Here is a 57,671-nt window from a genome sequence, read left to right as displayed (position 1 = left end):
TGCAGAGTAGGCAGGAATACGCCGTCGATGGTGGCTAACTGCAGATGCGAGCGGTCCACTCGTTTTTCTGATTTCTTTTGGTGGCCCATATCAACGTACTCCTAGTGTGCAATCATCGTTATCCTAGTGTAAGAGCCTGACCCGAATCTGACGGATCGTTCGTTTGTGATCCAGGTCAAAGTTGCGCATTTGGTTGCATCCAATCCCTAAACGCACGCGCGGGCTCAGTAAGGACTTTTCCAGCATTAGGCAGCAAAGACCACGAACCGTATTGTCCGCTGTGCACCATTCTTCGCGGTCTGCCGTTTGCTACCTAATGCCGAAACGAAAGGCTGCTCAGCAATCTGAGCGGGCTTCCGAGTGACAAAGCTGCTCCCCATCTGTTATGTTCGACAAAACACAGGACTTGGCTAACGCATAGGAAATATCGATATGACGAAGACGCTGAGAATGCGGCCGTCATCGAATGCTCCGCAACAGCGCCTCGTTTCGAAAAAGAAGCGCGTGCGGAGGTCTAATCCGTAAGGACGCGAACAAGGACATGCCGGGCGAGCAGAAGTTTGTCGTTCGGCAGACACTTCGTGCTGCCATTCGCAAAGGCCTGATCGGCTCTAAAGACGAGCGGATCACAGCACGTTTGAGCCATGCCCTCATTGAGCAGGCTAAGCGCCAGACGGGCATTAAGGGTGACACCGAGTTGCTTGAATTCGCTCTCGCGAATGTTGCGCTCGAGGACAATTTCCCAGCGACCATGAACAAGGTCGCGGGCACTATCGATCCAGACATCAAGCTCGGCTTCTGATTGAGGTTTGGAGTGTCAGAATTCGATGTTGAAGCAGCCCTTCGCTCGCTCCGTGGCTTTCCAACCAAAACACTTGCTCGCCGACCTGATGATCAGCTGCCCTTCGTGAACGAGTGCGAGCTCGGCGGACACCCACGCCAGGCAGTTCAAGCGGGCCAACAAGGCGCTGCGCAGGCTCACGACCTATCTCGGCCGGACCATTCGCGACATCGCTCGCCAGATTGCCGGCGATGCGAGGCTGGACGCGCTCTTCAAATGGCCGCGCTACCAGGCCGCCACCATTCTCGAGCAGCGTCAGCGCCAGCGCGGCCGCAAGATCTACGCCTTCACGCGCATGAGGTGGAATGTTCGGCAAGGGCAAGGCGCACATGCCTTACAAGTTCGGCGTGAAGATGTCGGTGGCCACCACGCTGAAGCGCTCCAAGGGCGGCCAGTTCGCTCTGCATGCAAAAGCACTGCCCGGCAATCCCTACGACGGCCACACGCTGGCAAGCGTCATCCCCGACATGGAAAAGACCATCGGCAACCAGATTGGCCGCATCCTCGCCGACGCCGGCTATCGCGGCCACAACGCACCCCAGAGCCACAAGTTCAGGGTCTTCACCAGCGGCCAGAAACGCCGCGTCACCCCGGCCATCAAACGCCAGATGCGGCGGCGGTCGGCGGTCGAGCCGGTGATCGGCCACATCAAGGCCGAGCACCGCATGGGCCGCAACTACCTCGCCGGCCAGCAGGGCGACGCCCTCAACGCCATCCTGGCCGCCGCCGGCTACAACTTCTCCCTCCTGCTCAGATGGCTGAAGGATTTTTTGTCGCTCTTGATCGCTCTGCTTCAACTCTGGCCAAAGCCGGTCGCCGCTTAGACTAGAGCCCGGATTGTTCCCGGTCGACTACCGCTCTGAGCGCAGCACCCAGTGACAGGCGGTGCTTCCATCGTTCACTTCGCGGCAAAGGCCGATGGCGCCTCAGGAAGTGATGAGGGCAGCGCAAACCTGAAGCGGTTGCCGCGCGGCTTCGGTCCTCGGCCCTTGACTAGTTGGCGGCGATGTACAGGATTTCCCGAGAGCCTAGGTCGACTGTGCGAAGGCCTGCAACTGCTGAGGGAGAGGAGCGACGCTTGGACGAACACGATCCGAAGGAAGAGCTGATCGAGACGATTTTTCGCAACGGCACAATCACCGTCGTCGGCATTCTGCTTGCCTTTTCGCTCGGCTTCGTCACGCATTGGGCGGCGAACCCCATGCCATGGCGGCTCTACGACCTGTTCGCCGTCGTGCCGATCCTGGTCGGCATCGCATTGCAGTTGCGGGCGCTGTCCATACTACTCGACATGAGTTCGTTGCGCCGACCCATCTACGAACGCGCCAACCGCATCTTCATGGCCGGCCTAATTCTGACCGCGTGCGGCGTCGGGCTGGCCATCCTGCTCGATGTCTTCGCAATGTCGGCGAAGGGCACGCTGCCCGGCACTTGACGACCTGTCACTGCGCTTTGGAGCTGCCGCAATCGGCCGAAGCGACGCGTCAGATCCGAGGGTTTCCTAGTGCTTTCCCCCAAGCAGCGCCAGCCTTCTTCCCGAAGAACGCCCTCTAGATTGCATGTTTAGAGCGTCTCGGCTTGCCGGAAATTACGATCTCGGTGGCATAAGCCCGGCTAATTGGGGTTTTGGCAGGAAGACCGATGCGCGGGCGTGGATGGATACATGCATTGCGTCCGGAAGAGGCTCGGCAGGTGCGTGCGCGCATTGCCGAACTGGAGCGCGATCTCGTGGCCATTACACCTCACGGGCGCCATCGACGTTTCGAAGCCGGACATGAACTTCGCAATGCGAAGTGCCGCCTGAAGCGTCTCGAGGAATGCATCGCTGAAATACAGGAGAAATGTGGGCGTTAGCGGAAGCTTCGCCGCTCTCAATCTTTGCCACGCGGTCGGCTGGTCGGCGGGGAACAGATGCCGATCGTGCGGGTATACGCGTCGATGATGCCTTCGGACAGAATGCGGTAACGATGCGAACGCGAGTTCAGGCCGAAATGAAAGACTCCAGCTAGGAATGAGCGGGTCTTTGGGCCGTGACTCCTCGGAGGTGGGTCCCATTCGCATTTTGTAATGCAATCGCCGGCTTTTCCGGTTGGTACAAGCGTTGCAGAGCCATTTGCGAAAACATTCGCCCAATGGGAGGAAAACGCTTGAATCGCTGCACCAAACTGGCCGACGCCGGCCGCCGTCAATTTCTAAGGGGAGGAGCGCTTGCCGCTGCAGGTATGGCCATAGCCGTGGCACACCCGGTGCAGGCTCAGACAAAGACTGCACCGGGGCTGGCACTTGTCGAATACCCATCGAAGAGGCTAGCCAACTTAGGTGACCTGAAGCCGAACGAACCCCTCGACGTCATTTACCACGACAGTGGGGGACCGGATGGCGACATTGTCGGATTCTCGACCACGTGCCCGCACAAGGGATTCTCATTGAACTACAACGCCGACGACCACTCATTCATTTGTTCCGGCCAAAACTCACATTTTGACGCTGACGCCGGAGGGCAGCAGATCTGGGGCCAGTCGATGGCCGATATTCCCCAATACGCGCTGCGCATCGACGCCAAGGGCGAATCTACGCCAACGGAGTCGACGAGCTTCTTTATGACCGCCTGAGCAACGTATTTTAAGGGAGGATCGGATCATGGCTTGCAAACATATCGACCGCCTGCCGTACCTTCAATCGGGGAGTTCCTGCGTGAAATATCTATTCATCGCTGCCACAATGGTTTTGGCGTTACTGCCTCCGGTGGCCCGGGCCCAAGATATCGAGGGAGGCAAGGCGGTCTTCAAAAAGTGCGCCGCCTGTCACAACGCTGATACCGAAGCGAACAAGGTCGGGCCAACCTTGAAAGGCGTCGTGGGCCGGACAGCGGGGACCGTCCTTAGCTATTCTTATTCGAAAGCCATGAAGGATGTGGGCGGTGCGGGCCTCGTATGGGATGAGCTGAACCTGATGGAATATCTGGCAAATCCCAAGGCGAAAGTGCCGGCCAACAAAATGGGGTTTCCTGGCCTCAAGAATCCCGACGACGTCAAAAACGTCATCGCCTATCTCAAGAGTGTGTCAGGTTAGAAACCTTTGGCCATTGCGTTTCGAGAACAACGGCAAGGAGGGAGCGATCGTGTATCACGCCGTGAAACCTATTTTGAAAGTCGACTGTTCTGCCGGGCAGAGTGGCTAAGCTATCGCGTTCGAGACGGCGCTAGCCAAAGCCATCGCGCTCGCCAAACCTGTTCGATATAGGGAAACAGTCTCGCTCGTCGTGCATTGGGGCGGGTTTGCGCGGCTGATATATGCTCGCCTATTTCGCCACCTCCGTTCGATATTCGGCCAGGGACGGGTTTGCCGTTCGAACGGCGGATTTAGACGGGGAAGGGCCTTGAACTTTCGTGTGGCTGAACGGGTGCTCGCCGGCGATGTACGCGGGAGAACCTCGACCCCAGAACTGCACTCAGGATGTTCATGGGAGCACCCGTTCCGTGGACCTTCGACGCCGTGGCCATGCTAGAGCGCTGCGAGCGGATCGCCGACACCGTCACGACGTACGAGCGGCCCCGTCGTGCCCATTACATCCGTTTTGCTGGCGAGGACGTGAGCGCCGACTCGGAACTAATAAGGCGGGCCTGCTCGATCAGTTATACGCGGCCGGGGTGATCGAACAGGACCTCGATATCCTTGCCGCCGCATAGCACGGCCCGCCATCTCATCCTCCTTCGGCTCAACGAAGATTTGCACAGAACCATCTGAGGAGCATTCCCAATCTGCCCCTAGAAACCCGACTTTGCGCACAACCGGCATTCATGATCGCGATATCAGATAGGTTGCCAGCCAGACCCGCGTAAACGACAGACGTGTCGCCTGAAAATAGTCCGCGAGAGCCGCCGTATCGCTCGCAAGGCCTCATCGTCGATAATGCAGACGCTTGGTCTCGTCGAGAGATACCCCCAGACTAGACTGGCGCCTTTGCTCCGGGGTTGCCGAGCCGCCCGTCGGCTCCCCACCGGGGAGCCGACCTACATTCCATGTTCGGAGTCGCTTGCTCGATAAGCGATCCGCGAACGGCGCAAGCAGATTGTTCAGATCCCGCCCACGCAAAGATATTTCATTTCGAGGTAGTCCTCGAGGCCATGGCGGGAACCCTCCCGCCCGATACCGGACTGTTTTATCCCGCCGAAGGGTGCCGCTTCCGAGGACATGCGTCCCGTGTTGATGCCAACCATGCCATATTCCAAGGCCTCGGCCACACGCCAGACACGCTTCAGATTTGAGGCATAGAAATAGGCTGCGAGCCCGTAGATCGTATCGTTGGCCTCGCTTACGACTTGATCCGCATCTTCGAAGCGAATGATCGGCGCCAGCGGCCCGAAAGTCTCTTCCTGCGCAACCGCCATCACGCTGGAAATACCGGTGAGGACCGTGGGTTGGAAAAACGTGCCATCCTTGCCGATACGGTCGGCTCCGCATCGAATTGTGCCGCCTTTGGCAACGGCATCTGCGATGTGGGACTCAATCTTTGCCAGAGAATGCCTGTCGATGAGTGGTCCGATGTCCACTCCGGGAGCGAAACCATCGCCAACCGATAAGTGCCGGACTTTCTCCACGAATTTTTCGACGAACTCATCGTGAACGCTCGATTGGACGTAAATGCGGTTCGCCGAAACGCAAGTCTGGCCGGCATTGCGGAACTTCGCCTGGATCGCACCGTCAACCGCAGCGTCGACATCGGCGTCATCGAAGATGATGAAAGGTGCGTTGCCGCCCAGCTCGAGGCTGACCTTCTTGATTTGGTCCGAACACTGGCGCATCAGCAGCCGCCCGACTTCGGTCGATCCGGTGAAGCTGATCTTGCGGACCTTGGGATTGGCGCAGAGTTCACGGCCGACTGCATCACCTTCAGCCGCATAGATCAGGTTGACGACGCCTTCGGGAAAGCCGGCCTGATGGGCGAGGGCGAACATTGCGCCAGCCACGAGCGGCGTCTGTTCAGCGGGCTTGAGCACGATCGTGCAGCCTGCCGCCAAGGCTGGCGAGATCTTGCGCGCCACCATCGAGGAGGGAAAATTCCATGGCGTGATCGTGCCAACGACGCCGATGGGCTGCTTGATCACCAGCATCCGACGGTCCGTCGAAGGGGCGGAGATCGTCTCGCCATAGATGCGATTGGCCTCCTCAGCATACCATTGCAGGTATGCCGCCGCATGCGAAACCTCAGACTTGGCCTCGGCAAGCGGCTTGCCCATCTCCGCAGTGAGTATAGCGGCCAGGTCGTCGGTGTGGTCGATGATCAACTGATGCCATCGCCACATAACGTCGCTGCGCTCACGTGCGGTCAGAGCCGCCCATCCAGGCTTCGCGACATAGGCCTTATCTATCGCAGCGCATGTCTCCTCGACACCCATGTCGGGAAGTTCTGCCAGCACTTCGCCAGTCGATGGGTTGAGGACCTCAAATGTCCGCTCGCCAATCGGCATGCCAAGTGCCGGTAGGCGATCAAGGGGGCCAAATAGGTCGGGGGATTTCAGGTGACGGATCATCGGCAGGCACAGAGGCAATACCGGATTCCTCCTCGATGCAGCGGGTATATGTAGCAGGGTCCGGTGTGTATTGCGCGACGCCAGGGTTGCTTATAGGGCCTCGGCTGGACAGCTGGTAGTCCAATGTACGCACTGGAAAGGGAGGCTTGGGAGCTTTCTAGTCGATGCCTCGCGGTTCTCGTTCGGCGAAAATTGAACAATGGGACACCGGATTCGCCATCGCCACGCGGTGCGTGCTGGCGACCCACTGACAACAGCGGACTGCGATTGGCGTTCTCCATCCCTGCGAAATGAGGTTGCCATGAAGAGGAGCGCGCCCCAATTCGGTGGATCCGCCACCAGAACCGGAAAGTGCCTCGAAGGCCCGCGAAATTTCTTCCGCGGGTCTTTGTGAGAATCCCGTTACACCACCGAGCCGGATTTCGCTCCCCAATGAGAAGATCCACAGGGTGAGAGGGAAGGCAAAATGGCGTCCTCGTCTCATCCCTTGCCCACCAGCGGTGGGCCGACGACCATAATGGCGGGCTCGGCCGAAAGCAGCTTCTTCGCTGCCGCCTTGACCTGGTCGAGCGTCACCTGATTGATAAGGGCGGCACGGCGCTGGATGTAGTCGATGCCGTGATTGGCGAGTTGCAACTCGACCAGTGTGGCTGCAATAGAGGTGGAGGAATGCAGATTGTCGATGGCATAGGCGCCGATCAGATGTTTCTTCGTCGCTTCGAGCTCGGCCTCCGTGGGACCCTCTTCCGCCATCTCCTTCACCACCTTGCGTACCAGGCTGAGCGTCTCGGCCGCCCTGTCGGCGCGCGTCGCCGTGGTGACGACGAGTGCGTTGGAATGCCGGTAGTCGACCAAGCTGGAATAGACGCCATAGGCGAGGCCGCGCTTTTCGCGCACCTCCTCCCACAGGCGCGACGTGAAGGGCGAGCCGCCGAGGATCTCGTTCATCAGCATCGCGGCGTAGAAGTACGGCTCGCTGCGCTTGACGCCAAAAAAGGCGAGCTGCAGCGAGGTCTGCGGCAGGTCGTAATCGACCTCCACCTGCTGGCCGAGCTTCGGGGCGAAATCGGCGACGGGGGCGAGGGTCTGCTTCTGAGGCAAATCGCCGAACAGCTGGTCGAGCTTTTCACTCAGCGTCTTCGCATCGATGTCGCCGACCACCGCCACATGCAGGCCGTCGCGGGCAAAAGTGGCCTTGTGGAAGGCGCTGAGATCGGCCGGTGTGATGCCGGCGAGACTCTCTTTGGTACCTTCGTCCGGCCTCGAATAGGGATGGGTGCCATAGATTGCGCGCAGCCATTTGCGTTGGGCGATCGCCTCGGGGTCGCGCTCGCTGGCGATGATGCCCGACAGCACCTGGGCGCGAATGCGATCGATCGGCGCCTGGTCGAAGCGCGGCCTGGTGACCGCGAGCCGAAGCAGAGCGAACGCGGCGTCCTTCCGCAGGGAAAACATGCGCATCGAGCCATAAATGCCGTCGCGCTGCGCTTCGAAGCTCATCTCGGCGCCGGCATCGCCGAGCTTCACCTGGAAGGCATCGCTGTCGAGATCGCCGGCGCCCTCGTCGAACACGCGGGCCATCAGATTGGCGAGGCCCTCCTTGCCGATCGGGTCCTGGGTCGTGCCACCGTCGAAGACGAAGCGGATGGCGATGATCGGCACTGTATGGTCCTCCACCAGCCAAGCCTCGATGCCTTTTGCAGACTTCACCTCCTGGATGTTCATCGCCGCACGGGCGGTAAACGCCGGGACGATGAGGAAGAGAATTCCCAGGAGGAGGATGACCAGCGCCGTCGTGACGCGTGCGGCCCTGGCTCCAACAACAAGCGGAAAAAGCAAGGGGTGTTCGAAGGTGCGGTGTTGGGTCGTTCTCATTTTAATTCTCCCTCTTGGGCAAGAGATAGCCGGTGGTCGAATGGTCGGGCACGAGATAGCGGGCGGCGACGGCCTTGATCTGGTCGGCGGTGACCTTGCGGATGCGGTCCGGCCATTCCTCGACATCTTTCACGTTGCCGCCGCTGGTAAGCGTGGAGCCATACATGGTGGCCACGGAAGCCTGGTTGTCGTGGGCGAAGATCACCGAGCGGGCATAGCGTTCCTTTGCCTTCTCCAACTCGTCCTTACTGACACCGTCCCGGGCGATGCGGGCAACCTCGGCAGCGGCAGCCGCTTCCAAGTAGGCGAGCTTGGCATCGCCGCGCGGCTCGCCGTAGATGGTGAATTTGGTAGCATCCAGCATGGCGCCCCACGCACCGGGCAGCATGGTGCCGTCAAAATAGGCGCCGGCCTGGGCGGCAATGCCCTCTTTCACCACCAGCGCCTGGTAGAGGCGGCTGCGATTGCCGCCGCCTAGAATCTCGGCCAGAAGGTCGAGCGCCTCGGCCTCTCCAGGCTTGGCTGTGTGATAGGACGGCACCACCCATTGCGTTGAAAAGCTCGGCACCGAAACGCGTGCGTCGGTTAGCGTCACTGTGCGTTTGGTGTTCTGCTTCGGCTCGACCGGGCGGCTGCGCGGAGGCAGGTCCGGCCCACGCGCAACCTTGCCATAGGTCTTCACGGCCAGCGCTTTGACCGTCTCAGGCTCGACGTCGCCTGCCACCACCAGCACGGCGTTGTTAGGCCGGTAGTATTTGTTGTAGAGGGAGAATACACCGGTGCCGTTCAGCTTCTCCATCTCCTGCATCCAGCCGATGATCGGAATGCGGTAGGGCTGGCTCTGCCAGAGCGTCGCGTCGACCTCCTCGTCGAGCACCGCCTGCGGATTGCCGTCGATGCTCGAGCGGCGCTCCTCCAGGATCACGTCGCGCTCGGTCTTGATGACGTTGTCGGTGAGGACGAGGTTACGCATGCGGTCGGCCTCGAAACCCATCATCTGCTCGAGCGCCGGGGGCGGCACCGTCTCGTGGAAGGCGGTGTAGTCGTAGGAGGTGAAGGCGTTTATGTAGCCGCCGATAGCCCAGACGGCTCGCTCGAGCTCGCCTGCGTCGTGGTTGGTCGTTGCCTTGAACATCAGATGTTCGAGGAAATGGGCAACGCCGGAACTACCGGGTGGTTCGTCGGCGCTGCCTATCTTATACCAGACCATATGGGTCACGATCGGCGCGCGATGGTCCGGAATGACGACCACCTCCATGCCGTTATCGAGCAGGAAATCCGTCACCTTGCCGTCATCGGTGGCGGCCAGAACCGGAGTGGTCGTCGTGAGGGCCAGCGCGGTCGCAATGAAAGCCCAGCGCAGCCAGCGAGACCGAAGTTTGATCGAGGGCTCCGGTTGCGGCGGGATGAAGGGTCGAGGCCAAGTGATTTGTTCTTCATTTTCCAGGCCCTGTGTTCCCGTCCCCCGTTGTGGGAGGAGGTGGATCGGCGGACTGCGCCGAGCTGGATGAGCAACCGTCCTCACGCTGCCGAGCCTTGCTCGGACGTCATCTGTGAAAGGGTCAGGGGGACTAGCGGCGGTATTTTGGGCTGAGATCATGAAACGACTTCTCCTTGGTTCATCACGCGTTTGCGGAAGCAGCGCACGTCCCGTGCCAAACGAGAAAATCATTCGCCAATGCGATCAGTCAGCCTCTGCTATGTTGCGTATGCGACATTGTCGGACCCGGATACACCACGGGGGCTAAATACGCCTCGAAGGCGGCGAGGGGAGAGCTGGCAGGCCGACCTCAAAAAGGTGTTCAACGGCGCTTGGCTAGAGCGTGGCATCGCCGGGTCTGGCCTCATCCGCCGAATGCGAAGCGCCTGCGGCTTGGGGAGATATATTGGAAGACGAATGAGCGTGCTGCAGCTGCGGTGTCGGCCGCACCTACATCAGCGCTTTGGAGCGCGGCATCTACCGCCAGCATCGACATGGTTGACTAGCGCGCCAGGGTGCCGGCGTTGAACCAACTGCCCTGTTGATCCGCGATCTGAGATAAATCCGCGATGATGAGCGCGGGCAGATCGATGAGATTGTTCTCGAAATCCACCTCCGAGCTCTTTGACCGCGCGCCTTATGGCGCGCACCGGGTGCTCGTGAACCCATCCGCTTTTCTTCGGCAAGCTCACCCTGGAGAGTGTTGCCTCTGTCCTCAATTCCCGCTTTGCGGCGGTCGGCCTTGCGCAGGAGTGGTCAGGTCCGAGCGGCCGCGATCTGCTCACGCGCCGCCTTAATCATAGCAAGAAAAGGCGGGCGAGGATCGCTATAGGCAGAAGCTGCCTGCGCCATCAGCGTAACGGTTTGTCCTTTTGCAACTCGATTCATGTGGCGTCCCAGTTGGGTGGGGTCTGACCGAGAATGTTGCGAACGAAGAAGTCCAGGAGTTTGCGCTGGGCATAGGTGCCTGGCGTGCCGTGATCGGCACCTGGCACATAGACCATGTCGAAATCTTTTCCTGCCTTGATGAGCCGGTCGGCGAGTTGGAGCGAGGAGGACGGATCGACATTGTGGTCCAATTCGCCGACCACGATCATCAGCTTGCCCTGCAGCCTGTGAGCATTGTCGACGGCGGAGGATTGCGAATATTCAATGCCAACCGGCCACCCCATCCACTGTTCATTCCACCAGATCCTGGCCATCCGGTTGTCGTAGCAGCCGCTGTTGGCGACCGCGACCTTGTAGAAATCGGGATGGAAGAGCAGCGCACTCACCGCGCTCTGGCCGCCGGCGGAGGCGCCGAAAATACCGACGTTGGAGATATCGTACCACGGATACCTCGCGGCCGCCGCCTTGTGCCACAGGATGCGATCGGGAAAGCCTGCGTCCTTCAGATTTTTCCAGGCGACATCATGGAAAGCGCGCGAGCGGTTATTGGTACCCATGCCATCGATCTGCACGACGACGAAGCCCAGCTGCGTGAGCGGCTCCATCCACATTGAGAAGGATTTTGGCACGAACGAGCCGGTTGGCCCGGCATAGATATTTTCTACCACCGGGTATTTCTTCGTCGGGTCGAAGTTGGCTGGCAGGTGGATCACGCCCCAGATATCAGTCTTGCCGTCGCGCCCCTTGGCATGGAAGCTGAGCGGCGGCTGCCAGCCGGCGGCGACGAGCTCGGAAATTTCGGCGGTCTCGACCTGCATGAGCTTGGCATTGTCGCTGGCCCGGTAGAGCACCATGCGCGGCGGCAGATCGATGCGTGACCAGAGATCGACATAATAGCGGCCGTCGGGCGAGAACTCGATATGGTGGCTAGCCGGTTCGGGCGTGAGTGCAGTCAGCCCCTTGCCGTCGAAGCCGATGCGGTAGGCATGCACGAAATATGGGTCCTCCTCCGGGTTCATACCGCTCGCCTCGAACCAGATCTGGCGCTTGACCGGATCGATATAGCTGACTCCCCGGACCACCCACTCACCTCGGGTGATCTGGTTCTTGAGCGCGCCCGTCCGGCCGTCGAACAGGTACAGGTGCTCGTGCCCGTCGCGCTCGGATGCCCAGATGATCTCCTTCCCGTCATCGACATCGTACCGAAAGGTTTTCCCGGTATCTTCCTGGTCCATCACCAGTGGCTCGTAATCAACGAAGGTCTTACTGATCTCATCGATCAGCGAGCGCGCGCGGCCCGTGGCGGCGTCTACCTCGACCAGCCGATAGAGCTGATGCCCGCGCTGGTTATATTCAAAAGTAAAGCCGCGACCGTCCGCCCACCACTGGAGAGAGGAAAGTTCGAAGGGGTTCGAGAACAGGGCATTGTCAATTGCGACCTGGCGCCGGCTGGCAATGTCGAACAGCACCGGCTGGGGCAGCGGAAGGACATCGCCCGGCTTAGGATAGACCATTGTTGAATATTCGCGCTGCAACTGGTCCGTCGACGAATTGAGGTAGGGGACCTCCCGCTTGTAGCCGGGGCGAACGCGGTAAGCCGCCAGGTGGCGCGAGTCCGGCGACCAGCTCAGTGTCGAAAAGACGTAGCTATTGCCTTCCGATCCGTCCCGGCTCAGCGGGACATCCTGCAATCCGTCCTCGCTGCGCAGGAAGACATTGTAGTTCTTGATATAGGCGATCCAATTGCCGTCGGGCGACGCGCTGCTCTTGTCGGGGTTGTTCTGCGCCGGCGGCGTGTAGCCGTGGCTGAGCTGCCAAAAGTCCGGGTCGTCCCAATCCAATGTGGTGCTGGTGCAGTCATAGCTTGCAAGGTCGCAGCTCCACTGGACCTGCTCAATCAGGAAATCGAGCCTGCGACCATCGGCGGTCAGCTCGAAACGGTCGAAGGGAAGATAGCCGGCCTGATAGCTCATATGGCCCGCCTTAGTTAGCGCCGCCGCTAGGCGGGCCTGATCGAAGGCGGGCCGCTTCATACCCGTGGCAGCATCGACCAGCACGAACTGGTGCTCGCCGTGGGTGGTCCGGCGGTAGACTAACGCGTCGGCCCCGGTCAGCCAGAACGGCACTTCGGGAACATTTTCAGTGAGCCCGCCATAGCGATCGTTGATCGTAAGGGCCCGCTCGAAATCGGCCGGCGCTACCGGCCGATGCGCAACAATCGAACCGTTCGCCAGTGCCTGAGCAGTTGCCGATTCCGATCCCCCCTGAACGAATAGCGCGACCATCAAAGCGCCGATCTTGTACATGGCTGTTTTCCTCGTTTGGCTATTGAGTGCCGCAACTTGTTTGTCTTCTCAAATGACGATGTGCAGCAGCGTTGAGCGTTTCCGCTATGGGAGCCTCCGCGCGGGTGCAGCCGAGACCCCAGTCACCATGACCGTGCGTGCTACGCCGAGTTCCAGGGACTAGCCGGGTGAACCGATTGCCGAGTTGGCATCCGCGCCAAGGGAATTTCCGATGCCCACAATCAGGGAAAATTCAACGCCCGATGACACCTGGCGATCACGGCTTCTTCCTTCTTCTGCACCTGGCAGGTCCTGCTGTGGTATGGCGGGACACAGGCCACCGTAGAAGGCATTGGGCTAACATTTCGATATTCTCAGCATGACTATCGCGGTCCGTGACGCGTTTGCGGATGACACTTGCAATATGCGCGCCAAAGGAAACACGTTTAGATCAAGGCAATCGATCGGACCGGCTATGTCGCATGTCCGACAGTCGTCGGCGTCGGACAATTCTTTTTTGCCCTGGAAACGACCATAGCATTGATGCAGGCAAGGCGACCCTTTGCCGGACCGAGGACAACAGGTGTGCTCCCAGGGACACGACGAAACCCGCGCCGCGGCAGCTCTTGCCCGGTCCTTCCATCAGGAACCAATCGATGTGCCGAAAGTCACTGCTATCGATCTTCGATGTTGCCTTCATCTCGAACAGCGCGATCACGCGGCTCGGTGCTTCCGCGAGGATATCAATCTCGCGGGAGTCGGCGCGCCAGTGCCACAATGACCAATGCTTGGACAGAAAGGGCAAGGATTTCTCAAGCTCAGTGAAGACGAACGTCTCGAAAAGGGAGCCGAAGACTGTCGGGCCGGCATCGATGCCGAAGCTGTTGGAATTCACCGCGGAGAGCCGGCCAATCCGTGTCCATGAGATGAAGTTTGGGCGATTTGACTTCCCGTTTCGCTTTTGCGGGTGACCACGCGCCGATACGCAGGACAATCCGGAGACGGGTGAGCGAATGCCGCTCCGCTCCCCCTCTACCGCAGGCTATTCGTCAGCGTCTCGACAGCTCGCCATAGTAGCATCAAGGCGCCGTGCATATTTATTTGTGAACGTAGGAGGCTAAACATGGATCCGAGCCACTTCAGCCGCCCGGCAAACAGGATGGACGTACAAACAGCCTGCGGTCGCGCACACGATGCGTTTGGTGGTTGCGGCCGCGCCGCCATGTTTTCAATTCTCGCACGGCCTGCGTTTCTGCAAACGCCGCTTCGTGACGCAACGCAAAGGTTTCGTAGCATGGGTACTCGAAATTTCATCGCAGCAGCCTCCCTCGCCCTAATGGTGAGCGTCTCGTCACCCTCCGAGGCCCGCACCCCCTTCACCAACGACACCGCTTCGCGCACCCAGGCTTTGGCCCTGCTGGAAACGCTCAACGCCGACCTGCTCAGCCATCCCAGCGCCACGCTCACGCTGGAACGATGGTGTGGTGACCACGGGCTGGCGCCGGAAGCGAAGATCGTCGCCCATCGCGTGAAGGGCGACGCTAAACTGCTGCCGGAAAATGCCCGCCAGGCGTTGGGCATCAGCGCTGACGAACCCGTGCAGTACCGCCGTGTGCAGCTCGCCTGTGGCGAGCGGGTGCTCTCCGAGGCCGATAACTGGTACGTCCCGTCGCGCCTCACACCCCAGATGAACCAGGTGCTCGACACCACCGACCAGCCCTTCGGCAAGGTGGTCCAGCCGCTGCACTTCCGCCGCCAGACCATTAGCGCCGAACTGCTGTGGTCGCCGCTGCCCAAGGGGTGGGAGATGGACGCGCCGCTGCCGGCGGAGGAAAAGGGGGCGCTGGCCATTCCCCATGAGGTGCTTCGGCACCGGGCCATCCTCTATAGCGGGACGAACCAGCCCTTCAGCCTGGTGGTGGAGACCTACACAGCCGAGGTCCTGGCCTTCGGCCGCCGCTGAAAGATCGCGAATTTTCGCTCGCTAGCTGGTGTGCCACTTATCCGAACCAGGAGCAGTAAGACACAGGGTATGGGGCATAAGAAGTGTGCGCGATGGAAATATCCGGGGCGTAAGGTGCCGGAACCATGTTCGGCGGCGATGATAACGATCAAATCTATGCTGGCGGGGGCAGTGATCGGCCTTCGGCGGCGCGGGCCATGACTACGTCGAGGGAGCCGAGGGCAACGACGATGTCTTCGGCGACAACGGCCGCCGCATGCCGCGCCTCATCGGTGAGGACAATGACACTCTCCACGGCGGTCCGGCAACGATGTCCTCCACGTGGGTGACGGCAGGGACCTGCTGTTGGCGACGAGGACAATGACAGTTTCGTGTTCCAGTCCGCCCAATAAACGAAGTCCCGACGACCTGAGGGCATTGCCGACGGACATGACCGGTGTTCAGGATTTCGATCCGAAGCAGGACACTTTCGATGCGGTGGGCGTCGGCAACGACGGTTTTAACGCGGACTTCGTCAACAACGGCAGCAAACAGCCTGCTCCCCGGTGAGCAGCTTCTACACGGTGCGGCCTCGGCGCGAAAGGCCAGCACGCCGTGGTGATCACCGACCAATCTTTCACCTCTGCCTCTGCCGCAGCGAGTACCATCTTCGGCGAGACCGCCGGCGACATCATCGTATATTACGACAGCACCACCAAACTCACGGCTTTGGCCTATGTCACCCAAGAGAACCACGCGCAGGACTTCATCTACCTGAACTTGCCCATGCCGGCGTGGGCGGCCTGCGCCTGGCGACGGAAGATCCATAGGGAACAACACCCCGCCGCTGGTGGGGCATTCTCCTTTTCCGCCGGTTAATGGGATGCGCCAACCACGGGCCGATTCAAGCCGGACCCAGCAATTTTTCGCTTTTGCCTTGGTCTAACACCGAAGTATAAAGTCGGACTGGCTTAATGGCCTGTCAATGTTGCAATTGTTACAAAGGAATACGCATATGGCGACTGGAACAGTGAAGTGGTTCAACAGCACCAAGGGGTTTGGATTTATCCAGCCCGACAATGGCGGTCAGGATGTTTTCGTCCACATTTCCGCGGTCGAACGCGCGGGCCTTTCGACCCTCACTGACGGCCAGAAGATCAACTATGAGATCGAACAAGACCGCCGCACCGGCAAGTCCTCCGCTGGCAGCCTCAGCAAAGCTGGCTGAATCTTCTGCAGCGGCCGGCAGGAGCCTGTCGGACGCGCCACGCCCCAGATCCGAGCGAGAACACGGGCTCGACCGCAGACCGGGGCAGCAGATTGTTGCCAGCCGCCGCGAATCTCTTGTGAGCCAAGGATGTTTGCGAGTGAAGGCGAGGCTGGTCGCAGGGCTAAACGAAACCGCGAACTATGTGTTGCCGATCCCTCTCAAAGCCAGCCCTCGGAGGAGATGCGGAAGTGTGACCGCGACCGCGCCGCACGTCCTCACCCGACATTGAGGGAGCGCCCTTTTCGCTCGCTGTCGAGAAGGGTGAGGTCCAGACAAAGGATCTACCGATATCGGTGTTCCTCGCAGTGCCCGACTGGGCGCCGGCCCCGCGGCATCTCCGTCGCGGAAGGATGCCGACTGATGGGGATCTCGCGCTCGACTTACCACAACCGCCCGGAGAAGGCGGCCGACGACACCGCGATCTGCGACGAGTTCGAGTTCTACGGTTATCGCCGCGTCGGCGCTGCGCTCCGCAGCAAAGCTTCGTCGTGAACCACAAGAAGATCCGGCGCCTCATGCGCGAACATGATCTGCAGCCCAAGATCAGGCGGCGCTTCGTGGCATCTGCCGGCAACAGTGATTGCCGGAGGTCATCCAATAGTTCGCCCGAGACACCCACCAAGTCGCCCGGTCCAGCCGCAAACGGTCAACCCAAGGCCGACGCCGCGCAAACAGCGCGGCTGGTTCACGCCTTTTATATTTTGCGCAGATCATGCCGATGGCAGCTGCGCCCTCCAGAACGAATCTGGACAAATGAAATCAAGCTGCGACCTTCTTGCGGGTCCGCTTCGCCGGCGACGGCGTTTCCGGCTCTTTCGGTTTACGGCCAAGCCCCATCGTCTTGGCCAATGCCGAGCGCGCGGCTGCGTAATTTGGCGCGACCATGGGATAATCAGCCGGCAGACCCCATTTGGCGCGATATTCATCCGGCGTCAGCCCATAGTGGGTCGACAGATGGCGCTTTAGCGATTTGAATTTCTTCCCGTCCTCAAGGGAGACGATGTAGTCCGGCGTCACCGACTTCTTGATCGGGACAGCAGGCTTCAGCGCCTGCGGCTCTTCTGCGGAGACACTTCCGGCCGAGCCTTTCAGTGCCGCGTGCACTTGGCTGATCAAGGCAGGGAGATCTCCCACCGGGACCGGATTGTTGGAGACATAGGCTGAGACCACATCGGCGGTGAGTTCGATGAGATTGTCGATATTTTTGTCGGCTTCTTCTGTCATGAAACTCTCCGGGCGGCTTGAAACATAGTCGGCGAAGCGTCGCTTCATAGTGGTGGTTGCAGCTGAAAGCAACAAATGTCTCGACACGATTATTGCGACGGCTCGTCCACATCGAGGTCCAGAGCCGTGTCCCGCCGTCATGAACGTTGGTCCGCTCGGTGTTGGCTGCCTCCGCAACTGGGATCGGAGGGTGCTTTGATTTCCCATCCCCTCCGGACGACTTATGCAAAACGAAAGGGCCGGAAATGGTTCGCGAAGGTGCGGCGCCACAATGAAGCTGCGGCTTCTCATCAGAATCCGAATTGTCGCGCCACAGAAGGTTTGATAGGCGGCATCGACCTTGCTGGTCTGCATGAACCTTTCGGCCTCGGTGTTGTGGGATGTCGCGACGTCCCATCGGACCAACCAGGCTGTTGGTGCGAAGAAATCACGATACCGCACAGCCGCATTTTCAGGTTCGCAGTCGGAGTGATGGCCAGAGAGCTTAGCGACGGCCTCCGCCGCTCGATTGCAGGCCAGGATCGTCAGCCTGGCGCAGATCGGCCGCTGCCCACATGGTTTCCGGGTCACAGTGGTCGCGTGCCTCGGCCTGCACTTTCTCCCGAAGCGCCCGTGCTGCAGCGACCATGTTTATGAGGGCAGGGCGGACCTCCTCCCATTTGCGTGTTTTGAGGCCGCAGTCCGGGTTTACCCAAAGTTGCCCGTCTAAGAGTCGCTCGCGCGCAAGCATGAGGAGGGCCGAAATCTCGGCGACTTCCGGAACACGCGGTGAGTGGATGTCATAGACTCCGGGACCGATTTCGTTCGGATATTTGGAGCTCGTGAAGGCGTCCAGCAGTTCCATTGCCGAGCGCGATGTCTCAATCGAAATTACATCCGCGTCCAGCTCAGCGATCGCGTCGATGATCGCGTTGAACTCCGAATAGCACATGTGAGTGTGGATCTGGGTCGCGTCCTCTACACCCGTCGAGGCCAGCCGGAAGCATTCGACCGCCCAGTCGAGATAGACTTTCCAGTCGCGCTTGCGCAGCGGCAAGCCTTCGCGAAACGCCGCCTCGTCAATCTGGATTATTCTTGCGCCGCAGCTTTCGAGATCAGTCACCTCGTCACGAATGGCGAGCGCGATCTGCCGGCAGACCTCGGAGCGGGGAATGTCGTCGCGGACAAAAGACCAGTTAAGAATGGTCACAGGGCCTGTGAGCATTCCCTTGACTGGCTTTTGCGTAAGCGACTGGGCGAATTGCCACCAGCGCACCGTCATCGGATTGGGGCGCGATACGTCGCCGAAGATGATCGGGGGGCGCACGTAGCGGGAGCCATAGCTTTGCACCCAGCCATGCTGGGTAAAGGCGAAGCCGGACAGTTGCTCGCCGAAATGCTGTACCATGTCGTTTCGTTCGAACTCGCCGTGCACCAGCACGTCCAGCCCGATCTCCTCCTGCCAGCGAATGGCAATCTTGGTCTCGTTCTGCAGGAAGCTGTCGTAGTCGAGATAGCTGAGCTCGCCCTTCCTGTGGGCGGAACGGGCCTTGCGCACCCGAGGCGTCTGCGGGAATGATCCTATGGTCGTCGTTGGAAACGGAGGCAGGCTTAGCGTGCGGGCCTGGACCGTGGAACGCACGAGGAAAGGGTTTTTTCGTTGCTTCATGCTGTCGTCAATGCCGGCGATCCGACCTTCAACAAGCGGATCATGAACCTTTGCGGACGCTGCGCGAGCAGCCGCAGCCTCGGCAGAAGCTGTCAACTCGTCTGCCACTACATCCCTGCCTTCGGACAGCGCCCTCGCCAGCACTACCAGTTCGTCGGTCTTCTGCGCCGCGAAGGCGAGCCACGACCTGATCGTGGCATCAAGTGCCGTCTCCATGCGAAGGTCCATGGGCACATGCAGCATCGAGCACGAAGGTGCAATTTCGACGCGGTCCAAGGGCCAGCCGGCGACAATCGGCTTGATTCGATCGAGAATGGAGGGCAGGTTCGCGCGCCAGACGTTGCGGCCATCGATCAAGCCAAGCGACAGCACCAGATCCTTAGGCGCGAGCCGACCCACCGTCTCCAACTGCTCGGGAGCGCGTGATAGATCGAGATGCAGGCCGGCCACGGGCAGCGAAATCGCCGTCTCGAGATTGTCCCCCAGCGCCCCGAAATAGGTAGCCAGCATGATCTTCAGCTCGGGAGTGGCCTTCGACAGCTGCCCGAGGGCGAATTCAAACGCAGCTCGTTCGTTCGGGTTTAGATCCAGCACAAGGGCTGGCTCATCGATCTGCACCCAATCGGCTCCCGACAGTTTCAACCTCCGCAGGAGCTGCTCGTAGACGGGCAGAAGCCGCGGCAGCAAGGCGATGGGATTGAAACCGTCGGCAGGTGACTTCGCCAGTTTGAGGAAGGTGACAGGTCCGAGGATGACTGGGCGTGTGTGAATGCCGAGGGCTTTAGCCTCGAGGAAGTAATCGACCGGTTTCGTCGACGAGAGGGCGAACGTCTGATCATCGTCGAGTTCCGGCACGATGTAGTGATAGTTTGTGTCGAACCATTTGGTCATTTCCATCGCGATCAGGGCAGGGCCAGCCCCACGCTCGTGACCAGAGTGCCCGCAGCTCCCCGTGTGACCTTGGTCTCCGCGCGCCATGGCGAAGTAGATGTCGAGCGGGAGCTCGCCGCCACTCCAGGCGTATCGGGGCGGCACGGCGCCGACCATAGTTGCAGTGTCGAGAACATGGTCGTAGAGCGAGAAGTCGTTCGAGGGAATTTTCGACACCCCGCGATCGCGCTGCTCTTCCCAGTTGGCGGCACGCAGCGCTTTCGCCGTCGTGAGAAGGTCGGCAGCGGAAGACTTTCCGGCCCAGTAGCTTTCAAGCGCGAATTTCAGTTCCCGCCGGCGACCGAACCGCGGCACACCGAGCGTTGCCACAGGAATTTGCTGAGAGACAGTCATGCCATACCCCGATGGTTGGGGCGTGGGGGACAAGAAGGCGCCTCGTAGACCGGCACGAACGCCGGGCTGCTGCGGCCACCGAGACACCCCGCCCGTGGACATAGTTCGTCGTGGCAGGTCTCCTGGCTCGCGGGGTCATAGCTTCTCCCCGTCTTCCCGAGGCTGTTCGCCTCAGTGACATGAGTGGGGTTGGCTCGCCGCTAACAGTTGCGGGGGCAGCGCCGGCCTCGCACCGGCTTCCCTCTTAGCTCCATGCGGCAGTGCCGTACGGAGAACCACGGCATGCAGACAACCACAGCAGGAACCGTGTGTCAATGTCGCATAAAGAAATGTTTATGTCATTATGTGAAATGTTGGTGTTTTCGCAAAAGGCCGCAACAAGAGCGAGTAACTGCGAACCCGCGGATCGACTGGTAAATCAGACCACACATCGAACCGCCCGATGCCCAGTAGACATGGAGAACTCCGGCCGGCTTGCTCTTCGAGCCTACCGCGGCCTGCCAAATCGGCGGCGTCGATCCGATCCCTACATGCGGGCGATCATCAATGGCTATCCTCAGCGCCGAATCGAGGGGCCCACATCCCTGACTTCCTGAAATCCAAAGGCCAAGACGCAAGACGTATCGGCAACGTGCCTATGTCTCTTCTCAGGTCAGACAGTTTCTGCCCGCATTTGGAATATCCGGCTCTGCACACATTACACTCATACACACGGGATCGGCTGCGGGGGTCCAACCTCGAAGCGTGCGAGCGCCAAAAAGGCAAAGCTTGCTCACGCCAAAACCAAGAGATGCCGTTTCGCTCTCGAGGGCTTGCCTAGAAATCTTTGACACAGACCCCACCATTTCTGGTGCGCCTGTCGTATTTCCGTTGAGTGTTGCACGGTAGAGTGACTGCGTTTCGCCGCGTGCTCGGCAGAACCGCAGACGGAACGCGATAGGCCGGAGGAAATAAGACGGCGTAGATCGTCACGCTTTCAATCGAGAGATTCTCAGGGAGGGGATCGTCATCATCTATCCGGCTGTCGGGAGGCTTGGCCGGCTCAGAGGACGAGGCAACATGCGGTCAATAGATGAAGGGCGAGGTCGACGCCAGGCAGCAGCACTGGACGTCTCCCCAAAATGGCGGGCCGGTCGTGCAATCGAGCCGCCGTCGCGAGATTTTCGCGGCCGTGGAGGCTTCGCTGTCTGCTGTCCGCCGGGTGAAGCGCGCAGCAGATGAGGCAGAATAGGGCTGCCCATGGCCGAAGCGGGTGCGACGATGGATAGGGCGGTCGATGCCTCTGCAGGACAATATCAGGGCGTCGAGGAGCGCTTTTCGAGGCGCTATGCCTCCTGACGCCCCCCCGACAGCTGGCTGGGCCAGTTCCGAGTTGCTGCATGTCACCCATCATGCAGACCTGAAGTGTGTAGAAAACAAAGATGTCGAAGCGGCAGTGAAGGCACTACGGTGATCCCCTCGGGCGGCGCGGAGATGCGACGCCGCTTCCGGGATTCGGAGGACTGCGCTTTGTCGGGACGAGATTGAAACAGCAGCAACCCAGCAGTCGCTCAGAGGAGACTGTTCAAAAAATCCCCCACTGCACGCGCGGCATCAAGCTTGACGCCCAGTCAAGCGGCCCACGAGTCATCTGGTCAGGTGCGCCGCCACTTGCCGGTCTCGAAAGGTGCCGACATAGCCTTCATCCTACTGCCTCGGATCCTGAGATCCCTGTTTGCCCGCGCTGTTCATTGAACAGCTTGCACCGGGTGGATCTGGTCTTGCCGCTTCACCTACAGCAACCCCGCCAGTTCCGCCTCGTGGCGCAGGGTCTGCCTCGGCCTTGGGCCGATCTGCTGGATCACCAGTCCGGCGGCCAGTGAGCCTAGGTCGCCGCAGGTCTTGAGGTCGCGGCCTTGCGTATAGCCATAGAGGAAGCCGGCGGCGTAGAGGTCACCGGCGCCGGTGGTGTCGACCAGTTCGCGGATCGTTGTTGCCTGGATGGTGACGGTCTCGTCGCCGCGCACGATCACCGAGCCTTTTTCGGAGCGGGTGACCGCGGCAATCTTGCAGTCCTTGCGGATGGCCGCCAGCGCGTCGTCGAAGGAAGCGGTCTGGTAGAGCGACTTGATCTCGTGGCTGTTGGCAAAGACGATGTCGACGGTGCCCGAGCGCATCAGCTCGAGGAACTCGTCCCGGTAGCGGTCGACGCAGAACGAATCCGACAGTGTCATCGACACTTCGCGTCCGGCGTCGTGTGCGAGCCTCGCCGTCTGCCGGATCGCCTCCTTGGCGCGCGGCGGATCCCACAGATAGCCCTCGAAATAGGTCACCTTGGCGCCGGATGCCTTATCGGCCTCGACGTCTTCCGGCCCGAGTTCGACGCAGGCGCCGAGATAGGTGTTCATCGAACGCTCGCCGTCGGGGGTGACGAAGATCATCGAGCGCGCCGTCGGCGGCTGGCCTTCGAGCGGCTTGGTGTCGAAGGCCACGCCCTGGGCGCGGATATCATGGGTGTAGATGTCGCCGAGCGCATCGTTCGACACTTTGCCGAAGAAGGCGGCGCGGCCGCCGAAACTGGCGACGCCGGCCGCAGTGTTGCCTGCGCTGCCGCCGGAGGCCTCGATCGCCGGCCCCATGCGGCTGTAGAGCAGTTCGGCGCGCCTGGCCGGCTTCTTTTCACGCCGGCCCGGCGCGGGTCTGGCCAGTTGGAATGGACTTTTCGCTTCCCAATCCGCTCGGCGCCGGCCCTCACGGGGCGGCGAGTCCTGCCTCGCGACGCAATTCGTCGGCTCTGTCGGTCCTCTCCCAGGTAAACTCAGGCTCTTCACGGCCGAAATGCCCGTATGTCGCTGTCTTGCGGTATATCGGGCGTAAGAGATCAAGCATCTTGATAATGCCCTTTGGTCTGAGATCGAACAGCTCAAGAATGAGGCGCTCGATCGTCCTTTCCGCAATCCTCGCCGTCCCGAATGTATTGACCATGACGGAAACCGGACTGGCCACGCCGATCGCGTAAGCAACCTGCACCTCGCAGATGTCTGCAAGTCCCGCAGCGACGATGTTCTTCGCGACATATCGGGCCGCATAGGCAGCCGAGCGGTCAACCTTGGACGGGTCCTTGCCCGAAAAAGCGCCGCCGCCGTGACGCCCCATTCCGCCGTAGGAATCGACGATGATCTTGCGTCCAGTGAGGCCGCAGTCGCCGCGTGGCCCACCGACTACGAACCGCCCCGTCGGGTTGACCAGAATTCGGATGCCTTCGGTGTCCAGGTGGGGCGGTAGGACCGGTTTTATGATTTCCTCAATCACGCCCTCGCGGACCGTCTCTTGGGATACCTGCTCATCGTGTTGTGTCGACACGACGATGGTGTCCAATGCGATGGGGCGCAAACCCTCATAACGGACGGAAACCTGGGATTTCATGTCAGGACGCAACCAGCTGAGTTCTCCTGCCTTCCGCACATCCGCCTGTCTTTTCGTCAGGCAGTGGGCGAGTTGGATCGGCAAAGGCATCAGAGTATCAGTCTCGCGGCATGCGTAGCCGAACATGAGGCCCTGATCTCCCGCTCCCTGGTCGAGATCCTGCCCTCTGCCCTCGTCAACGCCCAGGCTGATGTCGGGCGACTGCTCGGTGATGGCCACAACGACGGAGCACCGCCGGCCGTCAAAACCGATGGCCTCATCATCATATCCGATATCGAGAATCGTATTGCGGGCAACTTGGCTGTAATCGACCCTTGCATTGCTGGTAATTTCGCCAGCGAGAACGACCGTCCCTGTCTTCACCAGGGCTTCACATGTCTTCACCAACGTTTCGCAAGCGACGCGCGCCTTCGGATCGAAGCGGAGCAACGCATCGAGGATGGCATCCGATATGTTATCGGCCAACTTGTCCGGGTGGCCCGCGCCAACCGACTCAGAAGAGAACACGAACTGCCTAGCCATGAAATGCCTCGTTTCGGGTGTTAAAGTTGTCGGGGCGCTTTGCTTCAGCTGCCTTGCCTGTCGGTGATACCCGGCACCTCGAACGCATTGCACAGGTCGGCAACGTCTCTTCGCACGCGGGCATGGAGACCTTCGTCGTCTGGCCGCCGGAGGACGCAGTCAATGAAGCCAGCGATTTGCACCATTTCTCCCTCGCGCATACCCATGGACGTTACCGCGGGTGTCCCCAACCGAATTCCGCTTGTGAGCGCCGGATGCCGCCGGTCGCCCGGCACCATATTGAAGTTCGTGATGATGCCGGCCTTTGCCAGTCGCTCGGCATAGGCCTTTCCGGGCAATGGTCGCTCCCGAAGATCGAGGATCAGCATGTGATTGTCAGTCCCGCCCGTGACCAGGTCATAACCTCGCTCCATGAGCCCCTGGGCCAGGGACTTGGCATTCTTGACGATCTGTTGACCGTAGCTACGGAAGGACGGGTTCGCGGCTTCCTGCAAAGCGACAGCTAGCGCAGCGATGACATTCATATGAGGCCCGCCTTGCAGTTGAGGGAAGACCGCCCGATCTATTCGCTTGGCGAGATTGACTTTGCTATCCGGATGATAGAGCGCTTGATAGCGATCTTCATTTTTTGACAGAATGAAGCCCCCGCGGGGCCCCCGTATTGACTTGTGGGACGTGCTGCTGACGACGTCGCAATATGCTACGGGATTGGGATGCGCTCCCGCGGCGATCAGGCCACTGATGTGCGCGATGTCGGCCACGAGATAGGACTCCGCCTCCGACGCGATTTCGGCCATCGTGGCGTAGTCAAAGACACGCGGGTAAGCAGTTCCGCCGACCCATATGAGTTTTGGCCGTTCCCGCTTGGCCGTCTCGCGCAAGCGATCATAGTCGATTTGCCGGGACTCTTCGTCAAGTCCATAAGGAACGCGTTTATAATCAATGCCGGAGAAGTTGACCGCCCATCCATGAGTCAGATGACCGCCACTGGGAAGAGGCAAGCCCATCACTTTGTCTCCGGGGCTCAAAAGTGCACGATAGACAGCTTGGTTCGCCGGCGAGCCGGAATAAGGTTGGACGTTAGCGTGTTCGCTGCCAAATAGCGCCTTCAGGCGTTCAATGGCGAGCTTCTCAAGCTCATCGACGATCTCGTTTCCCTCGTAGTAGCGGGCACCTGGGTACCCCTCGGCGTACTTGTTCGTGAAAATCGAGCCGGTCGCTTCCAGCACGGCCGAAGAAGCAAAATTCTCGGAAGCGATCAGTTTGAGCGTCGTCCGCTCCTGTCGCTCCTGTCTCAGAAGCAGTTTGTGAACGCGGCCATCAACCGCGGCCAACCGAGACGGCACACATCTGTCGGGTAGGGCGGTGCGGTCGGCGGAATTGTCCATCGAGGGATCGCGCTCCAACTTGATTGAACTATTTCACGATCAGGCAGGCAGTCCCTTAGACCGCTCGCTTTGCATCGCTTCGAGTCGCTGTAGGTCTCGTTCATGACAGCCCTCGGCGTGGGGCAGGAGATCGACCAGAATTTGAACCAGCCCACTGTCCTTGCCTCGCGTTTTGAGATGGTATGAGCGCCACGGGTGTTGTTCGTCGCTGCAAAGAAACTCGGCTCTGGCGAGTAGCCGGACATGGTGCACAACCCGCTCGCGGCGCAGACCTAGAATTTCAGCCAGTTCACAGACAGTTAGGTCCGCATGCGCGCAAAGCCACAGTATTCGAAGGCGATCAAGCTGCGCTGCCGAGCGAAGGCGACTGACAAGTGTCATCATTGGTAAGCATCACGTCATATAGGAAAATGGGGCACTCGTCCTTCGGACCTTGTCATTGGCGTTCTCCACATCTTGCATGGTCCTGAAAGAGCATCTCGGTTTCGACCTGTCCGACTTTACATGTCTCGGCAAGCGTACCACTCACAGCGGTTTGGAGTTGCTAAGAGTCTATGAATTTCTTTGAAAGATCTGTTGCAACGCCTCGATGCGTTTGGCGACGTGCTGATCATGCGGCGAGCAGGGCAACAGGTCGCCAAGTCGGCAAATGCTTAATATGAGAAATGATCCGGGTGGCAAGCGTCACCGCCATCATTGCGATCGCCGTCTGAGCTTTCAGTCGTCTTTGATCGACCCTGACCCGCCATCTGATCGCGGTCGCCGCCCAGAGCTACTCCCAATCGTTGTCGGCTTTCTTCCCGAAGAGCCTCTTTATCTTCTCAAGATTTAGGCTGGTCCAAGCCGCAGCGTGAACACCAAGAGCTGCCGTTTCCTTTTAGGGTTGCCTGAAAACCCTTCAGCACAAATCTGACTATTTGGTCGACCTGTCGTATTTTCAGTGGGTGTTGCACGGTAAGGCCCCGGCGCTTCGCCGAGTGCGGCAGGAAGCGCAGGAGGCATGGCAGAAGGCCGGAGCAAGTAAGAGGGCGCAGACCGTTCACGCTACTCGAAAGAAACTGTTCTCCCGAAAGGATCGTCATCATCGATACGGCGGTTGGGAGGCTCGGCCGGCGGAAAGAGGACGAGGGCACTGAAGCGGCCAGAAGACAGACGAATAACCACTGACCTTGCCCCCAATCTCTATCTAGTTTTGAGTTCGTTTCCAGCGTTGGATTTGCCCTGTTGGGCGGTTTGAGCGACGGGCACCGGCGCGGAGCTGATCATCGTGCGCAGCGCTGTCTGCTGTCCGCAGACGAACCGCGCAGAAGATGGCAGCTCGAGGCCGCATTTGGGTGGGGCGCAGCCTGGCTATGCCCTTTGCGGATTTTCGCGCAGCCGGGATGCTTGGAGGTCAAAGCCTGGTCGGCAATGCGCGTGGGTCCGGCGTAGACGCGCCATCGATGGGTCGGGATGGAATCGAGACCCCAGGTGCAGATCCGACCGCCTTAAAACCCTTCAAGAGCGCCATGTGCGGCCGAGCTGGCGCTGAACTCGAGGGCCAGGATGCTGCCGGTCCAGATCCTCAATCACCACACCAGGTGAGGAAGTCCCCGTCCGTGCGTAATGGAGCGGGACCTCGGCATCTGCCGTCGCCGCGCCGCGGTTCTTTGACCCTGTCCGCGCATAGCACGGAACAACGTCGTAGCGGCGCACGCTTGTGGCGGTGCGATGCTCGTGATGCGTGTCCAAAACCTGACAGTAACATGTTAGGTTCACTACACCTGCCATCTTATACATTGTGGTTATTCGACGCGCATCATGTGCTTCCCCCCCGCTGAGCGCGTTGGCACGGCCTTTGCTCATTGAGATGCGGGAACATTGCGTGAGGGCTGCTTCGTCTCGCGCATAGGTCGCGCAGCCTGTGGCAATAGCTTTGGAGAGCAACATGTCTTGCAGATAGAGCCCCGGTCGGAGACCTGGCCGCCTGGGCAGCCCCTCACGAACTTCCAGCCTTGGCATCGAAGCATCTTGCGTTATGCCGACCATGTGGCCGCCATGCAGCATCTCGTGTTGCCGGCCGCGCTCGAGTACGCATCGACGCTGCTGTTCGGCTACACTCTCATGCTGCTGAACATGGTCAATGGCTTCATCGTAAGGGCAGAGGGCAATACAGGATTCAGCATGTGGACCATGATCACGGCTTTCGCGCTGAATGCCGTGCTCGATCCTATCTTCATTTTTTCGCTGGGTCTGGGCGTTCGAGGAGCAGCGCTTGCGACGCTGTTGTCCCAGATCGCCGCTGTCAGTGTCTACGTGGCCTACTTCCTGAAGAAGCGTGGGATTGTCCGTATCGGAACTTCCTACATTACCTTCAGGGTGGGCCACATCAAACGGATCGCGGCCATTGGAGCGCCGGCAACTATCACCAGTATTTTGTCTGCCGTTGCATTCATGCTCTTCTACCGTGCTGCCGCACCATTCGGCGACGCTGTGGGAATAGCTGCGCGATTGTCAACGATCGGGGCACTCCCAATTATAGGCTTCTGCATAGGCTCCCAGGCGGTTCTAGGTTTCGGTTGGGAGCACAGGATTTCGCCCGGCTTGAGAAGGCCGCAAAGTTCATGCTTTCCATAACCCTCGCATTTTCAGTCAGCTTTTCCGCCGCGGTCCTGATTTTTGCTCGGCCAATGGTTTCGCTTTTCAGCGACAACGCGGATGTAATCGATATCGCTGTCTCTGCCTGTATTGTTTTTCATCTTTTCTTCGGCCTCTTTGGAGTTCAGTACGTTACGATCACGCTGCTTCAGTCATTGGGGAGAGTACGCCTCAGTGCCGTCGTTTCCCTTGCCAGGCAAGGCTATCTTTTCATACCCGCCATACTTTGGGGCTTTGACGGACTGTTGGCCAGCCAGGCAGTTGCTGAGTTGGTGGCGGGGCTGATTGCTTTGTTTGTAATTCGCGGACAGATCGGCGTTCTTAAAGGAATGCCTTCGCTGAGCGAGAGAATCGGGTCGACGCTAAAGAGCTGACGTGAAGAGCGATCATTTCGGTTCTGCCCCAGATGGTGGTTGAAGAGCCAGATCCAATACAAGACCCATCCGTGCGGGCGCACGAATGGTCAATCCGCCACAATGGCGAGGACAAAGGACGGGAGTTGGCCGCAGCGCGACCCGCATAAGCCGCCCAGCAACGGATCGCGGTCGAGAGGGCGAGGACATTTGGATACGTTGCTCCCCCCAAACGTTGCTGTGCAAACCTGTCGAGGAAGAGATGTCGGCAGTGCCCTGGTGATGGCCGAAGAAGAGAGTGCAATCGCCACTGCGGCCGAGAGCAGAAGACGTGAATTCTCGATTGGGCGCGCCTGTGCCAGAGCGGCGTTGTCCAAGCTCGGCTTTCCTCCCTGCGCGATCCCAAGCGGACCTGACCGTGAGCCGCTTTGGCCACCTGGTGTGGTTGGCAGCATAACACATTGTGTTGGATTCTATGCCGCCGCGGTCGCTCGGCATGGGGACTACGCTGCGCTTGGAATCGATGCAGAAGTCGACGAGGAGTTGCCATCTGGCGTATTGGAGCTCATTTCGGTTGACGAGGAACGGTATTGGCTGGCCAACGCACCCGGGCGCCTCAATTGGGACCGGTTGCTCTTCAGTGCTAAGGAAAGCATCTTTAAGGCATGGTTCCCGCTCACACGTGAATGGCTGGGCTTCGAGGACGCCGTGGTTACCATCACCCCCGACGATGGCAAATTTCGTGCTCGCCTCCCCCACACATTCCTGCCGGCCAAAGATCATGCGTGGGAGCTTCGCGGCCGGTTCATCATCGCCAATGGACTGATCCTCACGGCAGTCTTCGTTACGGGGCACAATCAAAAAGGGGGCATCCTCTTCGGCCGCGCTTGATTCGGCCGCGTTCGTCGAGGCCGAAAATCAAGCGGAATTGGTGGGAGCGTCTGGACGCCACAGCGCAGTCTTTGCCTCATCTAATCTGCTTCCAGCGAATTCAGGGGCAACCTGTCACCGCGGGAGGTGGCGCTGTGATCGCAGTATGACTGCTGGCGAGCTGCGATGCCCCTGAGCAGAGTGGCGCGGCAGGGCGGCAGGAGCTAGAACGACGCGAGAACCGGTGAGCGACAGCGCTCGAGAAATGCGCAAGGCGCGCGGCAACCGGAGTCTCGGCGGGAAGGGAGGCTAGCACACAACGCGGATGGCCCCCGCCGACGGATTACCTACGGGGCGCCATGTGCTCCGAGTTTCAGGGGCTGTCCCGGTCGGCGCGAGACCCATCGCTCAGCGGCGATCAAGCCATCGGCTTTCGGAAAGACCGGCGACGCTTCATCTCAACGACTATTCGGGTCGGGGTGTCTGCTGCTTTCTTCGCCTTGAACACGGCCGTTTTCTTCGCTTTCGGTTTGGGTGGCGCTTCAGGTTCTGCCCTTGGCTTAGGCGTTTGCTTAAGCTCTTGCTTGTCCTTGCGGGCGCACAACAAAGCCTTAGCGGTCGTCGCGTCAGCAACCGATACCTCGCCGGCCGGCTTGCCGTCGAGATCGACCCGCACGGCGCCGGCATCCAGTCTAGCCAAGTATTTGGCCGTTCGGGTATAGGCGCGCAGGGCCCTCCTCAATTCATCTTCAGACAGTTCGCCATCGAGCACGCGAAGGTCATGATGGATGCCGATCTTGAGCGGCCTGGGCGCTTTCGGATTGAACGCTGCAGGCCACTTTGCCGATAGATGAAGGAAAAGCTGGGCGAGCGATTTCCCTCGGCTAGCGGTCAACATGATCAAGCCTCGCCCGTTTTGTTTTCGTTGCCAATTCCGACCCTTCGTAGCACGCATATATGCAATGATTATGGGCGTCTGAGAAAAATGCGCATTCGCCCCCAGGGCAAAGCAGCGGCGGGCGAGCATCGTTGAAGCGCGCGCGTCGCGCCTCGACCAGCCGGATCAACATTGCGAATGCTCGCGCCGACCGCGACTGGCCCTCTCAAGGAAAACACGCAAACGATGCCGTTCGGAAGCGCGAAGGCTTTCTAACATGAGGACGGTGGTCTCCTGCCGGATGAGAATCGGTGTCGATGGCTCGACATAAATCGGCGGGCTTACGCAGCCACTTAGGCTTGTCGTGAGAGCGACCAGGAGAAGCTTAATCCGCAACGTCATTCTACCCAGCTATTCGATGATAAGGCCGACACAGCTCTTGGTGCCTGGCGCGCCGGTGCGGGCAGCAGCGCGGCCTCACGGCGAAGTTGCCAACGAATTCGTCACAGTGGCCCCCCGTCCGAAGGCGACGCCTTCCGGTCCGTGGGCGCGCTCATCTGGTCGGGGCTCGATCCCGGTCTTGCGATATAAGGCGTAACCAGAATGACCAACTCCGACTCTTCCTTTTGAAATGAGGACGAACGGAACAGCGCGCCAAGGATCGGCACCTCGCCGAGCCCGGGAAAAGCACTGATATTATTGCTGACGTTACGCCTGATGAGCCCACCAATTGCAAAGCTCTGCCCGCTAGCGAGTTCGACGACTGTGTCGGCACGGCGCGTGGAAATTGCCGGCACTGAGATACCGTTGATTTGAACGGCACCTTGTGACGTGAGTTCACTGACTTCCGGCTTTACGCGAATATTGATCTGCTTGTTGTTGAGAACGGTGGGTACGAATTCCAGGCTGACGCCGAAGCTACGGAATTCAATCGAGATTTGCCCATTTTCCTGCGGGACAGGAATGGGAAATTCGCCGCCGGCGAGGAAGCTGGCGGTTTCACCGGACATCGCAGTGAGATTCGGCTCAGCCAAGACGGAAGCGACGTGCTCCTTGGCGAGCGCGTCGAGAACCGCGCCGATGCTGATGTTACCATCGTTGTATCCGATTTCTGCTGTACCACCACCATTAGCCGCACCGGCACCTCTGCCGCCGCTTAACAAACCCACTTTGAAATTGTCGATTTGACCGAAGGCCGACAGGTTAATACCGAGTTCCTTCATGGCGCCACGGGAGACCTCCGCAACGCGCACACTCAGATTAACCTGCAAGGACCCAGCGACCTTGATGTTATTGACGACCTGCGCTCCGTCACCGAGAAATTGCTCAGTCACTTTTTTCGCGGTATCGACGACCTCGGCATCGGGCGCTGTACCGCTAAGGATTGCGCCGCGCGGCGTATACTTGACGCGGATCGGATAGTCGCCGACCTGTTCCCTCAACATGGCCCGCAGATCCCCGATCGGTTGCGTGACGACAATATGCAACTCGGCGAGAACCTCGCCTTTGTCGTCCAAGGCGAATAGGCTGGTCCGCCCGGATTTCTTGCCAAAGACGAAGATGGTTTTGTTCGAGGGTGCCTGATAATCCGCGGCTGGCGCGGGCAGAGGACTGTCTTGCCGAGCGAAGAGGAAAGGTTCAGCGTGGCATTGATGCTATTGGAAGCGGCACGCGGCGTCCCTTCATCCCCGTTTTCTTGGGCTGCGGCAGAAAGTGGAGATAACAGCATGAGTGCGCAGAGGAGAGGGCCCAAGCAAGGACAACCGGTAGCTCTCAAATCGTCGATGAGGGTCGGTCCCCGATTGGTGCCAGGATGACGAGTTCGAACTATTTTCAAGACAGTCTTTCTTTCACATTCGGTCAACTATGCGGATGCCGCGTCAGGCAATTCAAGAATGTAACCAATGCCACGCACGGTCTTGATCCGTGGCGTTGCACCTGACCTCGTCAGATGTCCACGTAAGCGATAGATTCCGACTTCAAGCGCGTTGGTTGATACCTCTTCGTTGAACGAATAAAGGTGACCTTCCAACTGCCCACGCGGCACGATGCGGCCTGCACGGTTAAGCAGATGCTCAACAATACATAGTTCGCGGCGTGCGATCGTCAGCGGATGACCTGCAACGGAAACCTCTCGGCTGATCGGGTCGAAGTTGAGATTGCCAAATACAAGGATGGGGTCGGTCATCCGTATCGACCGGCGCTGAATGGCTCTCATTCTGGCGATGAGCTCCAGAGGAGAGACCGGCTTGAGGAGAAAATCGTCTGCGCCACCGTTGAAAATGGCAATGCACTTCTCGCAATCGTCAAGACTACTCATAATGACGACAGGAACTGAATGCCCCTCGCTCCTTAGCTGCCTCAGCCAGTCCAAGCCATCGCCATCAGGCAGAGCCAACTCTAGCAGGAGAATTTCATAGCTCGCGCAAGAAAATGCACTCGACGCCTTTTCCAGAGTATCAACGACATCAACGGCGAAGCCGCCATCCCCGAGCGCAACTCGCACGGCGCGCGTAAGATCCTTATGATGATCCACGAGCAGCGTTCGCATTTCATGTCCTATCGAGAGAGGACAAACCATTGAACACGTCACCGTCGGCTATGAGACCGGGGCGAAAGCACAAGGCGCGCAACCCGTCGCAGTATTCGGAACTGCCCTTCCGAGGGGTAATCGGAGAACGCAAACCGCACCCCTGCAATAGCCGGAAGTGAGTACCTGTTGGCAGGCTGAAATACACCGGTCGGCCAGTCCATGATGCCAACAACACGCCTGCGATTTCTCTTCGCATCGATCCTCCTATCTGCGGCTCTGGATTCGCTAGGCCAGCGTCGCCGTCCAGAGCCCATGATTCCCTTGATAAGCTTTCGAGAAAGATTGGACACATTGATTGTTCGGATCGGGACGCATCCACATCATGGATGCATCCCGCTTATTGGCTAGCGTTTCGGGCTTGCCGAGCAGCGCTCTCCCGCCGCTGAAATCCGTCGAGAATAGCACCATCTCGCGCTGGTCGCGGCTCTGCGCGAAAGAAGGTGCAGCCCCGATCCACTCCCGCTGCTGATCTACCGCAAGGCGTTCACGAACCGCATATCTAAGAATGGCTTCCGTGCATAACGCCAGGAGATGATAAATGAAAATCCTATTCACGGCGGCGGCTGTCGCCTTGCCGGCGGTCACGGCTTTTTCTCCGGAACCGATCCCCGCAGACCTAAGAGAAACGGCATTGGCCATCTTCGAGGCTTTGCCCTCTACCACGCCGGCACTCCCCAACAACCCGATCACAGCGGAGAAGATCGCCCTCGGCAAGGCACTGTTCTTCGATACACGCCTCTCAGCGTCAGGCGTCCTTTCGTGCAACTCGTGCCACAACTTGGCCACCGGGGGCGACGACAATCTTGAAACATCGATTGGCCATGGTTGGCGTAAGGGACCGCGCAACGCGCCGACGGTATTTAATGCTGTCTTCAACAAAGCGCAGTTTTGGGATGGTCGCGCCGAAGACCTTAAGGCTCAGGCCAAAGGGCCGATCCAAGCCGGTGTCGAGATGGCCAACACGCCTGATCAGGTCATCGCCACGCTCAAGTCGATGCCGCAATATGTGGAGTGGTTCAATTCAGCTTTCCCGGATGGAGCCGATCGCGTTACCTTCGACAATCTGGCCAAGGCTATCGAAGCCTATGAGGCGACGCTGGTCACGCCGGCCCCCTTCGATGCCTTCCTCAAAGGCGATGATGCCGCCTTGACTTCCCAACAGAAACGGGGCTTGGCGCTTTTCATGGATAAAGGCTGCTCGTCCTGCCATGGCGGTATCAACGTTGGTGGCCAGGGCTTTTACCAATTCGGCGTTGTGGAAAAGCCCAGCACCGACGTCCTGCCGGAAAAAGACAAGGGCCGCTTTGCCGTCACCAATACAACCGACGATTCCTATGTTTTCCGCGCGGCGCCACTGCGCAACGTAGCACGCACCGCCCCATACTTTCATTCGGGCAAGGTTTGGGGCCTAAAACAGGCCGTCGCCATTATGGCGACCACCCAGCTCGGCGAAAATTTGCCGGAAAACGAAGTCGACAGCCTTGTTTCCTTCCTCGAATCGCTGACTGGAAAGGTACCGGAGGTCGCGTATCCCATCTTACCCGCCGAAACGGCCACGACGCCTCGACCTGTACCGTAGTGGGGGAGCCGGCTGCGGAAGGGTCGCAATCAACAAGATTGCGACCATCAGTGCCACGAGAGAATGGCGAGATCCATGAGAACGCAAATGCGGTTTCGCGTCCCATGATGGATAGCCTCTTCGACAGTCCGCGGCAGCTGATGGCCTTCCTCGGTCTAAAGCCGTCGGCGCAACAGACTTTCGGTCGATCGGGATCAGGAACCCGATCTCGCCGATTTTCTGAAATCTGTGACAGAAGCCGACCAGGCCGCTTCTCGACGCGTGCCCCGATAGCTAGTTGTTGGGTGCACACGCTGCTGAGGTCGGTCTTATAGCGCGGCGATCTGGGAGAGATCTCATCCTGGTCGCCGCGCATCGGTCCGACTTAATCGGCTGGCAAAGCGCTCCCCCGCTCATTGGGATGGCCAACCGCTGGTGCAGCCTCCAGCTGTTCCTTGATGCCCAAAGTAGATCAAGAGGATGAGCTAACGGCAGAGGCAAGACCTGGACCAGATGAGAGATTTCGTGAACGAATGGCGCCTGCCGACTGGCTGATGCAGTTTGCAGCAGCCGAGCTGTTGAGAGCTTTGGCTTCCTCTACGCCTTCGTCGAAAAGGAGCCTCCGAGGAAGGGAGGGGAGGGGCGTTTAGAGCCCCGACGCTTTGGTGAGGTTGACCCGAAAACGATCGCGCCGGCGCTGGTATTTGCCGGTCATCTCCGGCGGACGTGTGGCCAAGCTGTTTATAGACATAGCGCTCGACCCTCAGCCGGCGTGCGCGGCGATCTTTCGGAAGGCAGCTGGAAAGGCTGTTTGCCGGCCATTCGAGGCGCGCCCGCCTCGCCTCCTCGACCGGATGGATCTGAAAGCCCCATGGCGACCGCCGTTTGTCGCGTGCCGGTCGCCGTTTGCATTGCCAGCAGTCATGCGGGCCACGCTCGCAGCTCATTCGTCGCCTGCGAGGCCGTCGAACGCCTCAAGCAGCGCATCGACAATCGCCTGGCCGAGCGCCTGTGCTGTCTCACCGATTTGGGCTTCGCTTCCGTTGCGGACGGCGGTGGCGAGTTCCGAACCCTGATCCGTCAGGATCGCATTGGCCCGATCGATCGCCCATTGCGCGAAATCATCCCGGCTGTCGATGATCCTGGTTTCCATCAATGCGCACTCCCGCGTATAGGATTTGTTTAGCCTATTTGGGCGCCAGTCTGGACAGGACTCGGCCCCCGATCATTAAAGCGCACCTATATACGGTGCAGCCTTCAAATCGTGAACAGCGATGCGCTTCCGGACTCCAGCCGCGCGCCATGGTCAAACGTCACACGGTCGAATTCTCTTACGGAAGGCCCTGCAGCGCCACGGCCAGAACCTATTGGACCAGGGCTACCGATCTTTATCGGGAAGCAGGTAACCGTAAAGCCTTTGGCCGGAAGCTGGTCGAGGTTGGTTAGTTTTTCGAGGTGGCAATAACCGATCTCGGCTCCCGCCTTGTGTCCTTCCCAGATGATGCTGGCGTCGCCGGTTTCAGCATAACGTTTGGCGGTGAAGGGAAAGGGGGCATCCCAGCTCCATGCGTCCGCGCCGGTCACCCGCACGCCGCGTGAGGTCAGGAAAAGCGTGGCCTCACGGCCCATACCGCGCCCCTTGCCCAGATAGGCCGGGCTTGCCAGCTTGCGATATCCGCTCAGCTATCGGGATCTTGAAGAGATGTTCCCGTGAACGTGGCTTTGAGGTCGATCACAGTACGATCAACCGGTGGGTTCTGGCCTATGCGCCGATGATCGAAAAGCGGCTTCGCCAGTTTCGCCGCCACATTGCGGCTCAATCCAGGTTGACGAGACTTATGTCAAGATCCGCGGCAAATGGAGATGCCTGTATCGGGCCATCGACAAACACGGCAACCCGATGGATTTCCTGCTGATCGCAAAGCGATTGCAGGTCTCCGCGGAAGCGGACCGGCAGGTTGAGCATATGCTCGTTGATGATGCTCTAGAGCCCTCCCGGAACTCGTCGGACGTGAAGAAACGTTGACCCACAATTCGGTACCTGACAGGCCAGCGTTCCTACCTGGTACCGGCGTCACCAGTTGTAAACGTCCCTGCTACCAAGGAGATCGTCCTGTTGGAACAGGTCGCCAAAGCCGTATTCTTCCGATCAGGCTGCGCAAGCTATGAAACTGCGCGCCCAGGCTCGCTACGTCTCATGCCAGCAACACAAGGATCTACGCGCCGATTACCAAGCCATGCAGGCGATGAATGTTCGACAACACCGCGCCTACGTTTGAGAAATCCTTACACGCGTCGAGCAGCTTCAGGCAGACATCAACGGATCAGCCGCCAGCTGAACAGGTAGAGACTATGTAGTGGCGGGAGTCGGCCGAAAGCGTTGTTCATAAGCCGCAATGAATGTGTCCGGAATGGGTTCGCTGAAGAAGGGGAAATCCATCACTGACAACACGTCCGTCCTTGGCCGGACTGCACAGTCATCGAGCGCAGATCGCCATCCGGTGCCGAAAAAGAACACGCCGTAACGCGCCGCGAGCTCCGGCACCACAGGATGTAGCATGCTTAGGAAAACCGAAATCTCCGTTGCATTAACCCCGGCCACGTTTCTTGCAAAACCCGCACCGTCGAAGAAGGCATCTATAGCATCGAGTGCAGCCCATATGCGTGCCTCATGCATGGCTTCGGAATATTGTTCAACATCACGCATCCGCTCAGGATTTAGGTTGTCCACCGTCAGCTTTGCATTGGATCCGGTATGCTTGCGCAAAGCGGTTTCGAAGATCTGGATGCGAGCTGCCGCCCGAACCAGCCCTTCGATATTAAAATCGTTGTCGTCGCTGCCAAATGCTTTGGCAATGCGCGCTAAATAGTAGCGCAGCACGTTCGGATCGATATCTCTCGCCACCTCGTCGGCCCATATGGCGTGGTCACGACCTGTAGAAAATTTTGCCCCTTCGAGCTTATAATAATCTTGAATCGCATGATTGTGTGGAATTGGATATCCTCTTGCCAGCAAACTGGCGGTAACACCGACTGTGTAATAAAAGCGGTTGTCCTGCCCCATGAAAAATACGAGTTTGGTGTCACGGCTGCGCATGGTGTCATCATAGTCGGCGCCATTCTGCTTGCAGATGCGTTCTATCCCCGTATCGAAGCACCATAATCCTTCAAACCAAGTCAGTAAGGTCTGGCCTGCCACTTCTGCCGGGGCGACCAGAGTCACCCCGCGGTCGAAATGGCGCGACATAGGCAACGCCCGCAATTCCGTCCGAAGCCACTCGATTTCTTTGTGTTTTATGGTGTCTGGCCATCCACTGGTTTCGATAGCGCGATCCAGCGTCGGGGCAAGCCGCTCGAAGTTGAAATGCGCCTGCCGGATCGGACGTAGCGTTAGGGCATGGCCGCACGGTGTGTGGACCGGATTGCGGAGCAGACTGTGCTGGATTGCAAGGCCGCAGTTTTCACAAAGGTTGCTGTCGGTCGCGGCGTTGCAGGCCGGGCACTTGCCGACGGCAAGCGAGTCCGCTGCAAACTCGTTACACGACTCGCAATAGAGTTGCTCGGCGTCCCGCAGCTCGATATAGCCTGCCGCATCGAGCTGCTCGTAGATCGCAAGGCTACGCTGTTTGTGCTCTTCACTTGAGGTCCGGACAAATACGTCCGGAGCAATATGCACTGCCCTCAGACACTGCAGGATTTCGTCGATGTGCATTTGTGCGACATCATCGACCAACCTGCCAAGCTTGCGAGCCTTCACCAGCGTGTAGGTGCCATGCTCGTCCGCACCGGTTACATGATAGGCCACATGGCCGATCATGCGCTGATAACGCACGAAAATGTCGGCAAGAAGGTACACGCCGCCAATATGGCCAAGATGCAATTTACCGTTTGGGCACGGCGGGGCGGGGCATACGAAATAGGTTTGTCGGTTCTCGCTCACTTCAATCCCACCATATCGAGAGGAAGTTCAGACCCATTTCGGGGTCGGTATTTCTGATGGCATGCAGCTGGTGAGGCGCTATGTAGAACAGCATCGCCCCGTCGACGGGGGTGGTTTCGCCGTCTGCTTCGAACAAGCCGCTGCCCGAAATCAGTACCCACAGTTCGTGCTCGTGGTGCGAATGAAGCTCTACCGCACCGCCCGGCACAACCTCCACAAACGACGTGCCGAAGCCCGTCGTAACGGGCTGCGGGAGATGCTCCAGTAGCCGGCAAACAAGAACGCCATACTCTTCGCGCATTATTGAGCGGTCGATCAGTTTCGTGTACATGCCTCGCTTCCGCTCCGTGAGCTCAATCGCGATAGAAAATGCCGTTTGGAGGCTTAAGGTTTTCGAGGTCTGACACTTTGTTCTCGGGCGGATTATAGGCGCGCTTGAGCGCGTTATATTCGGCCCGCGTCGGTCCACCGGTTGAAGCGCGCTGGAACACCAAGTAGAGCACCCGCCGCGAACGGTCGCTCTTGTTCGGTAGCGAGTAGTGCGGCGCGTAGTCGTCGAAGATGAAGACGTCACCAGCCTTCCACGACACTGGTTCCCATGAGAACGTTTCGGCCACTTCAGGGTCGATCACACCACCGGCATCCATGGGGAACACTCCTTTCTTGTGGTTGCCAGGGCTGAAGAAAAGGCCGCCGTTGTCCGGGCCAGAATCGTCGATACCGATCGCAGCTATTGCATGAACCATGCGATCAGGCAGCTTGTGCGGGATGTGGTAAATGTCCTGATGGGGGCGATAGCCACCGCTGTCGGGATACTTGAAGATCAGCAACTCTTTGAGCCTGCGTGTATCTTCCTCCAGCAGCGTCTCGACGACCGACTTGATGCGCTGATCTGCAAGGAGCAAATCGCGTAGCTGATCGTGGAAATCGAGAAAGTTCTCGACCTTAGAGACGATCTTGCGATTCTCGGTCGTCTTCTCAAACCACATGAGCCATTTATCATCGCTGGTATCCCAGCGTGAAATATCTTCAACAATATCAGAGATACGTTCCAGAGCGGCGGGATCGAAGAACCGTTCGAGCGTGACGTATCCGTCTTTCTGCCACTTTTTTCTTTGTGCTTCAGTCAACATGCGAAAAACTTCCGTTTGGAAAGAATGATTTTGTCGGACATTCCAGTCGCGGCACTCGGGCGCAGGTCAGGTTGTGGGTCCACGGAGAGGGTACTGCATGGGATGTGGGACGGGACGCTACCCGGGCAGTGCGTTCCGCTGCGGGCGGATTGCAAGGCTTTGTTGTTCCTCCTCAATGGAGAGACCGTCCAGGCTCGTAAAGATCTGTCGATCCGATAAGTCTGCATAATATTCACGGCCGAGCATGCTATTGATGATGCGGCTGTTCCGGTTGGCAACCTTTCTCGCCTGACGCAACGCAACCCGTGCGCCACGCGTATCTTTGCCGCAAGTTCCCGTCCCAGTTGGGCGATCAGGGCGGGCACGTCAGCGACATGAGCTCCACCGATGTTCCAAAAACGGGTATCGTCGGGGAAGCTCGGCGCAGGACGGCCAACGTCAGGCCCAGCCGCGTCCAGGGCTTGCCGAAACTGGGCCGGATCAATCGCCTCATCTGGTCCAGCCGCGACACGCATCGCTAAAGGCCGATACCATCCGTTGACGTCCGACCCTGCCATGGCCGCCAGCGCCACCGCGCTCTTTCGAGTGAGCGACCTGGTAGGGGCTTGACGACCATAGGGGAAATGCACGCCCCCAGAATAATGCGATGCGCCGTTGGATCCGAAGGCTTGTTCGGTCACGATGATTTCGGAGAAGGCTCCGGCCTTCGCCGCAGCGGAGGCAGACATCATCCCTAGGATGCCACCGCCAATGATCAGTAGCCGACGAGTCATATCCCACTGCCCATTTCTTCGGCTACGGGGGCGGGCCAGCTCTCAATCGAGGTACGACTGATGAAACCAGGATGCTCGGGTTTCGCGCATGGCGCGTGCCCCAGAAGGCTGTCGAGGATGCGACGCGCGCGCCATGCCAGTAGGCTGAGGTTCGGATCAGCCAGCCCGCGCTGCCCGAGGCTCGCGTTTTGTGCGAAGATGCGTCTGTCACGCGGTCCGTCCCAGCGCACCGAAAAGTCCTCGCCAATAGCCAACTCATCGTCGATCTGCTCCAGCCGGTCAGCGATAGGTTCCAAGAAGTCCGGCTGCGCGTTATGGTAACCAGTAGCTAGGATAACGATGTCGGCCGTAACATCTGCGACATCCTCCATGCCGCGCTGCAGGGTCAGCCTGTGACCGGCCCCGGCGTTGATGCAGCGCGAAACGTTGCAACCCGGCCGCAATGTGATGTCGCATTGGTTTGGCTCGAGAAATGCGTGGCGGTACAGCGCCTGATAGATCGCGCGCAACGTGCTTTCCGAAATGCCGTCCGAGGCAAGCACGAAACGACGCAGGAGCAGCTTGCGCTGCGACTCGCTCATCCCCGCGAAACGATCCGAAAAGCAGGGCATGAACAACTCGTTTGTGAACGGGCTGTTGTCGAGAGGCAGGTAGTTTTCACGCTGCGAGACCCAAGTGATCGAGGCAGGCCGTCGTTCTTTCGGCAGGCCGACAAGGTGCAACAGCACCTCGGCTCCCGACTGGCCTGCGCCAACCACGCAGACATGCTTTTTCCGCACCTCAGGATGGATGTCCAGTAAAACGGATGAGTGGAACAGGTTGCGTCCAGTCCAGCCCTGAAACTGAGGCGGAATTTGCGCCTGCTTGCCAATGCCGATCACGACGTTTCTGGCGCCGAGAACCGCGTTATCCGTCCGCACCCGAAACTCCTCGTCAAAGCGGATTTCGCGCACCGTCTCGCCGCCACGGACAAGTGGGTTCCTATGAAAGGCCCAGTTGAGGTATTGCTCGAACTCAGCTCTGAGCACGGCTTCGAACTGTGCGTTCAGGAAGTGGTACAGACGTCCGTTCTCATAAAGGTAGTTTATGAAGGTGTAGGCTGATCGCGGATTCACCAGCGTGACCAGATCCTTGAAGTGGCTGACCTGAAGCTCCGAGAAATCGAATGCGATGCCTGGATGCCAGCGTAAGTCGACCTGCCGATCCAGGAACAGTGCCCCTTGCCCAACTTGCTCATGCATTTGACACGCAAGACTCAAATTAGACGGCCCAGCACCGACCCCAATGCAAGAGAGCTCCACTTATCTTGCTCCTATAGTGTTTCCCAAAGGCACCATGCTCGCGGCCAAAAGTGGCCATAGCGATTGGGCCTACGCCCCCTCGCGGGCATTCTCTCGAGCTGCGGTCCCCGGATGTGCGACTATGCCAAAGGCCTGCGCGCCTCCAAGGCCTTTGGTCTCAAGGTCGGCAATATCGACAGCGGGAGCGGCGTCATCCGGGTCCAGCACGGCACCGCTATTTGATGCTGTGGCGCAGCTCTTGCGCATCTTATGGGCTACTGTCGGCTGCCCAGACCGCAGGAATGGCAGTTTCCCGGCCGCGACGGAAGGGGCCCTATCCATATGTGCAGGTCCTGTATTCGGCCTTCCGCTGGCTTGGCGGCACCCGAGCACGGTCTTCACGGCGGCGACGGCATTTTCGGTGGGCGTGATCATAGGACTATGTCTCGGTGATGCGTTCGAAGATCTCGATGCATGGATCGTGCCGGAGAAGGAAATTTGTCAAAGCAATAAGTTAGCGGATTTGCCATTCCGTCAGAAACCTTGCATCGTCGGAAATCCGACATTGATCGGATAGGAGCCGCCTCGCGGCGGTGCCCCTCCCACGCAGCGGCATATGGGTCACTTACCGCGACGGTCGACCGAATTAAGCTTGGGCAGAGACATAGAGGCGGGGAAGACCGAGGTCGTCGAAGTAAAGGTCGCGCAGAGCCTGTTAGACCGCCGGGTGTCCTGCCATGCACCAGAACCTCGTAGGCGAACCGGCGGCAACCGCAGCACTCGCGGCGGCGGACTTGCGCAAGCCGGCGACTGAAGGCGGCGGGCTCCGTCAGATCGGCGATCTCGCCGAAGAAGTTCAGTCTGCCCGCTTATAGGCGGCCTGTTGTTTTCCAGGAAGAGGCGTCTAAACAGACGCGACGGGACGCGCACCCGGCAGAAATTCAGCGCATGCCGTCAGGCGAGACAGCACGATACGATGGAGGTGGGGATGACGTTGACGTTCTGGCCCCAACGGTGCAGCACCGCGATGAGCCGATCTCGGCGCCGACATGCTTGCGTGCGGCGCCTATCGTGCGCAGCATCGCGGCCGCCGCCTTGAACAGAATGGCGTACCGCAAGCGAGGTTCCCGCAGCTGCCGTGGAGCTGAACGTCGAAATCAGCGAAATCCCGTGCGGCCGCTGACGGAGTCCGAGGAGTATCGTCCACGTCCGCCATGCACCTGGAGCGTCATACGTTGGCGATCGGTGGCGCGAGACGTGACGGCCCGGCTCAGTGACGGGGAAGGGCAAGGACCGACTGCTCTGATTTGCGGCCCGAGCTTGTCGGCCGCTCAATCGAAAGCGTCACTTGAGGTGGAAGCTCTCCCCTGTGCAATTCGAGCACACGTTCATCCAGTTGCTTATCTACCGACGTGAGACGATGGTTCATACGAAGGTAGTCTGTCCAGGTCGGCGTGTGGAATGTCTCTGTCCATTGCAAAGGCTTCTGAAGGTTGCGCTGGAGCGTCCAGTGCCGAGCACCGACGCGGCTGTGTACATGCCGGCGCTGGCGCATGAGATCGAGGAAAGCCTCAAGGTTTTTCTCCGGTATCAGATACTCGACTTTGACCACGATGGGACCGCTTCTCGGCTTCAGATCAAGCGCGACCGCGGGAGCGTCGAATTCCTCCAAAGGGTCGGGCTCGGACTCGCGGCGCTCACGGAGGGGAAACAGGGCCCCGGCTGCAGCGACCAGTAGGAGAGCTCCAGCCGATCCTTCCAGCGCCCAGGTGAGGGAATGGTTCTCGGCCACCGTGCCCCACACCCAGCTGCCGGCCGCGATGCCGCCATCTATCAATGCATAGTAGATCGAGATCGTGCGTCCAACGACCCAGCGCGGGCTCGCCAGCTGCACGCTCACGCCAACCCCGGACCAGGCGGTGACCCAGCCCGCGCCGCCCAAGGCGAGTGCAATTGCCGCCACCGCAATGGAAGAGGTCAGTGCCAGGGAAAGGGAACACGCCGCGCAGGCGACGCAGGAGAGCCTCATCAGGCGTTCTTGCGACAGGCTACGTCTGAATGTGCTGTTGGAGATGCCGGCGAAGACGGCGCCTGTCCCGAAGCCGGCCATCAGCGAGCCGTAGGCAAGCGGGCCTCCTCCCAGCTGATCGCGGACAACCAGCGGCAGCAGCGCGAGTATGGCGATGCTCGCCAGGCCAAAGAGGGTTCCGCGCGCGATCGCCGCCTTGATTTCCGATGACATCGCCGTGAAGCGCAGCCCGTCGTAGATCGCCGTCCTCATCGACTCGCGTGGAAGAGGTGACGAGCGAACCTTCCACTTGCAGCGCCATATGGCGCCCAAGGGTACCAAATAGGTGAGCGTGGTCACAGTAAAGGCCGCCAGAAGCCCGAACGAGGCAACCACGATGCCGCCGAGCGCCGGGCCGACGGTTCGGACAGTGTTGAAGCCAACGGAGAGCAAGGTCACGGCAGCGGGAACGTCGCGTCGGTGCACGATATCTCCAACCGAAGCTTGCCAGGCGGGATCGTTGAGAGCGCCGCCGCATGCGATCAAGAAGCTGAAGCCGAGGATCATCCACGGACTCACAAAGCCCAGCGCCACGGACGCAGTGAGCATCGCTGAGGCCATCACCATAAGGCAGCGGCCGGCGAACATGACCCGGCGCCGACTGTAATTGTCGGCGAGAGCCCCGGCGAAGACGGACAAAATGAAAGCCGGCAGGTTCGATGAAGCCTGCACCAGCGCAACCATCAGATCGGAAGTCGAAATCGTTGCCATCAGCCAGCTGATGGCAACAGTCTGCATCAACCAGCCGAGACTGGAAACCTGGGTGGCGAGCCAAATCGAACGAAAGGTCGGCTGCATGAGTGGCGCAAACGTCGTTGGCACAGCAAAGTCTTCATCTGAGCCAGCCACCCTACTCATCTTTTTTGCGAGCCTTTGCTTTCCGAATATCGGCCGCGCTGTCTCGCATGTAATCCCGACTGGATCGTGGCGGCCGTGGGGGAGGGACCATGCCGATGGGAAATTATTTTAACGCGTCGACGCTCCGTTCAACGTCGAGCGGAACGAAAGCCCGGACGACGACAGCAGGAGAGCCAGCCGCCCGCAGAGGTGCTCAGGAATGGTTTAGATTATCCCGGAGTTCTTCGGTTGCCGAAACTTCGATTATGCGCTGATGCGTTGGGATAAGCGAAGTGTTGTGACACAATTCAGTCAAAGCCAATGGCCAGATGCTTGCCGATCCTGCGGACGCCCTCACAGGGATGCGGGATAAGCGGCAGCTGAAGCCGTTCAGGTGGTGTCGTCCAATGCGAGCTTCGACTTCGCTGTTTGATTGCTCAGGAGGAGCCTGCAAAGGGAAACGGGAGCCTCTTCCGATCCTTGCGATGCCCTTGAACTCGCTTTCGTGGAGAAGCGTGGTCGCCAGTCCAGCCGTTTCCCAGTGAACGGCAAACCGCCGCAAAACTGTCACTCACTGCCATGTGGCGGCATTCCTCTGCAGTCTCTCGAACACAAAAAGCTTGCCTTTACGAACGCTGTCTTCGAGTGGGCTCGCCATCGCCAAGTGCGCCGCAATCGCGCTGGCCAGCATGCAACCCGTCCCGCGCATCGACGCGGCAAGGCGGGACATGTCGAAGTGGATCGGTTCTTGTTCGTGGCGCAACAGAATATCGGTAGATCGGGGTCCCGCTGCATGGCCGCCCTTGATCAGAATGGCCTGCGCGCTGGCGGCCAAGAGTTCCTGGCCTTGCCGCACCGCGTCTTCCTCATCAACTGCTTGCTCCGCGCCGATAAGGAGCGCCAGCTCGATGAGATTGGGTGTGACCAGACAGCAAAGCGGCATCAGATCACGCTTCATGACCGCGACGGCGCCGGCTTTCAGGAGCGCCCGGCCTGACGTGGAGGCCAGCACCGGGTCGAGTATCGCCGGCACGCTCGGATTTTCGCGCAGCACGGCGGCAACGGCAACGATGATCTCTGCCGTGGCAAGCATGCCGATCTTGATGGCCGCCACCTTGTTGGCCTGCAGTGCAGCCGTCATCTGATCGGCCACCAGGCCGGGTTGCAGATGATGGACGTCCATGACGGCTTCGTGCGTCTGCACTGTCAGCGCGGTGACAGCAAGACAGGCGCGCACGCCAATGGAAGAGATCGTCTCGATATCGCGTGCAATTCCGGCACCTCCGCTGGAGTCCGACCCACCAACGACAAGCACATGCGGTTCTCGCCTCAGCGCCATGGCGTTGTCTTTTCGATCCATTCTTGCGTGCGCGCTACGGGGTCGTCGTTCAGCGTGATGTCGGTCACCACCGCCGCGCTGTCCGCGCCAGCCGCGAAGATACTGTCGAGCCGGTCGGGGATGAGGCCACCGATGGCGACCAGGGGGATCGGCGCGACCCGGCGCTTCCATTCGCCGATCCGTTCGACCCCTTGCGGGCCCCATCTCATCTTCTTCAGGATGGTCGGGTAGATGGGGCCGAGCGCGATATAGTCCGGTTCGGCGGCGAGGGCCGTCTCGAGTTCGGCGTGATCGTGGGTCGAAAGTCCAAGCTTCAATCCGGCGTACTTAATCGCCAGCAGGTCGGCCGCAGCCAAATCCTCTTGGCCGAGATGGACGAAGTCGCAGCCTTCCTCAATGGCCAGCCGCCAATAGTCGTTGACGATCAGTTGGCAGCCATGGACCGCGCAGACGTCGCTCGCGCGGCGGATTTCCGTCCGAAGCGTGGCCTCGTCGTGATCCTTGATGCGCAACTGAACCAGCTTGACACCAACCGGGACCAATCGTTCCATCCAGGCGGCGCTGTCTACGATCAGGTAGAAGGGATCGAGCTTCATGAGAAGACGGCCCTGCCGAATGTCGGCGTCGATGGCATGGCGACTTCGCGCGGTTCGAGCATTCCCGAGCCGAAGGCTTCGCGGCCGGCATCGACCGCCTGGCCGAACGCGCGCGCCATGCCGACCGGATCAGCTGCCCTGGCGACCGCCGTGTTCAGGAGCACGGCGTCAAAGCCGAGTTCCATGACGGTTGCGGCGTGCGACGGCCGTCCCAGCCCCGCATCAACAATCAGCGGGACGCCAGGGAAATGTGCGCGCATCGAGCGCAACGCTGGAATGTTGATCGGTCCGAGGGCGGAACCGATCGGCGCGCACCACGGCATCAAGACCTTGCAGCCTACCTCCAGAAGCCGCTCGGCGACTACAAGGTCGTCGGTGGTATAGGGGAATACTGAAAAGCCGTCCTCGCACAGGATGCGGGCGGCTTCGACCAGGCCAAACACGTCCGGCTGCAGCGTGTCGTGATTGCCGATCACTTCGAGCTTGATCCAGGTCGTCCCGAATACTTCGCGCGCCATTTTCGCGGTGATAACCGCTTCCTTGACGGAGTGGCAACCAGCGGTGTTGGGCAGGATTCTTACGCCGAGCGCGCGGATCAGCGACCAGAATTTTTCGCCAGCCCGGCCGTCCGCCATCTCGCGGCGCAAGGAAAGGGTCACCACCGCCGTGCCCGACGCCTTGACCGCATCGGCAAGGATTGCCGGCGAAGGATATTGAGCGGTGCCGAGAAGCAGGCGCGACGGAAGCTCGGTTCCATAAAGCTCTAACATGATCTAGCCTCCCTGCATGGGCGAGAGGATTTCGACCCGGTCGCCATCGCTTAGCTGGAACTCCGCCCGGTTGGCTCTGTGCACGAGGTCGCTGTTGACGGCCGTTGCCAGCCAATCGCCCTCATAGTCGAGCGCGGCAAGCAGCGCCGCCAGCGTAGAGGCGTCAATCTCAAGCACTTCGCCGTTGACGATCAGTTTCATTCGCAAGCTCCATGGATTTGTCGTGATTGACGAGAATTTCGGCTGCCCGGCGCGCCATGGCAGGCGCCAGAAGAAAGCCGTGGCGATAAAGCCCGTTGATCGCGACCGTGGTTCCAAGTGCTTCGACACGCGGCAGGTTGTCGGCAAAGGCCGGACGAACGCCGACACTGGTTTCAACGATCTCGGCCTCGCCAAAGGCCGGATGGAGGCCATAGGCGGCACCCAGAAGCTCCATCATCGAACGCGCCGTGACTGGTCCGGCGGACTGGCTTTCAATCATCGTCGCGCCGATCATGAAACGGTGGTCGGTGCGCGGCACCATGTAGAGCGGAAAGCGCGGATGCAGCAGCCGGACCGGGCGCGACAGCGAGACATCAGGCGTGCGCAGGATCAGCATCTCGCCGCGAACGCCACGCAGCCGGTCGTCGTCCGCTGCCATTCCCGTGCAGTCGATCTGACGATCGAAACCGGAACCATGCCGCGCGTCGGCGCCGAAGCGGAACTCGACACCCATGGCTGCGAGCTTGTCATGAAGTGCTACCATCGCCTGGCGCGGGTCGAGATGAGCCTCATCGGGGAAGAGCAATCCGCGTCGGAACCGGCCGGCGAGGTCGGGTTCCAGGAGCGCAATTTCGTCTTCATCGACATGTCGGTGACCCGACGTGCGGCTGGCGAACCGGTCGAGCTCCCCCGCATCGCGCGGCGCGGCCACAACCAGTGTTCCGGCCCGTGTCACCTGACCGGGCAGTACCGCATCCCACCAGTCGGCGGCGTCGCGTCCGAGATCCAGCACCGGCTGCTCGGCGCTTTCACGCTCGCACCACGGCGCCAGCATGCCGCCGGCGAACCACGACGCATTGCCGCCAAGGGTATACCTGGTCTCGATGACGGTGACCGCCGCGCCGCGCGCCGCGAGTTCGAAGGCGGCGGTGAGGCCGGCGACGCCGGCCCCTTTGACCAGCACCCTCATGACGGTTCCGGCGCGTCTGGTATGAGCGGCACGCCGGTCTCGTCAGCTGGCATGTAGAGATTGCCGCCCTCGCGGTATTTCGCCGCCATCGCCGCCATGCCTTCCTTCTGCGCCTCGGCGCGGATGTCGTGGGAGATGCGCATGGAGCAGAATTTCGGTCCGCACATCGAGCAGAAATGCGCCACCTTGTGCGCCTCCTTGGGCAAGGTCTGGTCGTGGAAGGAACGCGCGGTTTCGGGATCGAGCGACAGGTTGAACTGGTCTTCCCAGCGGAACTCGAAGCGCGCGCGGGAAAGGGCATCATCCCTGACTTTCGCTGCCGGATGGCCCTTCGCCAGGTCGGCGGCATGGGCGGCGATCTTGTAGGTGATCACGCCGGTCTTGACATCGTTGCGATCGGGAAGGCCGAGATGTTCCTTCGGCGTGACGTAGCAGAGCATGGCGGTGCCGAACCAGCCGATCATGGCAGCCCCAATGCCTGAGGTGATGTGGTCGTAGCCCGGCGCGATGTCGGTCGTCAGCGGCCCCAGCGTATAGAACGGCGCCTCGCCGCAGACGGCGAGCTGCTTGTCCATGTTCTCCTTGATCTTGTGCATCGGCACGTGGCCGGGCCCCTCGATCATCACCTGGCAATCTTTCGCCCAGGCGATCTTCGTCAGCTCGCCCAGCGTTTCCAGTTCGGCAAATTGCGCCGCGTCGTTGGCATCGGCAATGGAGCCCGGACGAAGTCCGTCGCCGAGCGAAAAGGACACGTCATAGGCGCGGCAGATGTCGCAAATCTCGGCGAAGTGCTCGTAAAGGAAGCTTTCCCGGTGATGGTGCAGGCACCATTTGGCCATGATCGAGCCGCCGCGAGAGACGATACCCGTGACCCGGTCGACGGTCAGCGGGATATAGTGCAGCCGCACGCCGGCGTGGATGGTGAAATAGTCGACACCCTGTTCGGCCTGTTCGATCAGCGTGTCGCGGTAGACCTCCCAGGTCAGATCCTCGGCGACGCCGCCGACCTTTTCGAGCGCCTGATAGAGCGGCACCGTGCCGATCGGCACTGGCGAGTTGCGGACGATCCAATCGCGAATGTTGTGGATGTTGCGGCCGGTCGACAGGTCCATCACCGTATCGGCGCCCCAGCGGATCGCCCACACCATCTTTTCGACCTCCTCGGCCATCGACGAGGTGACCGCCGAATTGCCGATATTGGCGTTGATCTTGACCAGAAAATTGCGGCCGATGATCATCGGTTCGCTCTCTGGGTGGTTGATGTTGGCTGGAATGATCGCGCGTCCGCGAGCCACCTCGTCGCGCACGAATTCGGGCGTGACGAAATCGGGAATCGCCGCGCCGAAGGCTTGGCCGTCGCGCTCAAGCTTGCCGCGTAGGACCTCGCGTCCAAGGTTCTCGCGGATGGCAACGAACTCCATCTCGGGCGTGATGATGCCGGCGCGCGCGTAGGCAAGCTGGGTCACCGCCTTGCCGGCTTTGGCCCTGAGCGGCCGGTTGCGAACGGGGAATTCCGGCGTCAGGCGCTCGCCCGCCGCAAATCCATTGTCTTCCGGCCGGACGTGGCGGCCGTCATAGGCTTCGACATCGCCGCGCGCCGTAATCCATTCATGGCGAAGCCGGGCGAGGCCCTTGTCGATGCTGGTTTCGACAGTCGGGTCCGTATAGGGGCCGGACGGATCATAGACGGTGACGGGCGGTTCACCCGCCGTCGGATGGACGGAGATTTCTCGCATCGGCACTTTGATGTGCGGGTGGAGGACGCCGGACTTGTGGATTTTCCGTGAGGCAGGCAGCGGTCCCGTCGACACGGCTGGGGTGAGGGCATTCATCTTGAGGCTCCTTTGCTCATGCATTGGAGACCCAGTTCTGTGCCGGAAGGATGAAAAGACGCTTCTGTCGACCTGCCGAAACAGGACCTCGGGCGTAAACTCCCGCAAAGCGCTTGCACCGTCCCTACGCCAGTATGAACTGGATCAGGTTCAACGGGTCACTGCGCCGCGAAAGCCAGCAGTATCTCAGCCCCTTGCCGGGACTCCCCTGGTGAATGCTTGGAATTGAACGGGCCGGCGCTATTTTGTCAAGCGCCTTCGAGATGCGGCGGTAGGCCGCCTACCAAACCCAGGGAAATGCGCGCGCAGGTGTCGGCGACAAATCACGCCCCGGAGACCTAAGCAGGGATAAGGGGATCGCCGAACCGTCGGGCTGAAAGATCGATCCTTATGAGGATCACGCCTGCAATCGGCACCAAACGTTTGCGCGTAGATCTGCCCTGCCTCCGTCATTGGTCAGCCCGGCGAAATCCTTTCCGCGGCCGCGGTTCGACAGGTGGCCACCATTTGGTGAAGGAAACGGAAGGGCATATTGGCCAGCCGCTCGGGCATGTCGATCAAGGCGTCAACCTGCTGCCGGAATTGAGCTGCAGAAAGGCGATTTCTTCGGGAAGGTCCCGTTCGAAAGGATTGCGACAACCGCGCTGCCACGGAACGGTCGTCGAGAACATCGCTAAGCTGTCCAAGGCCTCTGCTGTGACTTACTGGAGCATGCCGTTAGCGACGAGCGGAAATCCATTGCCGCGCTTACGGGGCAACGCGGTCGAGAAAAGCATCGAATGCGGCAGCAACAGCGCGAATCACAAAGCGATGCTCCTGCCGCAGAGCCGAGGCGTGGCCGCCCTAACGATGACGCTTACGGCCTGGGCCATGCTCCAAGAGCCGGACGCCCGACCTTCGCTCGTGAATATGTCGGCGTCAGTGGCGCGTCTCGCCTGACGTATCGAGACGGTGCCGCCGCAAGATGTCTCAATCTCGAGGTTTCATAGCAGACTACAGCCGTCGATGTTGAACGAAATTGTCGCGTATCGAACCAACGAACCATGTCCGAAACGCTTGCGTGTCGTGCTCAGTTTGACCCTCAAAGCAAAAAAGAAAGGAGCGCGACGAAGGTGCGCCAGCCAACTTGAGTGTCAGCGCGTAGCGACGTCTTCAGCATGGCACGTCACTTGCTCAGTCAACTTTGGAAGCCCTTGTGACGGTCTGCCCCACAACAAGTGGAAGGTGACTATGGCGATTGGCTCAGAAGTGCTGAATTCCCCGGGGCAACCGACTTTCGCTGAAGATCTGCGTCGAGGACAGCACGCCGAGGCATAGGAGTTGCAGTCATAATGAAAATCACGAGCCTTCTTCTCGGTTCAGTTGCAGGCCTGATCGCAGTTTCCGGTGCTCCCGCCGCCGACGCGATCGCCGTCGCTGAGCCAGATCCGGCCGAATACGTCAATATCTGCAACGTCTACGGCGCTGGCTACTTCTACATTCCCGGCACCGAGACCTGCCTGCGCATCGGCGGCTATGTCCGTTATGACATCGGCGCGGGCGATACGGGATCGTATGGCGCAAGAAACTCGAATGCGAGGATTGGCGTGGATCAAGGTACATGGCGAAACAACACGCGCTTCACGTTCAAAACTTGGACCCGTCAAGAGACCGAACTCGGCATGTTGAAGACCTATGCCGAAACCCGCATGAACTTCGGCAATCGCAAAACTTCGAGCCCGGACAGTCCTCAGAACTATTCCTTCGATACGGGCATCTCGTTGACCTCCGCCTGGATCCAGCTTGGTGGCCTCCGAGTTGGTAAGGATGGGTCGGCCTTCGATGAATATATTGGCCACGCCGGGAACGTCCTCAATCAAATTCTTTTTCCGTACGGCGACTTCGATACAAACGTGGTTCAGTACTACATTGACGCCAGTAATGGCTTTTCAGCTGTGGTTTCACTCGAAGGAGGCTCGGGCGTAGTCGGCACTATCGACAGCTATGTTCCGCACGTAGTCGGCGGCGTGAAATACACACAAGGCTGGGGCGCGATCACCGGCGTTGTCGCTTATGACAGCAACTACGAATCGGTTGCCGGCAAGGTCCGCGTCGATGTTAATGTCACCAACGAATTGTCGCTGTTCGGAATGTTCGGCTTCGGCTCCAATGGCGAGCTCAACGATGACGCCACTAACGCAATCGACGCTCATGGTCGCGGTTACAAAATCTGGGGCGGCAGTTGGGCTTTCTGGGCCGGCGCTACTTACAAGTTCAACGAGAAGACTTCGTTCAACCTTCAGCTCTCCGGTGATCAGCTGAAGAACTATGGCGTGGCTGCAAACGTCGCCTATACGGTCGTTCCAGGTTTCTCGATCACAGCCGAAGTCGACTATGACGACTACGGCAACTCCGGTGTAGGCATGATCGACACTTCCAAGTCGAACTTGACTAACGCCGATAAGAAGAACAGCGTCGGCGGCATCCTTCGTTTCCAACACTCATTCTAATCGAATGAAAAGCTGCATCTCCATGGTCCGATTGATATGCCCGCTTTACGCAATACACAATTCATCTGCGGTGGCGACACCGGTATAGGCAAGACCAAGATCATCCGTAAATTCCTGCGCAATCATCCGGCCTCGATCGGGGCACAGGCATCACCAGCATGCCCGTCGTGGCCATGCAGATGCCGGCCGAACCGCTGGAACGGGACGTTTATGGCGGACTTCTTACCGCGCTCGGCGCACCAGGGCCGATGACGGACTCCACCTATCGTCTGGAGGAGGTTTGCAGGAGCCTTTTGCGCAGCATGGGCGCCCGCATGCTGATCATCGACGAAATCCACGCGATGCTTGCCGGCAGCTTCCCGATCGATCCAGCAGCGCCTTGACCGACGACGGCTGCCATTGGCGAGCGCCACGCGGCGTGCGTTCATGCATCCGTTCCAGCTGTGCTCCGATCTCGACCAGTGTGAGATCCGGATCGGCGAGCGCAATGCCGGCGACCAGGGTCATCAGCCGGTCTTCCGCCGGCCGGCGAGGGGCGCGTTTGATCAGGGCGGGTTCGGCGATGCGTTCGCGAACAAGCCGATGCACCGCGCGCCGCAGCCGCTCGATCGTCCAGCTGTGTCCTTTTCGGTTCAGAACTCGCACCACGTCGTCCCTATGCTGCGGCCGCAACCGCCGCACGGTCGGAAACCAGGTCTGGGCGGAGGTGATGAGACCGTCGAGATAGGCGCGCTCCCGCGCCGCCGCGATCGCCCGAACAGCTTCAGGCCGGCGTTCGCGAAGCCCCGGGTTGCCAGCCAGCCTGCCGCGCGCCTTGGCCGCCTTCATGCCCGCCTTGGTGCGTTCGGCGATCAGGGCGCGCTCAAGCTGCGCCACCGCGCCGAGCACCTGCACCGAGAACATGCCTTGCGGCGTCGACGTGTCGATCGGATCGCGGAGCGAGCGGAAGTGCGCCCCGCGTCTCAAGCTGTTCGATCACCTCCAGCAGATGGCTGACCGACCGGGCGAGGAGGTCGAGCCGTACGACGACGAGGCCGGCGGCGATCTCACGCATCAGCTTCGCCAGCAAAGGCCGGGAGTGCGAAGCGCCGGATCCTTGCCGCTGGTGAAAGCATATGGCAGCCCGCGGCCTTGAGTTCGTCGACCTGGGCGTCGGGCCGCCTTGGCTCCGGTCAGGGCCCTTCCTTAGACTAGGTGTTTTTGACCGGCTTGCTGACGTCGGCCACGCCCCTAGTTCCGAGTGCCTGGAATTGCTTGGCCTGCTCCACAAAGAGTTCGACCCGTTTGCGCAAGAAGGTCGACTGCAGCGCGATAAACTGCGACGGCAGCTTGGCGCCAACCAGCGCCTGCAGATGGGAGAGGTCTGCCTCGGCGTTGGCCCAAAATGTAGCGATCGCCTTCAGCGGCAGTTCGATACCGACCGCCGTTGTGTTTTCGAAGATAGTCTTGACCATCTTCTGGGCGTCTTCAGCGCCCGGCGTCACTCTGAGAAGAGCTCCTGTCCACTGCTCGACCGTTTCGGCGACCAAATGCAGCTGATCGGCCGCTTTGACAGGGTCAAATGCGGGAAAGTGGATAATTTCGGCGTCTTTATCTTCGGACTTGACCATTTCGTTATCCTTCTGGTCAGCGATCTCTCTGACGTTCACGGGCTCCTTTCGCCTTTGGCAGGCGAAGCGCCGATTCGTCCGCCGCTCGTGGTCGTCTCTGCCATTGTTCTCTATGACGGCCATGAAACGGGCGGCAATGCGCAAGGACATTTCAACTGTAACATAAATGGCGAAAAATATGACAATTATAATTGATTAAGTGTTCTATACGTGTTTTGACTCGATATTGCGATTGCGTTAAATTCTGCAATATGTTGTCAGGAAGTTTTATATAAACTTTGCAGCAGAAAGCTACCAATTGCTGTAACGTTTACTCCACTTCTGGGTCCAAGCTGCCAAGCCATCAGAATTCCAATTTGCTGCCCTGGCGCCATCGTTTGGACAGGGAAGACTTATGGTTTAAGAAAGCACCTCCAATTCCATGGTTGCTTTCAAAACCCCAACGTGGGCTCTTATCGAGAACGTTTCCTGCTGTGTTCAGGAAGGCTGCGGAGCCATTCTCGAGGCGGAGAATGGAACGGAGTTTGTCGATTTTCTCTCCGCCGCAGGCGTGATGCGCATTTGATAAGTGCCGCAAATCAATACACGGCGAGCTTGGACGGTAGCCCGCCGCGCTCGATGCCATGGGCGACGTGCGCGGCTGCCCGGTGCTCGACACCGGCCACTCGCGATCTGAGCTTGGTCTGGGCGAGGTGGCACAACGATCTCACTGACCGACCGCACCTGACCGCATCAGCCATGCAGAGCCCAACAAATAGGAGACAAAGCCATGCTCGAACGCAATCACAACGAGGAGGCCACGGCCACCGTCGCGGGAATCTCGGCGCAGTATTACCGCATCGCACTGGTGTTCCAGGGCGGCGGCGCGCTCGGCGCCTACCAGGCCGGCGTCTATCAGGCGCTGGCCGACGCCGGTTGCGAGCCGACCTGGCTGTCCGGCGTCTCGATCGGCGCCATCAATGCCGCCATCATCGCCGGCAACGAGCCGAGCCGCCAGCTGCAGCGGCTCGAGCAATTCTGGCAGACCATTTCGGGCCGCGACATCTGGGCCTATAAGCCGGAAGGCGACTTCTACCGCGACATCCGCAACCGCACCTCCTCGTGGATGACGATGACCATGGGCCAGCCCGGCTTCTTCAAGCCGCGCAACCCCAACCCGTGGTTCCAGCCGCCCGGCGCCGATGGCGCGACCAGCTTTTACGACACCGCCGAACTCAAGGACACGTTGGAGAGCCTGATCGACTTCGAAGTGCTTAACAACGGCAAGAAGCGGCTCAGCGTCGGCGCCGTCAATGTCAGGACTGGCAACTTCGTCTATTTTGACACAGACAAAGTGCGCATCGGCCCGGAGCACATCATGGCGAGCGGCGCGCTGCCGCCGGCCTTCCCGTCGATCCGCATCGACGGCGAATATTACTGGGACGGCGGCATCGTCTCCAACACGCCGCTGCAATATCTGCTCGACCAGAAAGAAGACCGTTCTGCCTTGGTGTTCCAGGTCGACCTGTTCAGCGCTCGTGGCGTGCTGCCACGCAGCATGCCCGACGTGCTGTCCCGCCACAAAGACATTATGTATTCGAGCCGTACACGCCAGAACACTGACAACTTTCAGCGCATCCATGCGCTCAAGATGAAGCTGCTCGACGCGCTGAAGCGCGTGCCGCCGGACCAGCTGAAGGACGGCGAGAAGGAATTGATGGCCGACTATTCCGACGCCGGCATGGTCAACATCGTCCACCTGATCTACCAGCACAAAGGCTATGAGGGTCACGCCAAGGACTACGAATTCTCCGGCACGTCGATGCGCGAGCACTGGGAGACAGGCTTGGAAGACACCCAGCGGACCTTGCGCCATCGGAAGTGGCTGACGATGCCAACCAATGTCGATGGCGTCGCTATCCGTGACCTGCAGCGCGAAGACCCGACCTGAGATCCTTGCCGGCGCTTCGCCAGATTGACGATCCCCAACGCGCACACTTCAGATGCATAGGTTTTCTGGGTCTAGGTCTATCTGTTCGCGAAACAGGACTGGGCGAACAGAGTTTCGTAGGTTGGCCGCGCTGTACCGGGCGAAAATAGAAGGCCGATCTGGTGGCTGAGCTAAAAGCAGGGGTCCTGTTGGAGATCGGTGATAACGACTAAGCGAAAGTTGAAGAGGGAAGCCTTCGAGGCGATCCAAAGCGTCGTGGAAGGCATTTACCGGGGTGTCCGACGCGCCCATTTCGGCAGGATCGATGAGGAAAAACGGATGCGCTCCGCTTCACCGTTCGCGCCGCGATCCCGGACCTTCACCCGGCTGACGGGCACCGCCCCGCTTTCTATCAGGAGATCATCAAGGTCCTGATCATTATCGCCGCCGTAATTGCCGACGTTTATCGCCAGAAGAGCCGCAAGGTCTGATGCAGCGGCGGCTACTGCAGATTTCACTAAATTGGGACAGCGTTTCAGTAAATCGCGGACAAGCGAGCTGTTTCCCCTGAGGCCCGACTGCGGAGAAGGGTGAGCAAGCTCGAACGTGCCCGAGGGCAGGGCGTTTGCCTGCGGGATGGTCAGAACGCAGGGGGCGCTGGTGTTCATGGCCTGTCCTACGCAGTATCATCAGCGTTTAAGACGGCACGGACGAAGCGATCACTAGTCTTACCGACAATGGAGTTGACGAACTGAGGCAAATGCTTGCCCATGCCCGCCACTCGACCAATGACTAGAACGTTTCCTCGAAGACTTCGTCTCAGACCCAGACATCATCGCACGCATCAAAGCGAAATCTCTGCGGTAACAATCGGACGCTTACACCAGACCATACTGCCGCAAGCTGCTCAGCGCGTTCCAGATGCTGTTCTTGACCAGGCCGACTCTCGGTATTTTGCCGACATCCTTATGCAGGCAGAGCTCCCTTAGGACACGTATATTCGACTCTGACCCTGAGTACCGACGTACCTTGCATTGCCCCCTACTGCCGGGTTTGTCGTGTCCGCGACACAGTGATGTCTGGCTGGCGTGCCGCCGCGCTCTCAGTGAAGCCATTGAATAATATGCAGAACACTTTTTCTGGGTCGATTCCTGTGCAGTTGGCACGACTCTTGATGTTCGTTGTACGGGGCAAAAGCCGCCAAATGGCATCACTGATTTATCCTATTTGATCTCTAGGAAAGGAGACAGCAATGAAGGTCGATGTGTTAGACTATGGTGTGACCGAATTGGCTCCAGAAGAAGCATCCGCAATTTCGGGCGGGTGGGGTCTTTTGGGGGGTATAGTTTCCGTAGTGGTGGGGCATGTAGCCCTTGCGGCTTCGACTATAGGGGGAGGGCCGGTGGGCTCTAAGATGCACGGTTAGAACATTAGTGTGCAAACTAAACAC

General features: G+C 59.6%; 46 protein-coding genes, 9 pseudogenes and 2 riboswitches (1 of these 57 running past the window's edge). Of the genes and pseudogenes, 20 read left to right on the top strand and 35 right to left on the bottom strand.

Annotated elements, in window-relative coordinates; genetic code table 11:
* Positions 1-89, bottom strand: the start of a protein-coding gene (locus tag AC04SI_RS23840) for a hypothetical protein (RefSeq protein ID WP_488474998.1). It extends 250 nt beyond the left edge of the window; only the first 89 of its 339 coding nucleotides appear in the window; it begins with the start codon at positions 87-89; the stop codon falls past the left edge of the window.
* A gap of 452 nt (positions 90-541) precedes the next feature.
* Here AC04SI_RS23840 and AC04SI_RS23835 point away from each other — a divergent pair, with 452 nt between their 5' ends.
* The 6 genes and pseudogenes from AC04SI_RS23835 to AC04SI_RS23810 all read left to right on the top strand — a co-directional run bounded on the left by AC04SI_RS23835 (position 542) and on the right by AC04SI_RS23810 (position 4,495).
* On the top strand, positions 542-802 hold the full coding sequence (locus AC04SI_RS23835; RefSeq protein ID WP_488474997.1) for a hypothetical protein: 261 nt from the start codon (positions 542-544) through the stop codon (positions 800-802).
* Between the two features lie 133 nt (positions 803-935).
* Positions 936-1,665, top strand: a pseudogene (locus AC04SI_RS23830) (transposase); the annotation flags it as partial.
* Between the two features lie 254 nt (positions 1,666-1,919).
* On the top strand, positions 1,920-2,276 hold the full coding sequence (locus tag AC04SI_RS23825) for a hypothetical protein (RefSeq protein WP_488474996.1): 357 nt from the start codon (positions 1,920-1,922) through the stop codon (positions 2,274-2,276).
* A gap of 712 nt (positions 2,277-2,988) precedes the next feature.
* A complete protein-coding gene (locus AC04SI_RS23820; RefSeq protein WP_488474995.1) occupies positions 2,989-3,453 on the top strand; it encodes a Rieske 2Fe-2S domain-containing protein in 465 nt (154 codons plus the stop codon).
* Positions 3,454-3,562: 109 nt separating this feature from the next.
* Complete coding sequence (locus tag AC04SI_RS23815) at positions 3,563-3,913, top strand: c-type cytochrome (protein ID WP_488475028.1); 351 nt, start codon at positions 3,563-3,565, stop codon at positions 3,911-3,913.
* A 384-nt stretch (positions 3,914-4,297) separates the two neighbouring features.
* A complete protein-coding gene (locus AC04SI_RS23810) occupies positions 4,298-4,495 on the top strand; it encodes a hypothetical protein (RefSeq protein ID WP_488474994.1) in 198 nt (65 codons plus the stop codon).
* A gap of 422 nt (positions 4,496-4,917) precedes the next feature.
* Here AC04SI_RS23810 and AC04SI_RS23805 read toward each other — a convergent pair whose 3' ends face one another.
* The 5 genes from AC04SI_RS23805 to AC04SI_RS23785 all read right to left on the bottom strand — a co-directional run bounded on the left by AC04SI_RS23805 (position 4,918) and on the right by AC04SI_RS23785 (position 13,798).
* Entirely contained in the window at positions 4,918-6,375 is a 1,458-nt protein-coding gene (locus tag AC04SI_RS23805) for an NAD-dependent succinate-semialdehyde dehydrogenase (protein WP_488475027.1), read from the bottom strand.
* Positions 6,376-6,855: 480 nt separating this feature from the next.
* Positions 6,856-8,250: a M16 family metallopeptidase gene (locus AC04SI_RS23800; protein WP_488474993.1), complete on the bottom strand. Its 1,395-nt coding sequence runs from the start codon at positions 8,248-8,250 to the stop codon at positions 6,856-6,858.
* 1 nt (position 8,251) lies between these two features.
* Positions 8,252-9,850, bottom strand: coding sequence for a M16 family metallopeptidase (locus AC04SI_RS23795; RefSeq protein WP_488474992.1), 1,599 nt, complete (start codon positions 9,848-9,850; stop codon positions 8,252-8,254).
* 764 nt (positions 9,851-10,614) lie between these two features.
* On the bottom strand, positions 10,615-12,924 hold the full coding sequence (locus AC04SI_RS23790) for a S9 family peptidase (RefSeq protein ID WP_488474991.1): 2,310 nt from the start codon (positions 12,922-12,924) through the stop codon (positions 10,615-10,617).
* Positions 12,925-13,354: 430 nt separating this feature from the next.
* Positions 13,355-13,798 (bottom strand): DUF4143 domain-containing protein, encoded by a 444-nt coding sequence (locus AC04SI_RS23785; protein WP_488474990.1) that lies wholly within the window; start codon positions 13,796-13,798, stop codon positions 13,355-13,357.
* A 228-nt stretch (positions 13,799-14,026) separates the two neighbouring features.
* Between AC04SI_RS23785 and AC04SI_RS23780 the strand changes: the two genes are divergently transcribed.
* From AC04SI_RS23780 to AC04SI_RS23760, 5 genes and pseudogenes are all read left to right on the top strand, one after another.
* Positions 14,027-14,866, top strand: coding sequence for a hypothetical protein (locus AC04SI_RS23780; RefSeq protein ID WP_488474989.1), 840 nt, complete (start codon positions 14,027-14,029; stop codon positions 14,864-14,866).
* Between the two features lie 190 nt (positions 14,867-15,056).
* Positions 15,057-15,230: pseudogene (locus AC04SI_RS23775) on the top strand (hypothetical protein); the annotation flags it as partial.
* A 230-nt stretch (positions 15,231-15,460) separates the two neighbouring features.
* Positions 15,461-15,724, top strand: coding sequence for a hypothetical protein (locus AC04SI_RS23770; RefSeq protein WP_488474988.1), 264 nt, complete (start codon positions 15,461-15,463; stop codon positions 15,722-15,724).
* A 136-nt stretch (positions 15,725-15,860) separates the two neighbouring features.
* A complete protein-coding gene (locus AC04SI_RS23765) occupies positions 15,861-16,073 on the top strand; it encodes a cold-shock protein (RefSeq protein WP_019863204.1) in 213 nt (70 codons plus the stop codon).
* A 402-nt stretch (positions 16,074-16,475) separates the two neighbouring features.
* Positions 16,476-16,607, top strand: a complete 132-nt coding sequence (locus tag AC04SI_RS23760; protein WP_488474987.1) for a hypothetical protein — start codon at positions 16,476-16,478, stop codon at positions 16,605-16,607.
* 267 nt (positions 16,608-16,874) lie between these two features.
* Here AC04SI_RS23760 and AC04SI_RS23755 read toward each other — a convergent pair whose 3' ends face one another.
* The 6 genes and pseudogenes from AC04SI_RS23755 to AC04SI_RS23730 form a co-directional block, all read right to left on the bottom strand.
* Positions 16,875-17,339 carry a Ros/MucR family transcriptional regulator gene (locus AC04SI_RS23755; protein WP_488475026.1) on the bottom strand — a complete coding sequence of 155 codons (465 nt, stop codon included), beginning with the start codon at positions 17,337-17,339 and terminating at the stop codon, positions 16,875-16,877.
* A 589-nt stretch (positions 17,340-17,928) separates the two neighbouring features.
* A pseudogene (gene metE, locus AC04SI_RS23750) lies at positions 17,929-20,247 on the bottom strand (5-methyltetrahydropteroyltriglutamate--homocysteine S-methyltransferase); the annotation flags it as partial.
* Positions 20,248-20,366: 119 nt separating this feature from the next.
* Positions 20,367-20,566: riboswitch (cobalamin riboswitch) on the bottom strand.
* A 1,477-nt stretch (positions 20,567-22,043) separates the two neighbouring features.
* Positions 22,044-22,916 (bottom strand): annotated as a pseudogene (locus tag AC04SI_RS23745) (adenosine kinase); the annotation flags it as partial.
* A gap of 85 nt (positions 22,917-23,001) precedes the next feature.
* The gene (metK, locus tag AC04SI_RS23740) at positions 23,002-24,198 is read right to left on the bottom strand and encodes a methionine adenosyltransferase (protein WP_488474986.1); all 1,197 of its coding nucleotides are present in this window, start codon (positions 24,196-24,198) and stop codon (positions 23,002-23,004) included.
* 44 nt (positions 24,199-24,242) lie between these two features.
* Complete coding sequence (locus AC04SI_RS23735) at positions 24,243-25,586, bottom strand: serine hydroxymethyltransferase (protein WP_488474985.1); 1,344 nt, start codon at positions 25,584-25,586, stop codon at positions 24,243-24,245.
* Between the two features lie 39 nt (positions 25,587-25,625).
* The gene (locus AC04SI_RS23730; RefSeq protein WP_488475025.1) at positions 25,626-25,967 is read right to left on the bottom strand and encodes an ArsR/SmtB family transcription factor; all 342 of its coding nucleotides are present in this window, start codon (positions 25,965-25,967) and stop codon (positions 25,626-25,628) included.
* Between the two features lie 1,629 nt (positions 25,968-27,596).
* Here AC04SI_RS23730 and AC04SI_RS23725 point away from each other — a divergent pair.
* The 3 genes from AC04SI_RS23725 to AC04SI_RS23715 all read left to right on the top strand — a co-directional run bounded on the left by AC04SI_RS23725 (position 27,597) and on the right by AC04SI_RS23715 (position 29,467).
* Complete coding sequence (locus AC04SI_RS23725; RefSeq protein WP_488474984.1) at positions 27,597-28,202, top strand: MATE family efflux transporter; 606 nt, start codon at positions 27,597-27,599, stop codon at positions 28,200-28,202.
* A complete protein-coding gene (locus tag AC04SI_RS23720) occupies positions 28,190-28,597 on the top strand; it encodes an MATE family efflux transporter (RefSeq protein ID WP_488474983.1) in 408 nt (135 codons plus the stop codon). Before AC04SI_RS23725 ends, AC04SI_RS23720 begins: the two co-directional genes overlap by 13 nt.
* A 261-nt stretch (positions 28,598-28,858) precedes the next feature.
* On the top strand, positions 28,859-29,467 hold the full coding sequence (locus AC04SI_RS23715; protein ID WP_488474982.1) for a 4'-phosphopantetheinyl transferase family protein: 609 nt from the start codon (positions 28,859-28,861) through the stop codon (positions 29,465-29,467).
* Positions 29,468-29,864: 397 nt separating this feature from the next.
* Here the strand turns inward: AC04SI_RS23715 and AC04SI_RS23710 are convergent, their stop codons facing one another.
* The 4 genes from AC04SI_RS23710 to AC04SI_RS23695 all read right to left on the bottom strand — a co-directional run bounded on the left by AC04SI_RS23710 (position 29,865) and on the right by AC04SI_RS23695 (position 33,501).
* Positions 29,865-30,344, bottom strand: a complete 480-nt coding sequence (locus AC04SI_RS23710) for a ProQ/FINO family protein (RefSeq protein ID WP_488475024.1) — start codon at positions 30,342-30,344, stop codon at positions 29,865-29,867.
* A 482-nt stretch (positions 30,345-30,826) separates the two neighbouring features.
* Positions 30,827-31,840, bottom strand: coding sequence for a type II and III secretion system protein family protein (locus AC04SI_RS23705; RefSeq protein ID WP_488474981.1), 1,014 nt, complete (start codon positions 31,838-31,840; stop codon positions 30,827-30,829).
* A 347-nt stretch (positions 31,841-32,187) separates the two neighbouring features.
* On the bottom strand, positions 32,188-32,874 hold the full coding sequence (locus AC04SI_RS23700) for a response regulator (protein ID WP_488474980.1): 687 nt from the start codon (positions 32,872-32,874) through the stop codon (positions 32,188-32,190).
* Positions 32,875-33,141: 267 nt separating this feature from the next.
* Positions 33,142-33,501: a hypothetical protein gene (locus AC04SI_RS23695; RefSeq protein WP_488474979.1), complete on the bottom strand. Its 360-nt coding sequence runs from the start codon at positions 33,499-33,501 to the stop codon at positions 33,142-33,144.
* Here AC04SI_RS23695 and AC04SI_RS23690 point away from each other — a divergent pair.
* Positions 33,455-34,495: a cytochrome-c peroxidase gene (locus tag AC04SI_RS23690; RefSeq protein ID WP_488474978.1), complete on the top strand. Its 1,041-nt coding sequence runs from the start codon at positions 33,455-33,457 to the stop codon at positions 34,493-34,495. The two genes, AC04SI_RS23695 and AC04SI_RS23690, sit on opposite strands and share 47 nt — an antisense overlap.
* Before the next feature lie 625 nt (positions 34,496-35,120).
* Here AC04SI_RS23690 and AC04SI_RS23685 read toward each other — a convergent pair.
* The 3 genes and pseudogenes from AC04SI_RS23685 to AC04SI_RS23675 all read right to left on the bottom strand — a co-directional run.
* Positions 35,121-35,232: pseudogene (locus tag AC04SI_RS23685) on the bottom strand (integrase); the annotation flags it as partial.
* A 185-nt stretch (positions 35,233-35,417) separates the two neighbouring features.
* Positions 35,418-35,627 (bottom strand): hypothetical protein, encoded by a 210-nt coding sequence (locus AC04SI_RS23680; protein WP_488474977.1) that lies wholly within the window; start codon positions 35,625-35,627, stop codon positions 35,418-35,420.
* Positions 35,628-35,731: 104 nt separating this feature from the next.
* Positions 35,732-36,115 (bottom strand): annotated as a pseudogene (locus tag AC04SI_RS23675) (hypothetical protein); the annotation flags it as partial.
* Between the two features lie 25 nt (positions 36,116-36,140).
* Here AC04SI_RS23675 and AC04SI_RS23670 point away from each other — a divergent pair.
* A pseudogene (locus AC04SI_RS23670) lies at positions 36,141-36,485 on the top strand (DDE-type integrase/transposase/recombinase); the annotation flags it as partial.
* A 339-nt stretch (positions 36,486-36,824) separates the two neighbouring features.
* Here AC04SI_RS23670 and AC04SI_RS23665 read toward each other — a convergent pair.
* The 13 genes and pseudogenes from AC04SI_RS23665 to thiC all read right to left on the bottom strand — a co-directional run bounded on the left by AC04SI_RS23665 (position 36,825) and on the right by thiC (position 50,213).
* Positions 36,825-38,414 (bottom strand): class I tRNA ligase family protein, encoded by a 1,590-nt coding sequence (locus AC04SI_RS23665; protein ID WP_488474976.1) that lies wholly within the window; start codon positions 38,412-38,414, stop codon positions 36,825-36,827.
* Between the two features lies 1 nt (position 38,415).
* Positions 38,416-38,745, bottom strand: a complete 330-nt coding sequence (locus AC04SI_RS23660) for a cupin domain-containing protein (RefSeq protein WP_488474975.1) — start codon at positions 38,743-38,745, stop codon at positions 38,416-38,418.
* A 22-nt stretch (positions 38,746-38,767) separates the two neighbouring features.
* A complete protein-coding gene (locus tag AC04SI_RS23655; RefSeq protein ID WP_488474974.1) occupies positions 38,768-39,547 on the bottom strand; it encodes a phytanoyl-CoA dioxygenase family protein in 780 nt (259 codons plus the stop codon).
* Positions 39,541-40,320: an FAD-dependent oxidoreductase gene (locus AC04SI_RS23650; RefSeq protein WP_488474973.1), complete on the bottom strand. Its 780-nt coding sequence runs from the start codon at positions 40,318-40,320 to the stop codon at positions 39,541-39,543. The genes AC04SI_RS23655 and AC04SI_RS23650 overlap by 7 nt, the downstream gene beginning before the upstream one ends.
* Positions 40,317-41,561 carry a lysine N(6)-hydroxylase/L-ornithine N(5)-oxygenase family protein gene (locus tag AC04SI_RS23645; RefSeq protein WP_488474972.1) on the bottom strand — a complete coding sequence of 415 codons (1,245 nt, stop codon included), beginning with the start codon at positions 41,559-41,561 and terminating at the stop codon, positions 40,317-40,319. The genes AC04SI_RS23650 and AC04SI_RS23645 overlap by 4 nt, the downstream gene beginning before the upstream one ends.
* A gap of 824 nt (positions 41,562-42,385) precedes the next feature.
* A pseudogene (locus AC04SI_RS23640) lies at positions 42,386-42,712 on the bottom strand (transposase); the annotation flags it as partial.
* A 158-nt stretch (positions 42,713-42,870) separates the two neighbouring features.
* Positions 42,871-44,526 (bottom strand): MFS transporter, encoded by a 1,656-nt coding sequence (locus AC04SI_RS23635; protein WP_488474971.1) that lies wholly within the window; start codon positions 44,524-44,526, stop codon positions 42,871-42,873.
* Between the two features lie 550 nt (positions 44,527-45,076).
* Entirely contained in the window at positions 45,077-45,844 is a 768-nt protein-coding gene (locus AC04SI_RS23630; RefSeq protein WP_488474970.1) for a hydroxymethylpyrimidine/phosphomethylpyrimidine kinase, read from the bottom strand.
* Positions 45,835-46,440: a thiamine phosphate synthase gene (locus AC04SI_RS23625; RefSeq protein ID WP_488474969.1), complete on the bottom strand. Its 606-nt coding sequence runs from the start codon at positions 46,438-46,440 to the stop codon at positions 45,835-45,837. Before AC04SI_RS23625 ends, AC04SI_RS23630 begins: the two co-directional genes overlap by 10 nt.
* Positions 46,437-47,210 carry a thiazole synthase gene (locus AC04SI_RS23620; RefSeq protein ID WP_488474968.1) on the bottom strand — a complete coding sequence of 258 codons (774 nt, stop codon included), beginning with the start codon at positions 47,208-47,210 and terminating at the stop codon, positions 46,437-46,439. The genes AC04SI_RS23625 and AC04SI_RS23620 overlap by 4 nt, the downstream gene beginning before the upstream one ends.
* 3 nt (positions 47,211-47,213) lie before the next feature.
* Positions 47,214-47,411, bottom strand: coding sequence for a sulfur carrier protein ThiS (gene thiS / locus AC04SI_RS23615; protein WP_488474967.1), 198 nt, complete (start codon positions 47,409-47,411; stop codon positions 47,214-47,216).
* On the bottom strand, positions 47,380-48,381 hold the full coding sequence (thiO, locus tag AC04SI_RS23610; RefSeq protein WP_488474966.1) for a glycine oxidase ThiO: 1,002 nt from the start codon (positions 48,379-48,381) through the stop codon (positions 47,380-47,382). Before thiO ends, thiS begins: the two co-directional genes overlap by 32 nt.
* Positions 48,378-50,213: a phosphomethylpyrimidine synthase ThiC gene (gene thiC / locus AC04SI_RS23605; protein ID WP_488474965.1), complete on the bottom strand. Its 1,836-nt coding sequence runs from the start codon at positions 50,211-50,213 to the stop codon at positions 48,378-48,380. Before thiC ends, thiO begins: the two co-directional genes overlap by 4 nt.
* A gap of 103 nt (positions 50,214-50,316) precedes the next feature.
* Positions 50,317-50,433: riboswitch (TPP riboswitch) on the bottom strand.
* A 287-nt stretch (positions 50,434-50,720) separates the two neighbouring features.
* Here thiC and AC04SI_RS23600 point away from each other — a divergent pair.
* The 3 genes from AC04SI_RS23600 (at position 50,721) to AC04SI_RS23590 (ending at position 53,085) form a co-directional block, all read left to right on the top strand.
* Entirely contained in the window at positions 50,721-51,152 is a 432-nt protein-coding gene (locus tag AC04SI_RS23600) for a hypothetical protein (protein WP_488474964.1), read from the top strand.
* Between the two features lie 392 nt (positions 51,153-51,544).
* The gene (locus tag AC04SI_RS23595; RefSeq protein ID WP_488474963.1) at positions 51,545-52,702 is read left to right on the top strand and encodes a porin; all 1,158 of its coding nucleotides are present in this window, start codon (positions 51,545-51,547) and stop codon (positions 52,700-52,702) included.
* A 158-nt stretch (positions 52,703-52,860) separates the two neighbouring features.
* The gene (locus tag AC04SI_RS23590; protein ID WP_488474962.1) at positions 52,861-53,085 is read left to right on the top strand and encodes a TniB family NTP-binding protein; all 225 of its coding nucleotides are present in this window, start codon (positions 52,861-52,863) and stop codon (positions 53,083-53,085) included.
* Here AC04SI_RS23590 and AC04SI_RS23585 read toward each other — a convergent pair.
* Together AC04SI_RS23585 and AC04SI_RS23580 are read right to left on the bottom strand one after the other, a co-directional pair.
* A pseudogene (locus AC04SI_RS23585) lies at positions 53,024-53,856 on the bottom strand (recombinase family protein); the annotation flags it as partial. The gene AC04SI_RS23590 and the pseudogene AC04SI_RS23585 sit on opposite strands and share 62 nt — an antisense overlap.
* Before the next feature lie 36 nt (positions 53,857-53,892).
* Entirely contained in the window at positions 53,893-54,456 is a 564-nt protein-coding gene (locus tag AC04SI_RS23580) for a phasin family protein (protein ID WP_488474961.1), read from the bottom strand.
* Positions 54,457-55,081: 625 nt separating this feature from the next.
* Here AC04SI_RS23580 and AC04SI_RS23575 point away from each other — a divergent pair.
* Positions 55,082-56,242, top strand: coding sequence for a patatin-like phospholipase family protein (locus tag AC04SI_RS23575; protein WP_488474960.1), 1,161 nt, complete (start codon positions 55,082-55,084; stop codon positions 56,240-56,242).
* Positions 56,243-56,508: 266 nt separating this feature from the next.
* On the opposite strand, the gene AC04SI_RS23570 is transcribed toward AC04SI_RS23575, so the two are convergent.
* Positions 56,509-56,889 (bottom strand): hypothetical protein, encoded by a 381-nt coding sequence (locus tag AC04SI_RS23570; protein WP_488475032.1) that lies wholly within the window; start codon positions 56,887-56,889, stop codon positions 56,509-56,511.
* Positions 56,890-57,671: the final 782 nt, after the last annotated feature.

The sequence above is a fragment of the Mesorhizobium sp. CNPSo 4689 genome, from assembly GCF_057784325.1.
This window is presented reverse-complemented; position numbering and strand designations above follow the sequence as displayed.

Coding starts and splice junctions, on each gene's coding strand:
- AC04SI_RS23635 (WP_488474971.1), bottom strand. CDS start 44,526: ATGAGTAGGGTGGCTGGCTCAGATGAAGACTTTGCTGTGCCAACGACG.
- AC04SI_RS23570 (WP_488475032.1), bottom strand. CDS start 56,889: ATGAACACCAGCGCCCCCTGCGTTCTGACCATCCCGCAGGCAAACGCC.
- AC04SI_RS23715 (WP_488474982.1), top strand. CDS start 28,859: ATGGCCGAAGAAGAGAGTGCAATCGCCACTGCGGCCGAGAGCAGAAGA.
- thiO (WP_488474966.1), bottom strand. CDS start 48,381: ATGAGGGTGCTGGTCAAAGGGGCCGGCGTCGCCGGCCTCACCGCCGCC.
- AC04SI_RS23620 (WP_488474968.1), bottom strand. CDS start 47,210: ATGTTAGAGCTTTATGGAACCGAGCTTCCGTCGCGCCTGCTTCTCGGC.
- AC04SI_RS23625 (WP_488474969.1), bottom strand. CDS start 46,440: ATGAAGCTCGATCCCTTCTACCTGATCGTAGACAGCGCCGCCTGGATG.
- AC04SI_RS23815 (WP_488475028.1), top strand. CDS start 3,563: ATGGTTTTGGCGTTACTGCCTCCGGTGGCCCGGGCCCAAGATATCGAG.
- AC04SI_RS23575 (WP_488474960.1), top strand. CDS start 55,082: ATGCTCGAACGCAATCACAACGAGGAGGCCACGGCCACCGTCGCGGGA.
- AC04SI_RS23790 (WP_488474991.1), bottom strand. CDS start 12,924: ATGTACAAGATCGGCGCTTTGATGGTCGCGCTATTCGTTCAGGGGGGA.
- thiS (WP_488474967.1), bottom strand. CDS start 47,411: ATGAAACTGATCGTCAACGGCGAAGTGCTTGAGATTGACGCCTCTACG.
- AC04SI_RS23710 (WP_488475024.1), bottom strand. CDS start 30,344: ATGTTGACCGCTAGCCGAGGGAAATCGCTCGCCCAGCTTTTCCTTCAT.
- AC04SI_RS23700 (WP_488474980.1), bottom strand. CDS start 32,874: ATGCGAACGCTGCTCGTGGATCATCATAAGGATCTTACGCGCGCCGTG.
- AC04SI_RS23655 (WP_488474974.1), bottom strand. CDS start 39,547: ATGTTGACTGAAGCACAAAGAAAAAAGTGGCAGAAAGACGGATACGTC.
- AC04SI_RS23765 (WP_019863204.1), top strand. CDS start 15,861: ATGGCGACTGGAACAGTGAAGTGGTTCAACAGCACCAAGGGGTTTGGA.
- AC04SI_RS23805 (WP_488475027.1), bottom strand. CDS start 6,375: ATGATCCGTCACCTGAAATCCCCCGACCTATTTGGCCCCCTTGATCGC.
- AC04SI_RS23795 (WP_488474992.1), bottom strand. CDS start 9,850: ATGATCTCAGCCCAAAATACCGCCGCTAGTCCCCCTGACCCTTTCACA.
- metK (WP_488474986.1), bottom strand. CDS start 24,198: ATGGCTAGGCAGTTCGTGTTCTCTTCTGAGTCGGTTGGCGCGGGCCAC.
- AC04SI_RS23835 (WP_488474997.1), top strand. CDS start 542: ATGCCGGGCGAGCAGAAGTTTGTCGTTCGGCAGACACTTCGTGCTGCC.
- AC04SI_RS23735 (WP_488474985.1), bottom strand. CDS start 25,586: ATGGACAATTCCGCCGACCGCACCGCCCTACCCGACAGATGTGTGCCG.
- AC04SI_RS23780 (WP_488474989.1), top strand. CDS start 14,027: ATGGATCCGAGCCACTTCAGCCGCCCGGCAAACAGGATGGACGTACAA.
- AC04SI_RS23800 (WP_488474993.1), bottom strand. CDS start 8,250: ATGAGAACGACCCAACACCGCACCTTCGAACACCCCTTGCTTTTTCCG.
- AC04SI_RS23660 (WP_488474975.1), bottom strand. CDS start 38,745: ATGTACACGAAACTGATCGACCGCTCAATAATGCGCGAAGAGTATGGC.
- AC04SI_RS23595 (WP_488474963.1), top strand. CDS start 51,545: ATGAAAATCACGAGCCTTCTTCTCGGTTCAGTTGCAGGCCTGATCGCA.
- thiC (WP_488474965.1), bottom strand. CDS start 50,213: ATGAATGCCCTCACCCCAGCCGTGTCGACGGGACCGCTGCCTGCCTCA.
- AC04SI_RS23630 (WP_488474970.1), bottom strand. CDS start 45,844: ATGGCGCTGAGGCGAGAACCGCATGTGCTTGTCGTTGGTGGGTCGGAC.
- AC04SI_RS23650 (WP_488474973.1), bottom strand. CDS start 40,320: ATGACTCGTCGGCTACTGATCATTGGCGGTGGCATCCTAGGGATGATG.
- AC04SI_RS23760 (WP_488474987.1), top strand. CDS start 16,476: ATGGGGATCTCGCGCTCGACTTACCACAACCGCCCGGAGAAGGCGGCC.
- AC04SI_RS23680 (WP_488474977.1), bottom strand. CDS start 35,627: ATGGAAACCAGGATCATCGACAGCCGGGATGATTTCGCGCAATGGGCG.
- AC04SI_RS23755 (WP_488475026.1), bottom strand. CDS start 17,339: ATGACAGAAGAAGCCGACAAAAATATCGACAATCTCATCGAACTCACC.
- AC04SI_RS23720 (WP_488474983.1), top strand. CDS start 28,190: ATGCTTTCCATAACCCTCGCATTTTCAGTCAGCTTTTCCGCCGCGGTC.
- AC04SI_RS23730 (WP_488475025.1), bottom strand. CDS start 25,967: ATGACACTTGTCAGTCGCCTTCGCTCGGCAGCGCAGCTTGATCGCCTT.
- AC04SI_RS23645 (WP_488474972.1), bottom strand. CDS start 41,561: ATGCATGAGCAAGTTGGGCAAGGGGCACTGTTCCTGGATCGGCAGGTC.
- AC04SI_RS23690 (WP_488474978.1), top strand. CDS start 33,455: ATGAAAATCCTATTCACGGCGGCGGCTGTCGCCTTGCCGGCGGTCACG.
- AC04SI_RS23810 (WP_488474994.1), top strand. CDS start 4,298: ATGTTCATGGGAGCACCCGTTCCGTGGACCTTCGACGCCGTGGCCATG.
- AC04SI_RS23590 (WP_488474962.1), top strand. CDS start 52,861: ATGCCCGTCGTGGCCATGCAGATGCCGGCCGAACCGCTGGAACGGGAC.